The organism is Bradyrhizobium sp. BR2003 (assembly GCF_009720285.1).
Lineage (GTDB): Bacteria > Pseudomonadota > Alphaproteobacteria > Rhizobiales > Xanthobacteraceae > Bradyrhizobium > Bradyrhizobium elkanii.
The window spans coordinates 1-55932 of the sequence record NZ_SMYJ01000011.1 but is presented as its reverse complement, the minus strand read 5'-3'; the positions used below and the strand labels follow the sequence as shown (position 1 = coordinate 55932).

Annotated in this window: 55 protein-coding genes and 1 pseudogene (1 of these 56 only partly in view); 16 read left to right on the top strand and 40 right to left on the bottom strand. The window is 64.7% G+C overall.

Annotated features, from left to right (window positions below):
* Nucleotides 1-288, top strand: partial view of an excinuclease ABC subunit UvrA gene (uvrA, locus tag E2I15_RS06580; RefSeq protein ID WP_137480822.1) — the 3' portion only. 2700 nt of this gene lie to the left of the window's left edge; 288 of the gene's 2988 nt are visible here — the last part of the coding sequence; its start codon lies beyond the left edge, outside the window; the stop codon is at nt 286-288.
* A 305-nt stretch (nt 289-593) separates the two neighbouring features.
* Here the strand turns inward: uvrA and E2I15_RS06575 are convergent, their stop codons facing one another.
* Nucleotides 594-926 (bottom strand): PRC-barrel domain-containing protein, encoded by a 333-nt coding sequence (locus E2I15_RS06575; RefSeq protein ID WP_137480824.1) that lies wholly within the window; start codon nt 924-926, stop codon nt 594-596.
* A gap of 331 nt (nt 927-1257) precedes the next feature.
* Here E2I15_RS06575 and E2I15_RS06570 point away from each other — a divergent pair, with 331 nt between their 5' ends.
* Both E2I15_RS06570 and E2I15_RS39155 read left to right on the top strand, forming a co-directional pair.
* Nucleotides 1258-1821 (top strand): hemerythrin domain-containing protein, encoded by a 564-nt coding sequence (locus E2I15_RS06570; RefSeq protein WP_137480827.1) that lies wholly within the window; start codon nt 1258-1260, stop codon nt 1819-1821.
* A gap of 319 nt (nt 1822-2140) precedes the next feature.
* Nucleotides 2141-2296, top strand: a complete 156-nt coding sequence (locus tag E2I15_RS39155) for a c-type cytochrome (RefSeq protein WP_246668211.1) — start codon at nt 2141-2143, stop codon at nt 2294-2296.
* A gap of 179 nt (nt 2297-2475) precedes the next feature.
* On the opposite strand, the gene E2I15_RS06560 is transcribed toward E2I15_RS39155, so the two are convergent.
* The 3 genes from E2I15_RS06560 to E2I15_RS06550 form a co-directional block, all read right to left on the bottom strand.
* A complete protein-coding gene (locus E2I15_RS06560; RefSeq protein WP_137480829.1) occupies nt 2476-3414 on the bottom strand; it encodes a YVTN family beta-propeller repeat protein in 939 nt (312 codons plus the stop codon).
* Between the two features lie 103 nt (nt 3415-3517).
* Nucleotides 3518-4057 carry an SRPBCC family protein gene (locus E2I15_RS06555; protein ID WP_137480830.1) on the bottom strand — a complete coding sequence of 180 codons (540 nt, stop codon included), beginning with the start codon at nt 4055-4057 and terminating at the stop codon, nt 3518-3520.
* Between the two features lie 157 nt (nt 4058-4214).
* Nucleotides 4215-4967, bottom strand: coding sequence for an AAA family ATPase (locus tag E2I15_RS06550; RefSeq protein ID WP_137480831.1), 753 nt, complete (start codon nt 4965-4967; stop codon nt 4215-4217).
* Between the two features lie 171 nt (nt 4968-5138).
* Between E2I15_RS06550 and E2I15_RS06545 the strand changes: the two genes are divergently transcribed.
* A complete protein-coding gene (locus E2I15_RS06545) occupies nt 5139-5462 on the top strand; it encodes a hypothetical protein (RefSeq protein WP_137480833.1) in 324 nt (107 codons plus the stop codon).
* A gap of 271 nt (nt 5463-5733) precedes the next feature.
* Here the strand turns inward: E2I15_RS06545 and E2I15_RS06540 are convergent, their stop codons facing one another.
* From E2I15_RS06540 to E2I15_RS06525, 4 genes are all read right to left on the bottom strand, one after another.
* Entirely contained in the window at nt 5734-6609 is an 876-nt protein-coding gene (locus tag E2I15_RS06540; protein ID WP_137480834.1) for a PCC domain-containing protein, read from the bottom strand.
* Between the two features lie 4 nt (nt 6610-6613).
* Complete coding sequence (locus E2I15_RS06535; protein WP_137480836.1) at nt 6614-8254, bottom strand: acyl-CoA synthetase; 1641 nt, start codon at nt 8252-8254, stop codon at nt 6614-6616.
* A gap of 210 nt (nt 8255-8464) precedes the next feature.
* Nucleotides 8465-8866 (bottom strand): SPW repeat domain-containing protein, encoded by a 402-nt coding sequence (locus tag E2I15_RS06530; protein WP_016846072.1) that lies wholly within the window; start codon nt 8864-8866, stop codon nt 8465-8467.
* A 183-nt stretch (nt 8867-9049) separates the two neighbouring features.
* Nucleotides 9050-9994 (bottom strand): tetratricopeptide repeat protein, encoded by a 945-nt coding sequence (locus E2I15_RS06525; protein WP_170991641.1) that lies wholly within the window; start codon nt 9992-9994, stop codon nt 9050-9052.
* A 100-nt stretch (nt 9995-10094) separates the two neighbouring features.
* Between E2I15_RS06525 and E2I15_RS06520 the strand changes: the two genes are divergently transcribed.
* Nucleotides 10095-10367 (top strand): GNAT family N-acetyltransferase, encoded by a 273-nt coding sequence (locus E2I15_RS06520; protein ID WP_137480838.1) that lies wholly within the window; start codon nt 10095-10097, stop codon nt 10365-10367.
* A gap of 106 nt (nt 10368-10473) precedes the next feature.
* On the opposite strand, the gene E2I15_RS06515 is transcribed toward E2I15_RS06520, so the two are convergent.
* Together E2I15_RS06515 and E2I15_RS06510 are read right to left on the bottom strand one after the other, a co-directional pair.
* Nucleotides 10474-11265, bottom strand: a complete 792-nt coding sequence (locus E2I15_RS06515; RefSeq protein ID WP_137480840.1) for a fumarylacetoacetate hydrolase family protein — start codon at nt 11263-11265, stop codon at nt 10474-10476.
* Nucleotides 11266-11370: 105 nt separating this feature from the next.
* On the bottom strand, nt 11371-11784 hold the full coding sequence (locus E2I15_RS06510) for a DUF3597 domain-containing protein (RefSeq protein WP_038387103.1): 414 nt from the start codon (nt 11782-11784) through the stop codon (nt 11371-11373).
* Nucleotides 11785-12072: 288 nt separating this feature from the next.
* Between E2I15_RS06510 and E2I15_RS06505 the strand changes: the two genes are divergently transcribed.
* Complete coding sequence (locus E2I15_RS06505) at nt 12073-12984, top strand: DUF2189 domain-containing protein (protein WP_137480842.1); 912 nt, start codon at nt 12073-12075, stop codon at nt 12982-12984.
* A 26-nt stretch (nt 12985-13010) separates the two neighbouring features.
* Here E2I15_RS06505 and E2I15_RS06500 read toward each other — a convergent pair whose 3' ends face one another.
* Nucleotides 13011-13190, bottom strand: a complete 180-nt coding sequence (locus E2I15_RS06500) for a hypothetical protein (protein ID WP_137480844.1) — start codon at nt 13188-13190, stop codon at nt 13011-13013.
* A 24-nt stretch (nt 13191-13214) separates the two neighbouring features.
* On the opposite strand from E2I15_RS06500, the gene E2I15_RS06495 reads away from it, so the two are divergent.
* A complete protein-coding gene (locus E2I15_RS06495; protein WP_137480846.1) occupies nt 13215-14030 on the top strand; it encodes a lytic murein transglycosylase in 816 nt (271 codons plus the stop codon).
* Nucleotides 14031-14164: 134 nt separating this feature from the next.
* On the opposite strand, the gene E2I15_RS06490 is transcribed toward E2I15_RS06495, so the two are convergent.
* Entirely contained in the window at nt 14165-14449 is a 285-nt protein-coding gene (locus E2I15_RS06490; protein ID WP_137480848.1) for a hypothetical protein, read from the bottom strand.
* A gap of 735 nt (nt 14450-15184) precedes the next feature.
* Here E2I15_RS06490 and E2I15_RS06485 point away from each other — a divergent pair.
* From E2I15_RS06485 to E2I15_RS06470, 4 genes are all read left to right on the top strand, one after another.
* The gene (locus E2I15_RS06485) at nt 15185-15337 is read left to right on the top strand and encodes a DUF1127 domain-containing protein (protein ID WP_016846063.1); all 153 of its coding nucleotides are present in this window, start codon (nt 15185-15187) and stop codon (nt 15335-15337) included.
* 110 nt (nt 15338-15447) lie between these two features.
* Nucleotides 15448-16881, top strand: coding sequence for a methylenetetrahydrofolate--tRNA-(uracil(54)-C(5))-methyltransferase (FADH(2)-oxidizing) TrmFO (trmFO, locus tag E2I15_RS06480; RefSeq protein ID WP_137480850.1), 1434 nt, complete (start codon nt 15448-15450; stop codon nt 16879-16881).
* A gap of 5 nt (nt 16882-16886) precedes the next feature.
* Complete coding sequence (locus E2I15_RS06475) at nt 16887-17990, top strand: serine/threonine protein kinase (protein WP_137480852.1); 1104 nt, start codon at nt 16887-16889, stop codon at nt 17988-17990.
* 87 nt (nt 17991-18077) lie between these two features.
* On the top strand, nt 18078-18362 hold the full coding sequence (locus E2I15_RS06470) for a DUF1488 family protein (protein WP_137480854.1): 285 nt from the start codon (nt 18078-18080) through the stop codon (nt 18360-18362).
* On the opposite strand, the gene E2I15_RS06465 is transcribed toward E2I15_RS06470, so the two are convergent.
* The 5 genes from E2I15_RS06465 to yajC are packed head-to-tail and all read right to left on the bottom strand — an operon-like array spanning nt 18359 to nt 22652.
* Nucleotides 18359-19222: a phytoene/squalene synthase family protein gene (locus E2I15_RS06465; protein WP_137480856.1), complete on the bottom strand. Its 864-nt coding sequence runs from the start codon at nt 19220-19222 to the stop codon at nt 18359-18361. The genes E2I15_RS06470 and E2I15_RS06465 overlap by 4 nt on opposite strands.
* The gene (locus tag E2I15_RS06460; protein ID WP_137480858.1) at nt 19219-19602 is read right to left on the bottom strand and encodes an Mth938-like domain-containing protein; all 384 of its coding nucleotides are present in this window, start codon (nt 19600-19602) and stop codon (nt 19219-19221) included. The genes E2I15_RS06465 and E2I15_RS06460 overlap by 4 nt, the downstream gene beginning before the upstream one ends.
* A gap of 6 nt (nt 19603-19608) precedes the next feature.
* Nucleotides 19609-20643: a protein translocase subunit SecF gene (gene secF, locus E2I15_RS06455; protein WP_038387096.1), complete on the bottom strand. Its 1035-nt coding sequence runs from the start codon at nt 20641-20643 to the stop codon at nt 19609-19611.
* A gap of 10 nt (nt 20644-20653) precedes the next feature.
* Nucleotides 20654-22255: a protein translocase subunit SecD gene (gene secD, locus E2I15_RS06450; RefSeq protein ID WP_137480860.1), complete on the bottom strand. Its 1602-nt coding sequence runs from the start codon at nt 22253-22255 to the stop codon at nt 20654-20656.
* Nucleotides 22256-22295: 40 nt separating this feature from the next.
* Nucleotides 22296-22652: a preprotein translocase subunit YajC gene (gene yajC / locus E2I15_RS06445; protein WP_026192737.1), complete on the bottom strand. Its 357-nt coding sequence runs from the start codon at nt 22650-22652 to the stop codon at nt 22296-22298.
* A 190-nt stretch (nt 22653-22842) separates the two neighbouring features.
* Here yajC and E2I15_RS06440 point away from each other — a divergent pair, with 190 nt between their 5' ends.
* Nucleotides 22843-23826, top strand: coding sequence for an ATP-binding protein (locus tag E2I15_RS06440; protein ID WP_137480862.1), 984 nt, complete (start codon nt 22843-22845; stop codon nt 23824-23826).
* A 242-nt stretch (nt 23827-24068) separates the two neighbouring features.
* On the opposite strand, the gene E2I15_RS06435 is transcribed toward E2I15_RS06440, so the two are convergent.
* The gene (locus tag E2I15_RS06435; RefSeq protein ID WP_137480864.1) at nt 24069-25460 is read right to left on the bottom strand and encodes a LysM peptidoglycan-binding domain-containing M23 family metallopeptidase; all 1392 of its coding nucleotides are present in this window, start codon (nt 25458-25460) and stop codon (nt 24069-24071) included.
* Between the two features lie 110 nt (nt 25461-25570).
* The gene (locus tag E2I15_RS06430; protein ID WP_170991642.1) at nt 25571-26227 is read right to left on the bottom strand and encodes a protein-L-isoaspartate(D-aspartate) O-methyltransferase; all 657 of its coding nucleotides are present in this window, start codon (nt 26225-26227) and stop codon (nt 25571-25573) included.
* Nucleotides 26228-26601: 374 nt separating this feature from the next.
* Between E2I15_RS06430 and E2I15_RS06425 the strand changes: the two genes are divergently transcribed.
* Nucleotides 26602-26979, top strand: coding sequence for a response regulator (locus E2I15_RS06425; RefSeq protein ID WP_026192734.1), 378 nt, complete (start codon nt 26602-26604; stop codon nt 26977-26979).
* A gap of 113 nt (nt 26980-27092) precedes the next feature.
* Here the strand turns inward: E2I15_RS06425 and surE are convergent, their stop codons facing one another.
* From surE to E2I15_RS06365, 12 genes and pseudogenes are all read right to left on the bottom strand, one after another.
* Nucleotides 27093-27860, bottom strand: coding sequence for a 5'/3'-nucleotidase SurE (gene surE, locus E2I15_RS06420; RefSeq protein ID WP_137480866.1), 768 nt, complete (start codon nt 27858-27860; stop codon nt 27093-27095).
* 64 nt (nt 27861-27924) lie between these two features.
* Complete coding sequence (locus E2I15_RS06415; RefSeq protein WP_155262244.1) at nt 27925-28905, bottom strand: hypothetical protein; 981 nt, start codon at nt 28903-28905, stop codon at nt 27925-27927.
* A gap of 13 nt (nt 28906-28918) precedes the next feature.
* Nucleotides 28919-30250, bottom strand: coding sequence for a serine--tRNA ligase (gene serS, locus E2I15_RS06410; protein WP_137480870.1), 1332 nt, complete (start codon nt 30248-30250; stop codon nt 28919-28921).
* 185 nt (nt 30251-30435) lie between these two features.
* The gene (gene tatC, locus E2I15_RS06405; RefSeq protein ID WP_038388491.1) at nt 30436-31233 is read right to left on the bottom strand and encodes a twin-arginine translocase subunit TatC; all 798 of its coding nucleotides are present in this window, start codon (nt 31231-31233) and stop codon (nt 30436-30438) included.
* Entirely contained in the window at nt 31230-31730 is a 501-nt protein-coding gene (tatB, locus tag E2I15_RS06400) for a Sec-independent protein translocase protein TatB (protein ID WP_137480872.1), read from the bottom strand. Before tatB ends, tatC begins: the two co-directional genes overlap by 4 nt.
* A 160-nt stretch (nt 31731-31890) precedes the next feature.
* On the bottom strand, nt 31891-32124 hold the full coding sequence (locus E2I15_RS06395) for a twin-arginine translocase TatA/TatE family subunit (protein WP_016846882.1): 234 nt from the start codon (nt 32122-32124) through the stop codon (nt 31891-31893).
* A gap of 183 nt (nt 32125-32307) precedes the next feature.
* Nucleotides 32308-33156 (bottom strand): annotated as a pseudogene (gene scpB / locus E2I15_RS06390) (SMC-Scp complex subunit ScpB); the annotation flags it as partial.
* A 22-nt stretch (nt 33157-33178) separates the two neighbouring features.
* Nucleotides 33179-34000: a segregation and condensation protein A gene (locus E2I15_RS06385; RefSeq protein ID WP_050420355.1), complete on the bottom strand. Its 822-nt coding sequence runs from the start codon at nt 33998-34000 to the stop codon at nt 33179-33181.
* Nucleotides 33997-35019, bottom strand: a complete 1023-nt coding sequence (gene nagZ, locus E2I15_RS06380; RefSeq protein WP_137480874.1) for a beta-N-acetylhexosaminidase — start codon at nt 35017-35019, stop codon at nt 33997-33999. Before nagZ ends, E2I15_RS06385 begins: the two co-directional genes overlap by 4 nt.
* A gap of 46 nt (nt 35020-35065) precedes the next feature.
* Nucleotides 35066-36532, bottom strand: coding sequence for an SPOR domain-containing protein (locus E2I15_RS06375; RefSeq protein WP_137480876.1), 1467 nt, complete (start codon nt 36530-36532; stop codon nt 35066-35068).
* 118 nt (nt 36533-36650) lie between these two features.
* Nucleotides 36651-38447, bottom strand: coding sequence for an arginine--tRNA ligase (gene argS, locus E2I15_RS06370; protein WP_137480878.1), 1797 nt, complete (start codon nt 38445-38447; stop codon nt 36651-36653).
* A gap of 9 nt (nt 38448-38456) precedes the next feature.
* The gene (locus E2I15_RS06365) at nt 38457-39665 is read right to left on the bottom strand and encodes a deoxyguanosinetriphosphate triphosphohydrolase (RefSeq protein WP_137480880.1); all 1209 of its coding nucleotides are present in this window, start codon (nt 39663-39665) and stop codon (nt 38457-38459) included.
* 138 nt (nt 39666-39803) lie between these two features.
* Between E2I15_RS06365 and erpA the strand changes: the two genes are divergently transcribed.
* Nucleotides 39804-40133, top strand: coding sequence for an iron-sulfur cluster insertion protein ErpA (erpA, locus tag E2I15_RS06360; protein WP_016846874.1), 330 nt, complete (start codon nt 39804-39806; stop codon nt 40131-40133).
* 63 nt (nt 40134-40196) lie between these two features.
* On the opposite strand, the gene E2I15_RS06355 is transcribed toward erpA, so the two are convergent.
* Both E2I15_RS06355 and E2I15_RS06350 read right to left on the bottom strand, forming a co-directional pair.
* Nucleotides 40197-43325 (bottom strand): efflux RND transporter permease subunit, encoded by a 3129-nt coding sequence (locus E2I15_RS06355; RefSeq protein ID WP_137480882.1) that lies wholly within the window; start codon nt 43323-43325, stop codon nt 40197-40199.
* A 3-nt stretch (nt 43326-43328) separates the two neighbouring features.
* A complete protein-coding gene (locus E2I15_RS06350) occupies nt 43329-44462 on the bottom strand; it encodes an efflux RND transporter periplasmic adaptor subunit (protein WP_137480884.1) in 1134 nt (377 codons plus the stop codon).
* A 162-nt stretch (nt 44463-44624) separates the two neighbouring features.
* On the opposite strand from E2I15_RS06350, the gene xth reads away from it, so the two are divergent.
* Nucleotides 44625-45416: an exodeoxyribonuclease III gene (gene xth, locus E2I15_RS06345; RefSeq protein ID WP_137480886.1), complete on the top strand. Its 792-nt coding sequence runs from the start codon at nt 44625-44627 to the stop codon at nt 45414-45416.
* 22 nt (nt 45417-45438) lie between these two features.
* Here xth and E2I15_RS06340 read toward each other — a convergent pair whose 3' ends face one another.
* From E2I15_RS06340 to E2I15_RS06330, 3 genes are all read right to left on the bottom strand, one after another.
* Nucleotides 45439-46275: a tetratricopeptide repeat protein gene (locus tag E2I15_RS06340; protein ID WP_026192730.1), complete on the bottom strand. Its 837-nt coding sequence runs from the start codon at nt 46273-46275 to the stop codon at nt 45439-45441.
* Entirely contained in the window at nt 46262-47986 is a 1725-nt protein-coding gene (ilvD, locus tag E2I15_RS06335) for a dihydroxy-acid dehydratase (protein WP_018271516.1), read from the bottom strand. Before ilvD ends, E2I15_RS06340 begins: the two co-directional genes overlap by 14 nt.
* Nucleotides 47987-48506: 520 nt before the next feature.
* Nucleotides 48507-50123 carry a sensor domain-containing diguanylate cyclase gene (locus E2I15_RS06330; protein WP_137480888.1) on the bottom strand — a complete coding sequence of 539 codons (1617 nt, stop codon included), beginning with the start codon at nt 50121-50123 and terminating at the stop codon, nt 48507-48509.
* Between the two features lie 479 nt (nt 50124-50602).
* Between E2I15_RS06330 and E2I15_RS06325 the strand changes: the two genes are divergently transcribed.
* The gene (locus tag E2I15_RS06325) at nt 50603-50785 is read left to right on the top strand and encodes a hypothetical protein (RefSeq protein ID WP_137480890.1); all 183 of its coding nucleotides are present in this window, start codon (nt 50603-50605) and stop codon (nt 50783-50785) included.
* Nucleotides 50786-51108: 323 nt separating this feature from the next.
* Here the strand turns inward: E2I15_RS06325 and E2I15_RS06320 are convergent, their stop codons facing one another.
* From E2I15_RS06320 to E2I15_RS06305, 4 genes are all read right to left on the bottom strand, one after another.
* Nucleotides 51109-52035: a hydroxymethylglutaryl-CoA lyase gene (locus E2I15_RS06320; protein ID WP_137480892.1), complete on the bottom strand. Its 927-nt coding sequence runs from the start codon at nt 52033-52035 to the stop codon at nt 51109-51111.
* Nucleotides 52032-54041, bottom strand: a complete 2010-nt coding sequence (locus tag E2I15_RS06315; protein ID WP_137480894.1) for an acetyl/propionyl/methylcrotonyl-CoA carboxylase subunit alpha — start codon at nt 54039-54041, stop codon at nt 52032-52034. The genes E2I15_RS06320 and E2I15_RS06315 overlap by 4 nt, the downstream gene beginning before the upstream one ends.
* A 14-nt stretch (nt 54042-54055) precedes the next feature.
* Complete coding sequence (locus E2I15_RS06310) at nt 54056-55660, bottom strand: carboxyl transferase domain-containing protein (RefSeq protein WP_069278421.1); 1605 nt, start codon at nt 55658-55660, stop codon at nt 54056-54058.
* Between the two features lie 140 nt (nt 55661-55800).
* Nucleotides 55801-55932 (bottom strand): acyl-CoA dehydrogenase family protein (locus E2I15_RS06305; protein WP_283810534.1); only part of this gene is annotated, 132 nt, incomplete at its 5' end.

Sequence of the window (55932 nt, the reverse complement as noted above, 5' to 3'; positions counted from 1 at the left end):
CTGCACTTCCACGACGTCGCCAAGCTGCTCGAGGTGCTGCACGAGCTGGTCGCCCAAGGCAATACGGTGGTGGTGATCGAGCACAATCTCGAAGTCATCAAGACCGCCGACTGGGTGATCGACCTCGGCCCCGAAGGTGGCGACGGCGGCGGCGAGATCGTCGCCTGGGGCCCGCCGGAGGACATCGTCAAGGCGCCGCGCAGCTACACCGGCAAGTTCCTGGCCCCGGTGCTGAAGAAGGCGAACAGCAAGCCGAGGAAGAGCAGCGCGAGCGAGGCTGCGGAGTAGCAGGCGTGCCTCTGTAGATATATGTCGCGAGCTACCGGGGATCGACGTGTGCCGCTGGCGCGCCGGACCGAACTTCGCCATCCGCGTCGAACGCGTCTCTCAAGAATCCGGCCAAGCCGGTGAGATCGCGCGTGACAATTCGCGGTATGACGGAAGGCCAGCCGGCGGGCTTGAACTGGGTCATGAGGCTGACTTGGTAGCCCGTATGAGCGAAGCGACATGCGGGGTTTATCGGCCGGACAGCTTGGCTGCTCCCGCATGTCGCTTCGCTCATGCGGGCTACAATGTCGGGACAACCTCGCGCGCTACACCGCCCAGTAGTTCGGGTGGGTATACGATCGCGAGCGGTCGCCCCAGTCGAATTCGTCGCCGTCGAACTCCGACGGCCCGGACCTCAAGTCGTCCAGCGTAACCTCGACCTCGAAGGCCTGACGCGCGGGATCGAATCTCAGCGCGGTCCATTTAACTGGATAGTGGTGGTGGGTACTCAGCACGCCGCCGGTCTTGATGATGGCGTAGGCCACCGTGCCGCTCAGCTTGTCGAGCATCAGCCGCTCGATCGAACCAAGCTTGGCGCCGTCGCGCCCGTAGACGCAGACGTGCTCAACCCGGTCACTGGGCACCAAGGTATGATGCATGGCATCCTCCCTGTTTTCCCTTATCGAACGTGCATTATAGCACCGGCCCCGGCCGGATGTGCAGAGATCGTGGGGCGAATTAGCAGGTGGCCCCCGATCAGCGAAGCGATATCCGGGGACCTCTTGTCAACGACGACGGCTGGTCCCGCGCTCATGCGGGCTACGGGCCGCACCTGCTCCCTCCGACTGAGAAGCGCCCCCGGCAAGAAAGCGGCTGGCGGCGGCGGTCATCAAGCCATCGGACAAATCCGGCTGCGCCTTGATCCAGCGCAAAGTCCGCGACGGACTCTTCGTCTACGAATTTATTTAGTCTTCTGCGTGGATCAGTACCATGATCATCGACATTCTTTCCCGAGAGCACCGCAACATCGAGCGGCTGCTGAACGTTCTTGAGCACGAGCTCGATATCTTCGATCATGCCGGCCGGCCGGACTACGAGGTGATCGGCAGCATCATCGCCTATTTCGAGGTCTACACAGAACTCTACCATCACCGCCAGGAAGATTTGATTTTCGCCAAGCTCGAGTTGCGCGATCCGGCTGCCGCCGCGAAAATGGGTGATCTCGCGCGCGAGCATCAAAAGGGGTCGGATCGTCTGCACCACGTCGCGCATGCTGTCGCCAATGTGCGCGCAGGGGGCGAGATCTTGCGCAAGACCGTCGACGCCATCATCCGCGACTTCCTGGCGCACGAGCGGCGCCACATCATGATGGAAGACCGCGATTTCTTCCCGGCCGCGGTCAAGGCACTGACGCCGCAAGACTGGGCCGAAATCGCGTCGACCCTCTCCCCGCACAAGGATCCGCTGTTCAGCGATGCGACCGAAGCGCGGTTCGACGTGCTGCGCAACCACATCCTGGAGCTGGAGAAGGAGGCGGAAGCCGAGCGGCATTAGCCGACATGTCAGGCGGCGGCCGGCACATTGATCCACACCTCACGAAATTGCAGTCCAAACCATTTCCGGAGAATTTTGTGAGGGCAAAGAAGTCCGGCGCGGCCTGCGTCATTGGCGGTGTCACTCTCGCCGTCGCCCTGCTCGCGACACCGGCAGCGCCTGTCTGGGCGCTCGACGGCGACCCGATCGCGGGTCAGGCCATTTTCCAGCGGACCTGCGTGAACTGCCTTTCGCTCGACGTCGGCGTGAACGAGGTCGGCCCGAGCCTGTGGCACGTCGTGGGCCGGCATCGGTCCAGGGCTTTGAATATTCGGACGCCATGCGCAGCAACAAGCCCCCCTGGGACGCAGCAGCGTTGGATACCTATCCCGCCGATCCCCGCGGCGACGTTCACGGCGCGAAGATGATCTTCAAGAGGCGGCCCGACGCGCACGATCGCGCCGACGTCATTGCCTATCTGCAAACCGCGCGGTGAGTTTCACTAAAATCGCGGGCCGTTCTGGTTAGCCGACGGCGTCTCCCATGGGTCGACGCGCGAAGGAGCGAACGTGTAGCCCGCCGCCTCGCACGATGAATGTGGTGGTTACGCAGAGTTTATCATCGGCCGCGCTTTGCGCGGAGGCTAACCCCCCCTGCCCACGCCCCTCCCTCCGCTCACTCCGTCCTTCTCAGGAACGCCCCGAACGCCCTCGGGCCGTCGCCGACCTTGATCTCGCCGATGACCTTCAGCTCGGCGGCGTCGATCACATCAAGCGTGTTGCTCTCCCAGTTCGCGACCAGGATGCGCTTGCCGTCGGCGGTCGCCTCGATGCCTTCGGGGTAGTCGCCGACGGTGACCCGCTTCACGGGCTGCAAGGTCGCCAGGTCGAACACACTGACCTTGCCGTCATACTGGTCGGTGACGAAGCCGCGGCCCTGCGCCAGCGCCACCGCGTAGGGACGCAGGCCGACATGGACGCGGCCGATCTCGCGGGCGGTCGCGATGTCGATCACGGAGACGTCGTTGGTGCCGACATTGGCCGTGTAGGCGCGATTGCCGTCGGCGTCGATGGTGACGCCGAACGGCCGCGTCCCGACCTTCACGATCCCCCTCCGCTCGCGCGAGGCGGTGTCGATGATGGAGACGCTGTCATCGTCGCGATCCGCCGACAGCAGCAGCAGTCCATCCGGCGTCACCGCCAGCCCGGACGGCGATGCACCGACCGCGATACTTGCGGCGACACGCCGCTCTCTGGCATCGATCACCCGCACCGCGGCGGCGTACCAGTCGGCGACATAGACCGTCGCGCCGTCGGGCGCGACCGCGATGCCGAGCGGCCCGCCGCCGACATCGACCCGACCGACGACCTTTCGCGCCGAGGCGTCGACCACGGTGACCGCCTTGGCATCCGGACTGGTCACATAGGCGAAGCGGCCGTCATTGCTGACGGCAACGCCGGCGGGCTTGCCGCCGATCGCGATGGTCGCGACCGGCTTCGAGGTCGCGAGATCGACCACCGTGAGGTCGTCGCTGAGCTGGTTGGTGACGAATGCCTCCTCGGCGCGCGCGGCGCCGAGGCTGGAGAGCAGCGCGACGAGCACAATCGCACGCATCGCTAAAGCCCGATGAGATTGAGGCGAACCATGATCGCGCTCTAGCTCCTTGTTTTGAGCATGATCCTGTCGGAAAACCGCTTCGCACTTTTCCGGATCATGCTCAGGTGCCGCTCTCGATCCTCTTCTTCAGCGCTTCGAGCCCGGCCTTGTAGAGCCCGCTCACCGCCTTCACCGCGGCCTCGTCGCTCAGCTCCGGCGGCGGATCATTGTTCGGAAAACCGCGGTAGAACGCGCCGGCCCATTCCAGCTTCGACTTGCCGTCCGGCGCCGGCGACACCGTCAGCGTCGAGGAATAGTTGGTGACCGGCAGCACCTTCACGTCGACCGCCGTGATCCGGTACGAATAGCTCATCATCTCCGGTTCGTATTTATAGAGTTCCTCGTCGACGGTGGCGCCGGGTCCCAGCGTCAGCCGCCGAGTGGCGCCGATCTCGTTGCCCTTCTCGCCCTCGGTCTTGGTGACGCCGGCGAGCCAGCTCATGTCCTGGAAATTGCCGATCACCGCCCACACTTTCGCCTGCGGCGCGTCGATCTCGATCGATGCCCGCACCTTCTGGCGGGTCGGCCCGTGAGCCCACGCGGCCCCCAACACAGCCAATGCCGCCACCACGACGCAAGCTCGCGCGATCGTTCGCCTCATCCTTGTTCTCTCCCGATATGTGTCGGCCATCCGCCGCCTGGCGCATGCCGCAGTTTATGGTCCGGGTTCTAGACTAGATCGGGGACCGGCTTCTTGCACCAGAGCGAAGTCGCGGCCGGCGGCTTCTCCGGGAGGCAAGCCTGCCCGGGCGGTGGGCTCACCCCTCGATCGCCGCCTCGACGAACCCTTTCGGATCGTCGCAGAACTCGCGCATGACCTTGTAATGATCGGTGTCCCTCAGGTTCACCGGCTCCAGCCCGTATTTCGTCAGCCGCAGCAGCGTCGCACTCGGATAGGCCATCAGCACCGGTGAATGCGTGGCCATGATCACCTGGCAGTGGCCGGTGCCGTGCATCCGGTGCAGCAGCTTGAGGAATTCGATCTGGCGCGACGGCGACAGCGCGGATTCCGGCTCGTCGAAGATGAAGATGCCTTGCCGCTGGCAGCGCTCCTCGAAGAAGCGCAAAAAGCCTTCGCCGTGCGAATGCGACAGGAAGTCAGCATAGGGGCTGGCGACGGAGTCGAGATATCTGGCAACCGAGTAGAAGCTCTCGGCGCGGAAGAACCAGCCATTGGTGATTTTCGGCAGCCAGCTCGCGCGGAGCGCGGTCGCAAGCGAGCCGCCCATTTCCTCGACCGCATTGCTGTGATCGACCGGCATGTAGCCCTTGCCGCCGCCGGCATCATCATAGCCGGCCATCACGGCGATGCCCTCGAGCAGCGTCGACTTGCCGGTGCCGTTCTCGCCGACAATGATTGTGATTGCCCTGTCGAAGCTCAGCTCGAAATCGTCGCGCAGCAGCGGCAGCACGAACGGGTAAGCCTCGCGGTCCGGGATCCGCGCAGGCTCGAGCCAGACCCGCCGCAGATATGGCGCGGGCATGTTGATCGGGCGGTTTCGTCTGGCCATCGGTCCAACCTTTGGGGTCGCGCCTCGGAACGCACAATCCCAGATCGATATGGATCCGTCAAGAACGCAACAAGAACAACAAGCCCAGGCCGGAAGCGTTGTCGATGCATCATGCTAACAGATGCTCAAGCGCCCGCTGCCGCCACCACCCTTCAACCGAGACCCGCGCCGATGCCCAGCCGCAGCTATGACCTGTTCCGCGAGGCGATCCTCACCGAGCAGCAGGTCGTCTGCATCTATGACGGCCGGCCGCGCGAGCTCTGCCCGCACATCATCGGCCACAGCAAAAGCGGTGAAGAGGTCGTGCTGGCCTGGCAGTTCGCCGGCGAGAGCTCGGGCAAGCTGCCGCAATGGCGCTGCCTACGGCTCGCCAACGTCAGCGACATCAGCCTGCGCAAGGGCCGTTGGCACGAGGGAGGCTCGCACCGCACCGAGCAACGTTGCGTCAGCGCCATCGACCTCGACATCAACATCGATGTCCGCAAGCGGCGGTGAGCGGCCCATACTCATGTCGCGAGAATGCGGGTGTGTGACTCGCAGACCGAGCAACAAATTAGATGTCGTCCCGGGCAAGCGAAGCGCGACCCGGGGACCCATAACCACCGAAGGTCATTGTTGCATAACACTGGAGACACAGCTCGCTTCGACAACGAACGTCTGTGGTCATGGGTCGCGGCTCTTCGCCGGGACTACAGTGGAGGACGCGGTGCAATATTGGTTCCAGCGCACGCCAGGACGACGATGGAGATGGAGCGTGCAGTGGCCCCTACGGCTGCTCCGCCTCCGCCAGCACCTCGAGCGCCAACTCCATCGTCATCAGCACCGGGTTGTCGCCGCGCACCAGGCGTCCCTCGGCGATGCCGCCGAGATAGTCGACCAGTGCGATATCGAGTTCGGCATGCAGCCGGCCATCCGCGTCCGGTGCGATCTCGCCTGCGGTCACCGCGAGCTCGGTCGCGAACGGCACCACGCTGTGGCCGTCGGTGAAGACGGCGCCGATGGTCGAGCCGACGCCGCCATGCAGCCGCGCGCGCAGGATGCCGTGCTGGCGGCAGAAGCCCTCCAGCGCGCAAGCAAAATCCTGGTTCGGCCGCAGCCGGAGCGCGAAGGCATGGCTCGTGGTCTTCGCCCCGCGCGGCGCGCTGGCGACGGGGCCGAACAGCTTGAAATTGGTCTCGCTGTCCGCTTCGGCCAGGAATGTCGCGCCGTCCATCCCGAACGCGTTGACCTCGAACGGCTCGGCGACAATGGTTTCATCCGGCAGCATGTGGCCGCCGTTGAAGCGGCCATCGGCCTCGGTCCACAAGCCGTGGCAATGAAAGAACGGCGCACCATCGCGTTCGCCGAAGGTCAGCGCCGCGAGCTTGAGGTGCGTCACGCCGTCGGGACGAAACGTGTCGCTGTAGAACGCGGCGTTGGCGCCGTCCTTCGACAGCGCCGGCATCACATAGGCGAACGGCCCGACCGCGCCGCCCCTGGCGCTCAGTACGCCGCCGGAAAATCCCTCTGCCATAAAGCCGCGGCGCACGGCTTCGAGCAAGGAAATGCCGGCCTCGAGCACGAATGAAAAGGCGCGGCCGCGCGCGCTGACCCATTGGATGCGCTCTGGATGCGGAGCGCCGGGCTGGGCGATGCTGCGCATCGCCTCACGCGCCCGTCGATTTGGCGATCACCTCGAGCAGCCCGCGTGCCTCGAGCTCGTCGCGGATCAGTCGCTTCGGCACCTTGCCGTAGCCGGATTTCGGCAAAGCCTCCCAGAAGAAGAAGCGTTTCGGCATCTTGTAGCGCGGGACTTTCGGCGCGAGATAGGCGGCAAGCTCGGCCTCCGCGACCGCCTCGGCGCCCTCGCGCGCGACACAGACCGCGACACCGACTTCGCCCCAGAACGGATCGGGCACGCCGAGCACCGCGACCTCGCCGACCGCGGGGTGCGTCAAGAGCTTCTCCTCGATCTCGCGCGGATAGATGTTGGAGCCGCCCGAGATGTACATGTCGGAGGCGCGGCCGGTGATGTAGACGAAGCCTTCCTCGTCCATGTGGCCGAGGTCGCCGGTGCGGAACCAGCCATCGCGGAACGCCTTCGCGTTGGCCTCGGGATTGTCGTAGTAGCCCGCGAACACACCGGGACCGATCACGCAGATCTCGCCGGTCTCGTGCGCCTTCAGCTCGCTTCCATCGTCGCCCTGGATCGAGACCTGCATCCCGGTGCGCTCGAAGCCGCAGGTGCCGATCCGCGCATGCGGCCCGTCCTCGGGATCGTGCAGGCCGGGCGGCAGCACGGTGATATTGCCGGTGACCTCGCCGAGGCCGAAATACTGCACCAGCACGCCGCCGAGCTTGTGCAGCGCCGCCTTCTGGTCCTCGCGATACATCGGCGCGCCGGCATAGATGATGTAGCGCAGCGAGGAATGGTCGTGCTGGTCGGCGGCGGGATGCTCGACCATCATCTTCAGGATCGTCGGCACCGTGAACATGTTGCTGACGCGATGCCTGGCGATCAGCCGGAAGGCTTCGGCGATGTCGAACTTCTCCGACGGCAGCAGGATGGTCGGTACGCCACGCGCAGTCTGCACCAATTGATGGACGCCGGCGCCATGCGACAGCGGCGCCACCACCAGCGAGGCGTCCTCTTCCGTGGTGCCGGGCATCAGGTCGGCGAGATGGTTGGTGATGACGAAGGCCATCTGGCCATGGGTCAAGACGGCGGCCTTGGAGCGGCCGGTGGTGCCGGACGTGAAGAAGAACCAGCAGGGATCGTCGTAGTCCACGGCAACGTTCTCGACCACAGCGCCGGCGTGTCTGGCGATGACGTCACCGACGGTCGCCTCGCCGAACGTGCCCTCCTCCCCGATCCGCCAGACGAATTCGAGCGCGGGATTGGCGGCCGCCTTGGCATGTTCGGGGAAGTCGGCGTGGCAGAGAAACGCCTTGGCGCCGGAGGCCGCCGCGAGATAGGCGACCTCGTCCGGCATCAGGCGGAAGTTGGTCGGCACCCACACCGCGCCAAGCCGGAAGGCCGCGAACATCGACCAGAACATCTCGTCGCAGTTCTTGGAATGCACCAGAATGCGGTCGCCCTTGACGATGCCGCGTGCGGCCAGTGCCGCCGCCAGCGCCGAGACGTTCTGGTCGATGTGACGCCAGGACCAGGCCTTCTCGTTCCAGATGAAGCCGGGTCGATCCCCGTGGCGGCGGGCGTTCTGGGTCAGGATGTAGGCGAGGTTCATCACCCGGCGCGACACCCGCGCGATCCCGCCGCGCGGTGCGGCAGCAGCCGTCCCGCTCATTGCCGCCCCGCCGATACGCACAACAGACAGGGCAAGGTCAGGACGGTCATCGGATATTTCCTCGGTCAGAACCGGGCGTCTTCAAGCGCCGCAAGGGGTCGGTACCACCCCGTTTATCGCCAAGCCGTCGCCTTCGGCAAGGCCCGCCGGGCGCACCCCGATGATACCGCGCGCCGGCGGCGGCCAACCCGTTGTTTTCTGCTCAGGCCGCTACTGCGGGTGCTTGGCGAGTTCCTGCTCGCTCAGGTTCCAGTCCTGCCACAGCTGCAACGCGCCTATAAAGGCGACCAGTGCGCCGAGCAGGATGTGCCAGAACTGCAGCCAGTGGTCCTCGGCATAACCGAAGACCAGGGGCGATGCCATCAGCCAGAGGCCGAGCAGGATGCTGGCGACCTCCTCCCAGCGGTGCAGCGCGACATATTCGAGCTGGGCGATGCCGAGCACCAGCATGCCGACCATGAAGCTGTTGAGGACGAGGTGGCTGCGCTCGATATCGACGGCGCCGCTCACCTGCATCGGAAACCAGGGCGAGACCATGATCAGCACGCCGAGCAGCATGCCGACCCAGTCCTCCCAGGGACGGTGTGTGTTGAAGAAACGATTGTCCGACATGACGAACCTCCTCCGACAAGAGGCATACGTTCCGGCGGCCGGCTCCGCCACTCCGTACCAGACGACCATCCGGCCGCATCAGGGGCGTATGTCTGACATCAAACCTAATCGAACTGCATCCGTCCGCAAGGCCTCGTCCAGCGGGTCTGCGACGCTGCAGCGCCGACCGTGGCCGGCAGCGTGTCACCGCGCCCCGCCGAGCCGCGCCAGTGCCCCCTTGGCGCTCTGCAGATCGGGCTGCAGCTCGAGCGCCTTGCGGAAATCGGCCGCCGCGCCCTTCTTGTCGCCGAGCCGCAGCTTGGCCTGGCCGCGATTATTCCAGGAATAGACGTCGTTCGGATCGTATTGCAGCGCCTTGTCGTAATCGGCGAGCCCGCCCTTGTTGTCCCCCTGAAAGAGACGGATCATGCCGCGGTTGCGCCAGCCGCGCGCATCGGTCGGCGCGATCCGCGCCGCCTCGCCGTAATCGGCGGCTGCGCGATCGAGCTGCTCGGCATCGCGATAGACATTGCCGCGGTTGATATAGGCGAGGACGTTGGGCTCGAGCCTGATCTCCGTGGTGAAGTCGGCGATCGCATGGGCCGCGTCGCGCTTGCGGTAGTAGACGAAGCCGCGATTGCCGTAGGCGGTGGCGAGCTGCGGATTGTATTTGATGGCGAGGCTGAGATCGGCCAGCGCGCGGTCGAGATCGCCCTTGTTGAGCCAGGCATCGCCGCGATTGTAGTAGGCCAGCGCGAACGCCGGGTCGATGCGGATCGCCTCGTCGTAATCGGCAATCGCATGATCGAGATCGCGCTTGAAGGCGTAGACGCGGCCGCGATTGGTGTAGGCGCAGGCATAGGCCGGGTCGAGCTTGATGGCCTCGTTGAGGTCGGCGAGCGCAGCGTCGAGCTCGCGCTTCTCGGTCAGCCCATGGCCGCGATTGCAATAGGCGCCGGCCAGCCGCTTGCCGGTCTCGGTCTTGCCGTCGATCACCGTGGTGCAAGCGGCCACGCGATCGCCGGGCGCCGTCGTCAGGCCGACGCAGGCCTGCCAGTTCGGATCGTCGCCGGCGGCGGCTTTCGGCGGGTTTGGAAGCGTCAGGGCGGCGCCGAGCAATACGGTGGTCAGGCAGGCCAAAATGCGCATATCGTCAATCCACAAATGCCAATTTGCGGGTTGGTCGCGGCTTTGCACCGGCGGGTTCACACGCTTACAACAGGGCCTGTCAATCAACCGGGATTTTGCGATGGCCGCCGTGCGCGACAACAGTGACCAAAACCGCTTCGAGCTCGACACCGAGGGCGGCACAGCCTTTGCGAACTACCGGCGGACGCCCGCGGCCGTCATCATCACCCATACCGAAACACCGCGCGCCCTGCGCGGCCGCGGCATCGCATCGGAGTTGATCAAGGGTGCGCTGGAGCTGATCCGCGCCGACGGCCGCAAGGTGGTCGCCGGCTGCGGTTTCGTGGTGGATTACCTCGACAAGCATCCGGAATACGCGGACCTTGCCGGCTAGAACCCGTTCCCGATGAATCGGAACGGGTTCTAGCTGTTTCTTGTGACGTGTTTTCTTTACGCGAACCGGTATCCACTTCGCTCGAAAACGCTTTAGCGCGCGTTCGTCAGACGATCTTGATCGACATGTCGGGCAGGCCCTCGAGCTTGCAGAGCAGCACGTCGCCCTTGACGACCGGGCCGACGTTCTCCGGCGTACCGGAATAGATGATGTCGCCGGCCTTCAGCTCGAATGCCTCGGACAGCTTTGCGATCTGCTCGGCGACGCTCCAGATCATGTTCTTCAGATCCGAGCTCTGTCGCACCGTGCCGTTGATCGCGAGCGAGATCGCGCCTTGCGTGAAGTGGCCGGTCTTATCAGCCGGATGGATCGGCCCGAGCACCGCGGCATGGTCAAAGCTCTTGCCGATCTCCCAGGGCTTCTTCTCCGCGGCCATGCCGTTCTGTAGATCGCGCCGCGTCATGTCGAGGCCGAGCGCGTAGCCATAGACGTGATCGAGCGCCTTGTCGGCCGGAATATTGGTGCCGCCGGACTTCAGCGCGGCGACCAGCTCGACCTCGTGGTGATAGTTCTTGGTCAGCGACGGATAGGGATGATCGGCGACGGTGCCGATCGCGACATTCTGGATCGCATCCGTCGGCTTCTGGAAGAAGAACGGCGGCTCGCGCGTCGGGTCCGAACCACGCTCGATCGCGTGCGCGGCGTAGTTGCGGCCGATGCAGTAGATGCGGCGAACCTGAAACACCTCGGTGGCGCCGACGATCGGGATCGTCACGGCCGCGACCGGAAACATCGCCTTCCGCGCGGCCTCGGCTTGGGCCGGCGCGGATGGCGCGGCGGCACCGGCCAGCGCGAGGGCGCCGGTCGCAAGCATCGTCCGGCGATCGAGATCAGTCATGGGCGTTCTCCTCGTTGTTGTTGGCCGATCTATAGATGTTCGCCGGTCGATAAAAAAGGGCCCGCGCTGGCGCGGGCCCTTGCTATGCGCGGGAGGATGATCCCGTCAGTGCTTGATGTCGGGGGGCAGCTTGCCGCCATTGGCCGCGAGCTTCGTCATCACCTGCTTGTGCAGCCAGATGTTCATGCTGGCGGAATCGTTGGTGTCGCCGGTGTAGCCGAGCTCCTTGGCGAGCTCCTTGCGGGCCGACAGGCTGGAGTCGATGTCGAGCGCCTTCATCAGGTCGACGATCGAGGTCCGCCACTCGAGCTTCTCGCCCTTCGCGGCAACCGCCTTGTCGAGAATCGGAGCGACGTCAACCGACTGCGCCGGCGCCGCACCGGCGGGCACCGCGGCGGGAGACGACGATGCGCTGCCGGATCCACCGGCGGGAGCTGCGCTTGTGGCCGTTCCGCCGGCGGGCGCAGCGCTGGCGCTACTGCCGAAGATCGCGCCCATGATTTTTCCGAAAATGCTCATCGTTCGCTCCCAAGAGAGTTGAGATGTGAAGGTCACACGGCAACTGGCCGGCTGACCGAGGTCGCAGTTCAAGTCTATCGCCCCCTCCATAGCTTGCCAATGCGACATTCACTTAAGCGTGAGTGCTTTTGGCACGGTTTGGGAGTACCCTTGTTTTACAGTTCGCGACACGGCCAGTTCCCTGCTCTGTCTTTCGCGTCTGGCTTGCTCGTGATCGCTTCGAGAGGCGGCAGGTTTGTGCCCGCGTGCCGGGCGCCAGATGCGACCGCCCAGAGGGAGACAACGACCATGGCCACGTCATACCAAGGCAATGTCACATCGATGACGCAGAGCGGACAAGGCGCCGCGTCTGCGCCTGTTATCCGCACCATCGGCCTGTCCGATTTGCATCATGCGCTGCGTCTCGGCTGGGAAGACTTCAAGGCGGTGCCAAGTCACGCCATCATCCTCTGCCTGATCTATCCGGTGCTCGGCCTCGTGCTTGCGCGCACCGTGCACGGCTATTCCGTGCTGCCCCTGCTGTTTCCGCTGGCCGCGGGCTTTGCCCTGCTCGGCCCGTTTGCCGCCATCGGCCTCTACGAGATGAGCCGCCGCCGCGAGGATGGCGGGGAAGCATCTGCTTGGGATGCCATGGAGGTATTCCGCTCACCGTCATTCGGCGCGATGCTTGGGGTCGGAACGCTGCTGTTCGCGCTGTTCGTGACCTGGATCGCCACCGCCCAGGCGATTTACACGGCGGTGTTCGGCTACGAGGCCGCGGCCAACATTCCCGATTTTGCCGCGCGCGTGCTGACCACCCAGCAGGGCTGGTGGCTTATCGTGGTCGGCTGCAGCGTCGGCTTCCTGTTTGCGCTCGTCGCGCTCTGCATCAGCGTGATCGCCTTCCCCATGATGCTCGACCGCCAGGCAACCGCTGGCGAAGCCATGGTGACATCGATGCGCGCCGTCGCACAGAACCCGGTGCCGATGGCGGCCTGGGGCCTGATCGTCGCGGTGCTGCTGGTGCTGGGCACGATCCCGTTCTTCCTCGGGCTTGCCGTGGTCATCCCGCTGCTCGGTCACGCCACCTGGCATCTCTATCGCGAGGTCATCGTCAAGGATCCGAATGCGCGGCCGGTGATCCCCGAACTGCGCGAGCGCAAGCCCGCCGCGGACTTCCCGGCCAATCTGTTTCCGTGGCGGCGCGGCGATCGCGGCTAAGCGCCGCTAACCCGGATTCGTAAACGTCACAGCAACCGCCGGCCGATATATTCGGCCGGCGGTTTGTCGTCCCGGACCGTCAGAAGGATGTGGAATTGGCGTGGCATTTGCAGCGCTGCCCGAGAAAGAACGGCTCGGTCACGAGCCTTGTTTTGGCCGCTGTTGCCGCGAACATACCCGCCGCCTTTCGCGACCATCGATGACATCGCAGACTCCGGAGTGAATTGCCTATGACCTCTCGCCTTTGCTTTCGCACGCTCGCCATTGGCGCGTGGCTATTGACCTCGACGGCGTGGGCGCTGGCCGCCCAATGCGGCACGGGCACGTTCGAATCCTGGCTCGACGATTTCAAGAAAGAGGCTGCGACGAAGGGCATTTCGCAGAACGCGATCCAGGCCGGGTTGACCGGCGTCACGCAAGACAAGGCGATCCTCGCCCGCGACCATTCGCAACAGGTGTTCAGCCAAACGTTCGAGCAGTTCTCGGGCCGCATGGTGCCGCCGCGGCTCAATCGCGGCTCCGACATGATGAAGCGCTACGGCTCCGTGCTGTCGCGGATCGAGGAGGCCTACGGCGTACCGGGTGAGATCCTGGTTGCGATCTGGGGACTGGAGACCGATTTCGGCGTCAACACCGGCAAGTTTCCGACCATACGTTCACTGGCGACGCTCGCCTATGACTGCCGCCGCTCCGACATGTTCAAGGCCGAGTTGATGGACGCCTTGCGCATCGTCGAGCGCGGCGATCTGCCGCCGCAGGAGATGCGCGGCGCCTGGGCCGGCGAGATCGGCCAGACGCAATTCATGCCGTCGTCCTACATCAAGTTCGCGGTCGACTTCGACGGCAACGGCAAGCGCGACCTCCTGCACAACGTGCCCGACGTGCTGGCCTCGACGGCGAACTACCTGAAGAGCTATGGCTGGAAGAAGGGCAAGGGCTGGGAGCCCGGCAGCGAGAATTTTGCGGTGATCCAGCAGTGGAACAAGAGCGAGGTGTACGCCAAGACGATCGGCTACTTCGCCACCCAGCTCGCCAGGGCTCCATAGCGCTTTCGCACCAGATTGCGCGGCGCAGCGAGGCCAACCTTCCGCTCTGACTCGATCAACGCCGCTCCAGCTAGGGGTGAATCAAAAAGGGCCGATCGCCCCAGGCAATCGGCCCTTATCGCTATGATCAAAACTTACTTCGCCATGCTGGCTTCGGCAGCCTTGCTGAGGTGCGCGCCGCAAGCGCCCCACTTGTTGTTCAGCATCGCGTCCTGGGCGAGCGAGACTTCCTTCTCCGCCGTGAATTTGACCTCATTGTCAGCCATAGCTTCGACTGCAGCTTCGGTCTTGCCGAGATTGGCGCCGCTGCAGCCGAGGCCCGCATGATGACGATGCGCAGCCTGAGCGGGAGCGACAGCGTAGGCAACGGCAGCCACGGTGGCTGCTGCGATCAATGTCTTAATCATGGGATGATCCATCTGTTGTTCTTGGACAGATCCCAGCGTGATTGCGGAATCTGCGGAACGATTATTCGCTGTTCCCGGCACCGTTCAGAATGAACTTCGCGCGATACAAATGTGATGAGCGCTGCGCGCGTATCGCGCATGCGTTGCATAGTGTTTTGATTACAAGGCAGTAAGGAAGCAGCGCCGCAATAGCTTTGTTCGGTGTGTTCACTTCAATCGAGACTCACTTCCGATAATCAGCAGATCATTCCGCGCGACACGCGCCCCACGACCGAAATCCGGTTGCGGCAACGGCTCGGATTACCGTTCGCGTCAATGCGACCGATTGACGCGACGCCAAATCTCATGTCCGAGTTCACCATAGAATGAATATATAATCACTTTAACGGCAGCCGTTTGCATGCGAATCACGCATGGAACACGTCGCGGTGATCTCTTCCGTGACGAGGGACTTCAGCTTGAACAAACGGTCCGTAATTACCACGTAAGCCACGCAGCCAAGCTTGCCAGGATTTCACTAACCGGCTGATCTCAGGACCGTTTCGTTGAAGGCTCCGACCCCGATGGAACTTCCGTCTATGGGGCGGTTTCCCATGCGCCAAACGGTTAACCGGAACTTACCGTCGCTATGCGTTTTGAGCTTAGCTGCATCGCAACATCGGAACTACCGCACTGCACTATACCATCTATATTCACTTCAACGATGAGGCTTTGGAAAAGCTGAATCTGAATTACTAGGAGACTACCATGTTGCTCTCGCTCATCCGCATGATCCAGGCTTTCCGGGATTATCAGCGCAATGTCAGCGAACTGTCCCAGCTCAGCGATCGCGAACTCGCCGATATCGGCCTCGACCGCTCGGACATTCCGCGCGTTGCCGCCGGCACCTACAACGGCTAATCGACCGCAAGCCATCTGCTAAACGGATAACGCCCGCTTCCACAGCGGGCGTTGTCGTTTGTGGTGCGGTTTCAGATGCATATGAGATCAAAACGCGCTAACGCTGCGCGATGACACCGCATCAATCCTCTTCCCAACCCGTGCACATCGTGGGCGCGGGGCTCGCCGGCTCGGAAGCCGCCTGGCAGGTCGCCAATGCCGGCGTCCGCACCGTGCTGCATGAAATGCGCCCGCGCCGGACGACCGAGGCGCATCGGACCGACGGTTGCGCCGAGCTGGTCTGCTCGAACTCCTTCCGCTCCGATGATGCCGCCAATAACGCGGTCGGGCTGCTGCACGCCGAGATGCGGCGGCTGGGCTCCCTGATCATGCGCTCGGCCGACGCCAACCAGGTGCCCGCGGGCGGCGCGCTGGCGGTCGACCGCGACGGCTTTTCGGCCGCCGTCACCAAGGCGCTGAACGAACATCCGCTGATCGAGATCAGCCGAGAGGAGGTCGCAGGACTGCCGCCGGCCGACTGGCGCAACGTCATCGTCGCGACCGGTCCCCTCACCTCGGCGCCGCTTGCCGACGCCATCAGGCAGCTGACCGACGAGAGCGCGCTGGCATTCTTCGACGCGATCGCGCCGATCGTGCACAAGGATTCCATCGACATGTCGGTGGCCTGGTTTCAGTCGCGCTACGACAAGGTAGGCCCCGGCGGCACCGGTGCGGACTATATCAACTGCCCGATGACGAAGGAGCAATATGACGCCTTCGTCGCGGCGCTGCTCGACGGCGAGAAGGTCGACTTCAAGGACTGGGAGACCAACACGCCCTATTTCGACGGCTGCCTGCCGGTCGAGGTGATGGCCGAGCGCGGTCACGAGACGCTGCGCCACGGGCCGATGAAGCCGGTGGGATTGACCAATCCGCACAACCCGACCGTCAAGCCGTATGCGATCGTCCAGCTGCGGCAGGACAACAAGCTCGGCACGCTCTACAACATCGTCGGCTTCCAGACCAAGCTGAAGCACGGCGCGCAGCAGCGCGTGTTCCGGACCATCCCCGGCCTTGAAAACGCGGAGTTCGCCCGCCTCGGCGGCCTACATCGCAACACCTTCCTGAACTCGCCCAAGCTGCTCGACGGTCAGCTACGTCTGCGCGCGCAGCCGCGGCTGCGTTTCGCCGGGCAGATGACGGGCTGCGAGGGTTACGTCGAGTCGGCCAGCGTCGGCCTGATCGCCGGCCTCTGCGCCGCCGCCGACATGCGCGGTGCCGCGCTGACGCCGCCGCCGGCGACGACCGCGCTCGGCGCGCTGCTCGGCCATATCACCGGTGGCCACATCGAAACGATCGAGGCCGGTTCGCGCTCGTTCCAGCCGATGAACATCAATTTCGGTCTGTTCCCGCCGCTGGCCAGTGCGCCGACCAAGAAGCCGGACGGCTCGCGACTGCGCGGCAACGAGAAGACCGTCGCCAAGAAGCAGGCGATCAGCGCGCGCGCGCTCTCCGATCTCGATCACTGGATCGAAGAGCATCTGCGCGTTGCGGCAGCGGCCTGACAGTCATGAGCTTGCCGAAAGACGATGACGCCACCCTGTCGGTGCGGTGGAGCCAGGGCGTGCTGCTCAAGCGCGACGTGTTTTCGACCGTCGAGCGCGGCCGCTTCCGCGCCGATGACGGCGAGGTCGACGGCGTGCTGCGCCGGCTCGATCAGGTGCCGTTCTGGTCGTTCGGCCTGGCGCTACATCTGTTCTCCCGTGAGCGCCGCGCGCTGACCTTGGCGCGCGACCTCGACGTCGGCCCAAAGCTGTTGTGGGCCGGCCGGCGCGCGCTGGTGCGCGGCTTCATCGACGGCGCGGCGCTGCATCTGGCGAAGCCGCACGGCGATGTCGCCTATTTCCGTTCCGCCAAGGCCGCGTTGCGCAAGCTGCATCGCGCCGGCATCTGCCATAACGATCTCGCCAAGGAGCAGAACTGGCTGGTCGGCCGCGATGGCCGCGCCTATCTCACCGACTTCCAGCTTGCCGCCTGCTTCAAGACCCGCAACCGGCTGTTCCGCATCGCCGCCTATGAGGATCTGCGGCATCTGTTGAAGCACAAGCGCAGCTACGCGCCGGAGGCGTTGACGCCGAAAGAGCGCAAGGTGCTCGCAAAGAAGTCCGCGTTCGCCAGCATCTGGCTTAAGACCGGCAAGAAGGTCTATCAGGCGATCACGCGCGGCATCTTCAATTTCACCGACCGCGAAGGCGGCGGCCGGAGGCTGGTCAACGACGCCCCGGTATTGATCGATCTGATCCGCAAGAATCCGCAGGTGCGCGACACCGCAATCGTCGCCTTTGCCGACCGGCGCGTCGGCGTCGGACTCTACGCCTTCGTCGAGGCGGACCAGTCCGCGCTGGAAAAGACGCTGCGCAACGAGCTTACCGCGGCCAAAGGCGTCAAACCACCCGAACACATCCAGGTCGTGCACGCGCTGCCGCGCGATGCCGCCGGCAAGCCGCGCACCGAAATCCTGCAGCTCGTCGCCATGAACCAGATCGATCTGATCGAGCCGATGATGCGCAGCGACGCCGATCGCGAGTTCCTCAAGGACATCCTCGAGCAACGCAAGAATCTGCGCGACCGCTTCAATTTTGAAGTCGCCGAGATGGACCGGCCGACAGGTTAGAGCGCGCTTCTCGGCGCGTGGCCCTCGACAAACGCGGCGCGAAGCTCCACTCTTTGCGAGGGGTAGCGCGCTCAAGGGACAAGTTTAATGCCACTCACCCGTGGCCGGATCGGGGGATACGATTCCGAACGACTGGCGTTCGGATTCACCATGATGAACGGCGACCAGGAAATCGAATGCCAGATCAGCGACGCCGCGTTGGACGAGCTGGCCGGCACGCGCGGAACGGCGAGCATGGCGCGGCAAGCCCAGTTCGTTGCGCTGCGCGACGCGGTCGAGCAGATCGCATCCGACCTCTATGACAGCGGCCCGATGGTCAGAGGCGCAACGATCCGGATCTTCACCAAGCACATCCCGAAAGAGCAGAGCTAGCGACCGAACTCCTCCGTGCGCGCGGCTCGCCACAACGTCCAGAGCGTGCGCAGGCGCGAGACCGGCTTCGGCAGGAACGGGTCGTAGTCCTCCCTCCTCGCCCGGTTCAGCTCGCGCCTGACATGGGCGAGCGGCAGAAAGATCGGCCTCACGCCGGACGGGACATCCGCAAGCAGTCCGAATGCGGTCTTGAGATGGCCCTGGGCCTCGTCCGCAAGCTGATCGATCGCGGCACGGATGTTCGGCGTCACCTTGCCGGCAAACACGTCCTCCTTGCTGCCGCCGTGCTGCTGCAGCAGCTGCAACGGCAGAAACAGCTGCTGCCGTGAGGCGTCGCGGCCGAGCGAAGCGATGACCTGCGCCATGCCCTGGGCAAGACCCGCATGACGGGCCAGGTGATCGATCGCCTCCGACGGCCGCGCCACCACGCGCGTGGCCTGCGAGAACAGCACTGAGGCCGTGGCGTCGAGATAGCCCTCGAGCGCGGTCAGCGACGGCATCGGGTCGTTGTAGAGATCGAACTGATGCTCTTCGACCAGCAGCGAGAATGGCGAGACTGGCAGACGGTGATTGCGGATCGTGTGCAGCAGTTCTGCCGCGACCGGATTGCCCTCGACGCCGCCATGGCCCGCGCCGGCCAGCATGTCGGTCCACCATTGCAGCCGCATCTCGCCGGGTAGCGGCTGGCTGACCTGCTCGTGGACGCGCGAGACTTCGATGTTGAAGGCGTAGATCGCAAGTATCGCCCGCCGTTCCGGACCCGGCAGGAACAAGGTCGACGCGTAGCGCACGAAGTCATGGCTCCGCACCAGATCGGCGCAGAAGGCCCCGCCGTCCTTCGGTGCCTCCGTCGTGCTCATGGCACCGCGATCAGCGCCGCCGCGACGCGACGCCGCTCGCCCAGCATGATGTTGTAGGTGCGGATCGCGGGTCCCGTCTGCATCGGATCGAGCACCACCCGCACGGCCCGCAGGGCCTCGCGCAAGTCCTTTGGCGGGACCCAGACGTCGGTGCCGGTGCCGACGATCAGCGTGTCGATCGCGTTGGCGGCCGCGAACACCTTTTGCAGCGAGTATTCGTCGATCTCCTGCGGCCTGGTGACCGGCCAGGCCCAGATCGAGTCAGGTAGGCACAACAGCGAGCCGCGATGCGACATATCGGCAAAAGCGAAGCCGCCCTTGCCGTAGGCCTCGATCGGCGCCGACCTCGGAAGATGGGGAGCGTCCGAGGAGTTGCTCATGACCGGCTACTTCTTGGCTGCCGCCGTGTCCGGCTTCTTGGCCGGCGCGTCCTGCGCCGCCTCTCCGCCCCGCGTGGTGTGAACACCGAGATAGATCAGGATCGGCGCCGCGATGAAGATCGAGGTGTAGGTGCCGACCAGCACCACGCCGAACATCATGACCGCGGTGAAGCTGTGGATCGCCTGGCCGCCGAACAGCAGCAGTGCGAGCAGCGCCAGCGTCACGGTGACGTGGGTGATGATCGAACGCGACAGCGTCGAGTTGATCGATTCGTTCAGCAGCTGCGGCATCGGCATCTTCTTGTAGCGCCGCAGCATCTCGCGGATACGGTCGTAGATCACGACGGTGTCGTTGAGCGAGTAGCCGAGAATCGTCAGCAGCGCCGCGATGCTGGTGAGGTCGAAATCGACCTGGGTGATCGACATGAAGCCGATCGTGAGCACGATGTCGTGGACGTTGGCGATCATGGCGCCGAGCGCGAACTGCCATTCGAACCGGAACCAAAGGTAGATCAGGATGCCCATGATCGCGAACATCAGGCCGATCATGCCGTAGGCCAGCAGTTCGCCGGAGACGCGCGGCCCCACCACTTCGACGCGACGGTAGTCGACGGATTCGCCGAGCGCACCGCGCACTTTCGTCACCGCATCCTGTTGCGCCTTGTCGCCGCCGGGCTGCTCGGCGACGCGGATCAGGACTTCCGCCGGACCACCGAACTGCTGCAGCTGTACCTCGCCGAGGCCAAGGCCGTTCAAGGTGGTGCGCATCGCGGCAATGTCGGCGGTGCCGGACTTGGCCTGCACCTCCAGCAGCGTGCCGCCCTTGAAGTCGATGCCGAAATTCAGGCCGTGGGTGAAGAACAGCGTGATGGCAAGGATCGAGAGCAGCGCCGAGATCGGGAAGCTGATGCGGCGAAAGCGGGTGAAGTCGAAATGGGTGTCGTCCGGTACGATGCGCAGCGCCGGCAGCAGGCCGAGCGCCGCAACCACGGTCAGGACGGCGATCAGGATGCCAAGGCCAATGAGAACGGTATGAGTCACAACAGGCCTCTCAGATCGGCACGGTTTGCGGCCGCTTCCACCGCACCCAGCCGGCGACGATCAGGCGCGTCAGGGTAAACGCGGTGAACACCGTGGTGATGATGCCGATGCCGAGCGTCACGGCGAAGCCGCGCACCGGACCGGTGCCGATGTAGAACAGCACGGCTGCGGCGATGAAGGTGGTGATGTTGGAGTCGAGGATGGTCGCCAGCGCCCGCTTGAAGCCGGCGTCGATCGCCGAGATCGCGTTGCGGCCGCCGCGCAATTCCTCGCGGATGCGCTCGTAGATCAGCACGTTGGAATCGACCGCGATACCGACGGTCAGCACGATGCCGGCGATGCCGGGCAAGGTCAGCGTGGCATTGAGCAGCGACAGCAGCCCGAAGATCATGGCGACGTTGATCGCCACCGCGATGTTGGCGAACACGCCGAACAGCCGATAGGTGATCAGCATGAACACGATGACCAGGATCGAGCCGACATAGGCCGCGAGCTCACCCTTTTCGATCGAGTCCTGTCCGAGGCCGGGACCGACGGTGCGCTCCTCGATCACGGTCAACGGGGCCGGCAGCGCGCCGGCGCGCATCAGGATCGCCAGATCGTTGGCTGACTGCACGGTGAAGCTGCCGGAGATCTGGCCCTGTCCGCCGGTGATCGGCTCACGGATCACGGGTGCCGAGATCACCTTGTTGTCGAGCACGATTGCAAACGGCTGGCCGACGTTTTCGGCGGTCGCCTGCGCAAATTTGCGGGCGCCCGACGTATTGAACTTGAAGCTGACGATCGCCTCGCCAGTGCGCTGGTCGAACCCGGGCTGCGCATCGGAGAGCTCGCCTCCGGACACCAGGACCTGCTTCTTGACGACATACGGAACCGGCGGCGGTGACGCGCTCATCAAGAGCTCGGAGTCCGGCGGCAGCCGGCCCTGCTGGGCCTGGTCGGGCGACACCGAGGTGTCGACCATGCGGAATTCCATCTTCGCGGTCTTACCGAGCAGTTCCTTCAGGCGGGTCGGGTCCTGCAGGCCCGGCACCTGGACCAGGATGCGGTCGGTACCCTGACGCTGGATCACCGGCTCGACCGTGCCGAGCTCGTTGACGCGCCGTTCGACGATCTGGATCGATTGCTCGATGGTCTGCCGGATACGCTCGGTGATCGCGGCCTGCGGGACCGTCAGGCGGATCAGGCCGCCGCCGGCATCGGCAACCTCGAGGCTGCGCTGGCCGCTGGAGCCGAGCAGGCCGCCAAGCGGCTGCGACAGCTCGCGGAGCTTCGACAACGCCGTCGCCTGGTCGCCTTCCTTGGAGATGCGGACTTCCACCGCGTCGTTGCGCGTGTTGAGGCCGGTGTAGCCGATCTTGGCCTCACGAAGCACCTTGCGGACATCGTCGCGGATCTGGTCGAGCTTCTCCTTCTTCACGTAGTTGGAGTCGACCTCGAGCAGCAGATACGAGCCGCCCTGCAAGTCGAGGCCGAGCACCAGGCGCCGCTGCGCCCAGGCCGGCCAGGTCTTCACCTGCGCCTCGGGGAAGAAATTGGGCACGGCGCACAGGCAGACCACCAGCGCTGTCAGGATAATCCCCAGCGCTCGCCACCGCGTGAAATACAACATCGAATTGACCTGTCAGATTCGGCAAGAGGCTCCGCGGCAATCAGCTCGCGGACGCCTCGTCCTTGGCGTCGCCCTTCGCCGGCTCACCCTTGGTCCGCACGCCCGAGATCATCTGCCGCATCTGGCGCACGCGCACGCCGTCCGAAATCTCGAACTCGATCTGGTCGTCGTCGACCACCTTGGTCACCTTGCCGACGAGGCCGCCCGAGGTCACCACGGTGTCGCCGCGGCGGATGTTCTTCACGAGGTCCGCATGGTCGCGCACCTTCTTCTGCTGCGGGCGCAGAATCAGGAAGTACATGATGACGAAGATCAGCGCGAATGGCAGCAGCGACATCAACATGCTGTTGGTGTCACCAGTCGCTCCAGCTTGGGCAAACGCAGGAGTAATCAGCATTCGGACGATCCTCGGATAAGACGGGAAAGAACCGGCAGCGCCCTCGGATTCGGGGCGGTATGGCGGTCCGGACAAATTCGCGCGGACTATAGCGGCCGCGGTCCCAATTGCAACGTTAACGCACCTTCATTTAGGGCGCTTGCGGGACCGCCGCCAGCCCGATAAGGCTGCGCCGTCAGGAACTGGACAAATGCCGAAAAAAGCCAAGAAAACGACCAGTAAAGCAACCCGCAAAACCACCCCCAAGGCTGCCGCCAAGCGTGCTGAAAACGCCGCGACAAAACGCCCGGTAACGGCGCTCGACGGCGCAGCGGCCGAGCGGATCGCGAACGCCCTGGAGGTCATCGCCAGCCGCCTCGCGGACGCCTCACCGGCCCTCGATCCGGCCGAGACCTTCGGCGCCGCGGACGCCTTCGTCTGGCATCCGGACGGGCGCCTCGCCCCGGTGCCGCGCGTCAGCCGCGTCGAGATCAGCCTGCTCAAGGGCGTCGACCGGATGCGCGATATCCTGATGGAGAACACCGAGCGCTTCGCCAACGGCCTGCCCGCCAACAATGCGCTGCTCTGGGGCGCCCGCGGCATGGGCAAGTCGTCCCTGGTCAAGGCGGTGCATGCCAGCATCAATCTCGACCGCAGGCCGGCCGACCGGCTGAAACTGATCGAGATCCATCGCGAGGACATCGAGAGCCTGCCCGGCCTGATGGAGCTGCTGCGCAGCTCCGCCTTCCGCTTCATCGTGTTCTGCGACGACCTCTCCTTCGACGGCAACGATGCCTCGTACAAGTCGCTGAAGGCCGTGCTGGAAGGCGGCATCGAGGGGCGCCCCGACAACGTCATCCTCTATGCGACCTCGAACCGGCGGCATCTCCTGGCGCGCGAGATGATCGAAAACGAACGCTCGACAGCGATCAATCCGGGCGAAGCGGTCGAGGAGAAAGTCTCGCTGTCGGACCGCTTCGGCCTCTGGCTCGGCTTCCACCGCTGCAGCCAGGACGAATACCTCGCGATGGTGAAGGGCTATTGCGACCATTACGGCATCAAGATCGCCGAGCACGAACTCGAGCGCGAGGCGCTCGAATGGTCGACCACCCGCGGCTCGCGCTCGGGCCGCGTGGCCTGGCAGTACACGCAGGAGCTCGCGGGCCGGCTCGGCGTGCGGCTGAGCGGCAATTAAACAGGCCATGGGAGGGATAGCCCCTCCCGTCGTCGGCTGTGTAGCCCGGATGGAGCGCAGCGCACTCGCGATCGTGCACTCCGCGACTGAGCTCCCGGATTTCGCTTCGCTCTATCCGGGCTACGCGGCTGAGCGGCAAATAATCACCGCGGCAATCGACAAAACAAAGCGGGGGAGGCTTGCGCCACCCCCGCTGTCTTTGTTGTGAGACTTGGAAGTCCCTTGAAGTCCCGACGCGTAGCTTACGCGCCGTTGAGGAACTGGAGCGGATCGACCGGCGACGATCCCTTACGGATCTCGAAATGGAGCTGCGGCGAGCCCGCCTCGCCGGACTGGCCCGACTTGGCAATCACCTGACCGCGCTTGATGGTATCGCCGCGCTTCACCAGGATTTCGCTCGCATGGGCGTAGGCGGTGACGTAGCCGTTGGAATGGCGAACCAGGACGAGATTGCCGTAACCCTTCAGCTCATTGCCCGAATAGGCGACGACGCCGTCTTCGGCCGCTTTCACCGGCGTGCCCTCGGGCACCGCGACGTTGATGCCGTCATTGACCTTGCCGTTGGTCTTCGAGCCGTAGGCGGTGATGACCTTGCCGCGCACCGGCCAGCGGAAGGTCGGCAACGCGCCGGTGGCCTCGCTCGACTTGGTGACGACGGGCGCTTCAGCGGCAGCCGCCGGCTGTTCGACCGTCGCGGTCGGCTGGACCAGCCGCGCGCTCTGCTGCGGCAGCGCGGTTGCAACGACCTTCGGGGCTGCGACCGCCGGTGCCGGAGCCACTGCAGCAACCGGCGCGGCAGCAAGAGGTTGCGCAACGGGCGCAGGTGCCGCCATCGCCGTCTTGGCGCCGGGCACCACGAGCTTCATTCCGAGGCTCAGCCGGGCCGACTGGTCGAGATTGTTGGCGCGGGCGAGTTCGGCCACGGGAATGTGGTGCTGGCGCGCGATGCTGTGCAGCGTGTCGCCGCGATTGACATAGTGGACGCCGGCAGACGCGGCTGCCACCGCGACGGGACGCGCCGCAGGTGCGGCCATCGCCGGCGCCGCGGCCGATGCGGTCGGGCGCGGAATGACCAACTGCTGGCCGGGCGACAGCGCGCGCGGTCCCTTGTAGCCGTTGGCGCGCAGGATCTCGGCGGTCGAGACGTTGTAGCGGCGCGCCAGCACTTCCAGCGTGTCGCTGGTGCCGACGATGATGGTGGTGCCGTTATGCCCGGCATGGGCTGCTGCGACCGAATGCGGAACGGTGCCGGTGGATTCGATCTGCGGACGCGCGGGCGGCGGCGTGTAGGACGACACCCCGCGCCCTCCTCCGGAGACGCCGGCATTGGCATTGGTGACCGGGTAGGACTGCGGCGCTGCCGCGACCGGCGGCGGCAACGGCTGTGACTGATATTGCGAATATTGCGGTTGCGTTCGCGGCCGCGCGTATTGCGGCAACTCGCGCGGCGGCGGCGCCTGCTGCACGGTGCCGGTCGGCTGCGGATCAAACGCAAAAGGATTTTGCGAGTAGGAGTTTTGCGAGAAGCGCGACGACATATCGGCGCTGCAACCGGCAAAAGCCATAGACATCAGCGTCAGCACCGCAACCTGCGGCACGCGACGCGAGCGAAGCAACTCAACAACCCCAGACATGGTTACTCACTCGTACGCAACAAAAGACTGTTTTGAGTAAACACGTACCGAGTAAATAACCGCTTAACCCTGCGAATAAGGCGTTGGTGCCAAGCAGCAAATCGCCAAATTTACAATTCGCGCGCGATTCCCGGCAGCGCCGGCACAAAGCGGACGTCGACCAATTCCTTGCGGTCGAAGCCGTTCTCGGTCCGCACCACGCGGACGAGGGTCTGGATACCCTGATGCGGCCCGACCGGGGCGATCAGGATGCCGCCGGGTTCGAGCCGCTCCAGCAGCTTCTCCGGTATCTGCTCCATCGCCGCGGTAACGATGATGCGGTCGAAGTCACCTGCCCCGGCCGGAACATCGAAGCCGTCCCCTAGCAGCACCTCGATATTGTAATAGCCCAGCTTTTCGAGGCGCTTGCGGGCGCCGTCGGCCAGCGTCCGGTAGCGCTCGATGGTCAGAACCTGCTTGCACAACCGGGACAGTACGGCCGCCTGGTAGCCCGAGCCGGTGCCGATCTCGAGCACGCGATGGTCCTTCTGCAGCTGCAGCTGCTCGGTCATGTAGGCCACGACGAAAGGCTGGCTGATGGTCTGCCCGCAGGCGATCGCAAGCGCGCTGTCGCGATAGGCCTCATTGCGATCGCGCGGATCGACGAAGACCTCGCGCGGCACCTCCTCCATCGTACGCAGCACCGCCTGATCGCTCACCCCGCGCCGCCGCAGGGTCAGCTGAAACATCATCTTCTCGGTCGGATCGGGGTTCACGGCCATGTTCATCAGCGTCTCTGGGGAGCAGCGCGGAATCTCGCCCTCTAGATGCCATTGAAATCCGAAATACCGCGTTAAGGAAAAATTTCCCGTCGCGTTTTGTTCCCGGCCGGGAACCGTCGCCCGGTTTCGCATTGGCGCCGGCCCGGCTGCATCACATATAATCGCGACGACGCGTGGGTTAACGTCTGGGTGGTGCAGATCGGGCTCTGGTAGAGCCAACATACCTCGTCGGCTGTTGGGCAAATCCTGCGCAACAAGGTCAGCCAAGGCGATGCGGCAAACCCTGCTGCGCGCTGGAAAGGGACCAATTCCCAAACGTTTGCATTGCGCGCTGTAATGTTATTTGCGAGCCTGATTCAGGGAAGGGCAAGGATTCCATCATGACAGCGATACGGCCGGCGGGCTGTTCAGTTTTCCTCGTAGAGGACGAGGTCATGATCCGGATGATGGTCGCCGATATGCTGGAGGAACTCGGCCATAGCGTCGCGGCCGAGGCCGGCGAAATCGGCGAAGCGGTCAAGCTTGCGCAATCGACCGAATTCGACCTCGCGATCCTCGACGTCAACGTCAATGGCAAGGTGATTACCCCGGTCGCCGAGCTGATCAACGCGCGCAACCGCCCCTTCATCTTCGCGACCGGCTATGGCTCGTCCGGCCTGCCGCCGGAGTATCGCGACCGTCCCGCGCTGCAAAAGCCCTTCCAGCTGGAAACGCTGGCCCAGGTGATCTCCAGCGCGATGAAGGGCGCGCCGGTTTAGATCTCACCGCATTGGAGGCGCGTAGCCCGGATGCAGCGAAGCGCAATCCGGGAATCTTGAACCCAATGCGAGCAGCTCCGGATTTCGCTTCGCTGCATCCGGGCTAAACCAGCTCACTTCAGCGTATCAAGCAGCGTTTCCGAGAATGCTTCATCGGTGCGGTCGAGCCGCAGCGGCGTCACTGAGACGTAGCGCGCCGCAAGCGCGGCGAGATCGGTTCCTTCGGCCGGCGTGTCCATCATCGCAGCGCGCTCGAAGCCGATCCAGAAATACGGATTGCCGCGTCCGTCGTGACGGCGATCGATCTTCAAGAATCCCTGATTGCGCTTGCCCTGCCGCGTGATCCGGATGCCCCTCACGTCATCGGGCACGCAGGAGGGGAAGTTGACGTTGATGACGGTGTTCCTGGGGACGCCGGCGCCGATCACCTTGCGGATGATGTCGGGTCCGAATTTCAGCGCAGTGTCCCACAGCGGCGCGTTGCGCGTCTCGATCGAGAATTCCTGCGACAGCGCAAATGACGGAAAGCCCAGAATGGTGCCTTCCAGCGCGCCGGCGATGGTGCCGGAATAGACCACGTCCTCGGCGACGTTGCGGCCCTTGTTGACGCCGCTCAGCACGAGATCGGGCAGCTTGTCTCCGAGAATGTGGCGCGCGCCCATGATGACGCAATCGGTCGGCGTGCCGCGCACCGCGAAATGACGCGGGCTGACCTCGCGCAGACGCAGCGGATCGTTGAGCGACAGCGAATGCGAGACGCCGGACTGATCGAGCTCGGGGGCAACGATCCAGACATCGTCGGACAACGCGCGCGCGATCCGCTCGACGACCTGCAGGCCTGGAGCGTGGATGCCGTCATCATTGGTGCAGAGAATTCGCATCCGTCAAAGTGCCTCTTGTTCCGATTCGACGCGGGTTTCCTATGCTGGTGGCCGTCTTAACCGGCTAGGGCCGCGGAGGCAAACCTGGCGATGGCCCGTGCCATCGCGCCGAGGTCACGCGCCATGGACGGACAAATCGCGCGCTGCCGGAAATCTTGCGCTCGAACACCGGCCAGGCCGGTCTGGCCTGCCGCCGAACGACCGCGACAACGGGCGCTGGCTGCGGCGCTTCCGGTATTTTAACCCGTGGGGCCTGGCGCAGTTCGGCCCCGCCCCCCCGGGACGTGACAGCTTCTGACCTTGGAGGCTCGGGCTTGGCAGGTTCAGGCCTTGGCGCTTCAGCCTTGGAAGCTTCAGACTTGGGAGCTTCAGACTTGGGAGCTTCAGATCTGAGAGCTTCGACCTTGGGCGGCTCGACCTTCCGAGCTTCCGGCCTGGCCGGCTCAGGAGCAATTGGTGCGGCTTGGCGAGGCTCGGGCTTGGGGGGCTTCGGAAACTCCGATGTGGGGGGCTCGGACTTGATGGAATCGGCCGTGATGGAATCGGCCTTGGCGGGTGCGGTCGTGAGAGTTTCGGCCTTCGGAGCTTCAAACGCGCAAGGCTCAGCCCTGGACGGTTCGGGCTTGGGCGGCACCGGAGCGAGCGCCTCGGCCGGTTTTGCGACCGGCGTCGTTGCAGCCGATTTTGATTTCAGCCTGGCCAGCAGTTCCTCGATCGAAGGCACCGATGTCGCGTCAAGCGGCGCGCGCGGCGCGGCCGGCGGCGTCGCCCGGACCGGCGGTGGCGGCGAAGCAATCGGTGCCGGCGGCGGCAGATCGGCCGGTGCCATCTGGGCGAACTTGCCGCGCGCGATCTCCAGCGCCTTGTCGAAGTCGGGCCTGTCGATCCAGGCCTTCGATTGCACCTCGGTCACGCGCGCGTCCCACAGGCGCGCCGCCTCGATGTCGTAGTAGCCCATCTGCTTCTGATTGATCAGCTGCAGACCGTGGCCCGTGACGGCCCATTGTCGACCAAGCCAGTGGATGTCACGATGGAGCGGCATCACACTGGCCCTCGCCTCACATGCCGTGCTCGATGACCTTGAGCCCGCCCATATAGGGCTGCAGCACATCGGGCACCGCGATCGAACCATCCTGCTGCTGATAGGTCTCCATGACGGCGATCAAGGCCCGCCCGACCGCCGTGCCGGAGCCGTTCAGCGTATGCACGAAGCGCGGCTTGCCGTCGGGGCCGCGATAACGCGCGTCCATGCGTCGGGCCTGGAAATCGCCGCACACCGAGCAGCTCGAAATCTCGCGATAGGCGCCGCCGTCGCCCTGCCCCGGCATCCACACCTCGATGTCGTAGGTCTTCTGCGCGGAGAAGCCCATATCGCCGGCGCACAGCGTCATCACGCGATAATGCAAGTCGAGCTTCTGCAGGACCTGCTCGGCGCAGGACAGCATGCGCTCGAGCTCATCCTTGCTGGCTTCCGGCGTCGTGATCGATACCAGCTCCACTTTTGTGAACTGGTGCTGGCGGATCATGCCGCGTGTGTCGCGTCCCGCCGCGCCGGCCTCGGCGCGGAAGCACGGCGTCAGCGCGGTGAGCCGCATCGGCAGCTCCTTTTCATCCAGGATCGATTCCCGCGCGAGGTTGGTCAGCGAGACTTCGGCGGTCGGGATCAGACCGAGGCGCTCGCTGCGCAGATCGGCATTCGGTGCGGCGAGCAACTCGCCCTTGATCGCCCAGAACTGGTCGTCCTCGAATTTCGGCAACTGCCCGGTGCCGAACATCACGGCGTCGCGCACCAGCAGCGGCGGATTGATCTCGGTATAGCCATGCTCGCCGGTGTGCAGGTCGAGCATGAACTGCCCGATCGCGCGCTCGAGCCGCGCCAGCCCCTTCTTCAGCACGACGAAACGCGCGCCGGACAATTTCGCCGCCGCCTCGAAATCCATATCGCCGAGCGCGGTGCCGAGATCGTCATGCAGTTTCGGTGCAAAGCCGTAGTCGCGCTTCTTGCCGAACACATGGTGCTGGACATTGCCGTGCTCGTCGGTGCCGTCGGGCACCTCGTCGAGCGGCAGGTTCGGAATCGACGACAGCTCTTTGGTCAGCTCGTCATCGGACGATTTCGCCGCCAGCTCGAGCTCCGGCATCGTGGTCTTCAGCTCAGCGACCTCGGCCATCAACTTGGCCGCACGCGCCTCGTCCTTTGCCTTCTTGGCCTCGCCGATCTCCTTCGAGGCCGCATTGCGCCGCGCCTGGGCCTGCTCGGACGCCAGGATTGCCGCACGCCGCTTCTCGTCGATCGCCAGCAGCGACGGCGACAACGGCCCAAGCCCGCGGCGTTTCAGGCCGGCGTCGAAGGCCGTCGGGTTGTCGCGGATCGCTTTGATGTCGTGCATGGGTCAGTCCTGGCAGGCTACGCGTAGGTAAACTACGGTGATGTAGCTCCACTACCACGATGGTCATCACCCGCGAAAGCGGGTGATCCAGTATTCCAGAGACGTCGGTGCGTCACCGGGAAGCCGCGGCGTACTGGATACCCCGCTTTCGCGGGGTATGATACCGACTGTGAGGCGAAATCACCCTATTCGGCCGGATTGGTCGCCCCGGACGAGGCGGTCGAGGTGGCAGCCTTCTTCTCCACGATCCGGACCGCGATGATGGCGCCCTCGTAGAGCGCGAGCAGCGGGATCGCGAGCGAGGCCTGGCTCAGCACGTCGGGCGGCGTCAGCACGGCGGCGATGATGAAGGCGATCACGATGAAGTAGCGCCGCTTCTCCTTCAGCATCTTCGAGGTGACGATGCCGATGCGGCCGAGCAGCGTCAGGATCACAGGCAGCTGGAACGCGATGCCGAAGGCGAAGATCAGCGACATCATCAGCGAAAGGTATTCGCCGACCTTGGGCAGCAGCTGGATCTGCGCGGTCTCCGCGCCGCCGGCCTGCTGCATGCCGAGCGAGAACCGCACCAGCATCGGCAGCACGACGAAATAGACCAGCGCCGCGCCCATCACGAAGAACACCGGGGTGGCGATCAGATACGGCAGGAAGGCGTTGCGCTCATGCCGGTAGAGACCGGGCGCGACGAATTTGTAGATCTGGGTGGCGACGATCGGAAACGAGATGAAGCCCGCGCCGAACAGCGCAAGCTTCAGCTGGGTTATGAAATATTCCAACAGCGCGGTGTAGATGAACTTCGAATTCTCCGGGCCGGCGATCCAGACGAACGGCCAGACCAGCACATTGTAGATCTGCTTGGCGAAGAAGAAGCAGATGATGAAGGCCACGCCGAAGCCGAGCAGCGCCTTGATCAGCCGCGATCGCAGCTCGATCAGGTGATCCATCAAGGGGGCCTTGCTGGCCTCGATGTCTTCGGCGCTCATGACGCCCTCGCGTCCTTGCGCGAATTGGACTCCGCTGGCGTCACGTCCTGCGGCGCCGGCTCGCCCTTCACCTCATTGGTGATCGCGAGCGGCTCGGTGGCGGCAACGTGCGTCTCGGCCTCGACGAAGGTGTCCGGCGTCGGCTCGGCGGGAGTCGTGGGAGTAACCGGTGCGTCGATTGCGGACGCGACCTGCGCGTCGACCGGCTTGTCGATCTGCAGGGCATCGCTGACGTCCTTCTGCAGCGAGGTCATGATGTTGCCGCTGGTGATGCCGGTCGCGGCCTCCCTGACCTCGTCAAAGCTCTTCTTGAGGTCGGCCATCTCGGCCTCGCGCATGGCTTCCTGGAACTGGCCCTGGAATTCGGAGGCCATCTTGCGGGCCTTGCCCATCCATTGCCCGACCATGCGCAGCACGCCCGGCAGTTCTTTCGGGCCGATGGCGATCAGCGCGACGACCGCGATGACGACCAGTTCACTCCACCCGATATCGAACATGAATTCTTCCGCCTAAGCGCGCCGCCATCGGCCCCATCGCTCCTCACAGGAGCTGGAGCTGCCGGCGCCTTTTCTCAATCGGCGTCCATAGCGCGTCTGTGCGACGGCGTCACCGTTTCGCGCAAGAAAAAACGTCGAAATATGCGTCAGTACAAGCGCGTTAGACGGCCTTGCTGCCGACGTCCTGGCGCGCGGCCGACGTCGCCGCATTGTGATCGATCGACTTGGTGGGCTCGGTCTTCTCGGCGACCTTGTCGTCGTCCTGCATGCCCTTCTTGAAGGCCTTGATGCCCTGAGCGACGTCACCCATCAGATCCGAAATCTTGCCGCGTCCGAACAGCAGCAGGACCACTGCGATCACGACGATCCAGTGCCAAATGCTCAACGAACCCATCCTGCAACCCTCCAGAAATGGCCGGCGGACCGGCCTGAACTTTGCCGGAAGGTAGGCCCGCGGGGTGTCAAAAACAAGGACCTAGGCCGCGGCAAATCGCTGTCGCGGCTACGTAATATTGCTAGGCTTAACCGGGAATATTCAGGCTTATTCGCCCTTGTCCTCGGTGTTGGCATCATCACCCGCGTGGTCGGCCCGGTCTTCCGGCTCGCCAGCGTCAGGCTCGGCCGAATCCGCGTCAGAGGCAACGTCCGCCTCGACCTCGGCCTCGGCGGTGGTTTCAACCTCCACAGTCGCTTCGGCATCAGCCTTCGGTTCCTCGACTTCCGGCTCGACGGCCGGCGCCAGCAGCAGTTCCAGCGTATCGCCCGGCTCGAGCGGCTCCTCGTCCTCCCGTAGCGTCGCATCATCCGACGGCGACGGAACGGAAAATCCGGTCGGCAGACGCGAGTCGAGCAGACCCGTGCCCTTCAGTTCCTCGAGCCCCGGCAGGTCGCCAAGCGCTTCCAGGCTGAACTGCGACAGGAAAGCGTCGGTGGTTCCGAAGGTCAGCGGACGGCCCGGCGTCTTGCGGCGGCCGCGCGGGCGGATCCAGCCGGTCTCGAGCAGCACGTCGATCGTGCCCTTCGACGTAACCACGCCGCGAATCTCTTCGATTTCGGCGCGGGTCACCGGCTGGTGATAGGCGACGATCGCCAGCACCTCGATCGCGGCACGCGACAGCTTCCGGGTCTCGGTGCTCTCGCGCGTCATCAACCACGACAGATCGCCGGCGGTGCGGAACGTCCACTTGTTGGCGACCCGCACCAGGTTGACGCCACGCGGGGCATATTCCGCCTGCAACTGTGCCAGCGCCGCCTTGACGTCGACGCCGTCGGGCATCCGCTTTGCCAGCGTCGCCTGATCGATCGGCTCGGCCGATGCAAACAACAGGGCTTCCAGGAGCCGCAATTCCTCAGGACGCGCCACCGGGTCCATAGGAGAAACCTCCTCCTCGGGCTCTTCTCTGCGCACTTCCGCCAAGCTTGCCATGGGCTTGCTCTCCTTCTTCCACTTACTCAACCGACAGGTCCGGCGCCGCCATTGCGGCTTGCGCTTGACGCTTTCGGAAATAGATCGGCGCGAACGCCTGCTTCTGGTTGATTTCCATCTCGCCCTCGCGAACCAGCTCGAGGGCCGCAGCGAAGCTCGATGCGAACACCGTCGCCTTCTGGGTGGGATCGGCGACGTAATTCATCAGATACTCGTCGAGGCAGCTCCAGTCCTCGGCGATGCCGACCAGCCGCTCCAGCGAGGCGCGCGCTTCCGCAAGCGACCACACGGTACGCTTCTGCAGATGAACCGTGGTCAGAACGCGCGACTGGCGCTGCGTGGCATAGGCCGACAGCAGGTCGTACAGGGTCGCGGTGAACTTCGGATGCTTGATCTCGGCGATCGATTCCGGATTACCGCGCGGAAAGATATCGCGCTGAAACTGGGGCCGGTTCATCAGCCGGTTCGCCGCCTCGCGGATCGCCTCCAGCCGGCGCAGCCGGTTGGCGAGCGCGGTCGCCATTTCCTCGGCGCTCGGTCCCTCCGCGCTCGGCGGCTCGGGCAGCAGAAGCCGCGACTTCAGGAACGCCAGCCACGCCGCCATCACCAGATAGTCGGCCGCAAGCTCGAGGCGAATCTTGCGCGCGGCCTCGATGAACGAAAGATATTGGTCGGCGAGCGCGAGGATCGAGATCTTCGACAGGTCGACCTTCTGCTGCCGCGCCAGCGTCAACAGCAGGTCGAGCGGGCCCTCATAGCCCTCGACGTCGACCACCAGCGCCGGTTCGCCCTCGGCAAGGTCGGCCGGCCGCCCGGTATCAAACGAAAGAATTTCAGCGGTCATGCCGTCCCTACCCGATCCAACAACGCATTCAGTTCAGCCCGTGCCGTCTGCCGGTCGAGCGGCTGAGGCGGCTTGCGCGCGGCGAGCGTCGCCGTGGCGCGCTCAAGCGCCTTGCCGGTCAGTTCCGGCGTCTCGCGTGCGACCTCGCGCATCTCGTCAATATTGCCGTTGCAGTGCAGAACCATGTCGCAACCGGCGGTGACGATGGCGCGGGTCCGCTCGGCAATCGATCCGGCCAGCGCATTCATCGACACGTCATCACTCATCAACAAACCCTGGAACCCGATCAGGCCGCGAATCACCTGTTTGATGATTGTCGCAGAAGTCGTGGCCGGATGGACGGGGTCGAGCGCGCTAAACACAACATGTGCAGTCATGGCCATCGGCAGATCGGCAAGCGGCTGGAACGCGGCAAAATCGGTCCGTTCCAGCTCGGCCCTGGCGGTATCAACCGTCGGAAGCCGGAAATGGCTGTCCGCCGTGGCCCGGCCGTGGCCGGGAATATGCTTGAGAACCGGCAGGACCCCGCCCTGTTCCAGTCCGTCCGTGACTGCCCGGGCGATCGCCGCGACCTTGCCGGGTTCAGTTCCATAGGCCCGGTTGCCAATCACCGCATCTGCCCCGGCCACGGGAACGTCGGCCAAAGGCAGGCAGTCGACCGTAATTCCAAGGTCGATCAGGTCGGCCGCAATCAGCCGTGAGCTGAGCCGGGCAGCCGCAAGCCCGAGCTTCGGATCGATGTCATAGAGCGCTCCAAAGCTCGCGCCCGGCGGATAGGCCGGCCAATGCGGCGGGCCGAGCCGCTGCACCCGCCCGCCTTCCTGGTCGATCAGGACAGGAGCATCGGTGACGCCGACTGCGAACCGGAGTTCCCCAACAAGAGCCGCCACTTGGGCAGGACTCTCGATGTTACGCTTGAACAAGATGAAGCCCCATGGCCGCTCGGCGCGAATGAATTCGCGTTCGGCGTCGTTGAGGATCAGCCCGGATATGCCCGTGATGAATGCGCGGTTCGTCATTCGGCCGATTAGGCCGTATGCAGCTCACGGGTCAAGGAAACGGCCTTTAATTTCTTTGGATGAGGCACTGCGGCCCACCCGCCGACATCAGGCTCTTGCACACTTGGCTCGCCTCTTCCGACGATGCGAACGGGCCCGCGAAGGCGCGGTAGTAAACGCCCTTTTCGCCGAGATCGACGCGTTTCACCACCAAGGGCTGCGAACCGAGCACGCTGCGATACTTGCCCTGCAGCGTCCGGTACGACGCCTGCGCGTCCGCCTCGTTCTTCTGCGAAGACACCTGGACCAGATATCCGCCACCACCGACCGGAGCCGCCGAGGTCGAGGCCACCCGGGTCGGAGGCGCGGCCGGAGCCGCTTCAGCCTGGCCGGGAACCAGCGACATTGGCGAGTTGACGCTCGCATTGGCCGCAGCCGGGTTGCCGCGCGACACTGGAGGCTTCGCCGCCGCCGGAGGTTTCGCCGGCACAGTCGCGGTGGCCTGCGTGCCATCGGGCGTATCGCCCTTGACCGAGAGGGTGCGGACCTTGCGCGGCTCGTTGTTCGGCAACGTGCCGTTGGCGGTGACCGGCGCCGGCGCCGGCTGCGCCGTCTGCACGCTGGCGGGCGCCGGCGGATTCGCATTGGCGTTCAGCGGCGGAAATACCACGCGCGGTCCGGCGGTCTTCGAATTGACGTCGACCGGCGTCTCTTCGCGCGACACGATCTTCTCGGTGCCGTCGCCCGTCGCCATCCGGTCCGGCGTCTTGGCCGGCGCGTCGGCCTGGGCCGGGATCACCTTGGTCGGCGTGTTGTCGGCCTTGATGATCGGCGGCTCACCGCTGCGGGGCGAACCGACATAGGTCCGGTAGGCATACGCGCCACCGACGCCGAACACGCCAAGCGCCAGCACCGCGGCGACCGTTATCAGGCCGCTGCGCCGCCGACGGGGCTCGGGTTCTTCCTCGTAGGCGTCGTCAAAGGCGTACGGATCGTCCGGATAGGCGGGATCGCGCTGTAAGTCCTGATCGCCGGCTTCCAGCTGGCCATAGAGCGCGTCGTCATAGCGCGACGAATCCTGATTCTGACCGCCACCCTGATAGGGCGGCTCCTCGTCAAACGCCTCCGGCTGTCGAGGGGCCTCGACCGGACGATATTGCGCCACAGGCGCAGGCGCGGGCTGCGCTTGCTGCGCCGCATAGCGGTGCAACGGATGCACCGGCTTCGGCTGGTAGTCGTGCTCGGGCTCTTCGTCTTCGGTGTTCTGCACGGGAGGCGGAGCGACGGCCTCTTTCCGCGCGCGCTGCATCCAGGGCGGCGGGCCCGCGGGCGGCGCATCCTCGTCCGCGGCCTGCGGCTCGTATTGTTGCGGCCGCGCGTTGGCGCGCGACTGCAGCGGACGCGGCGGCGGCTTGTTGGCGGAGCCGAAGGGATCCGTCTGGCCGATCAGCCGTGCCAGTTCGGCAAGCGGATCGCTGTCGGCCTTGGAAGCCGTGTCGGCGGGAAAATGTCGGTCCTGATATCGATCAGCCATTGTGATGATGCATCCCCTTCGGGACAGCGCCAAGATCGCCGGCACAGCCGGTCCGTACGAGTTGGCCTCTGCCAGATGCCCTCACAAATCCCCACTCGTGAGGGCCTAATGCCCCTGCCTACCGCATCTCGGTCGGAGCGTGGACGCCTAGAACAGCTAAGCCCGATGCCAGAACCGAGACGACGCCCTGAACCATTGCCAGTCGCGCCCTCGTGATCTCTGCATCATTATTGATAATGAAGCGTAAATAGGGCAAATCGCGCCCCTTGGTCCACAGCGCATGAAATTCACTGGCCAAATCATAGAGATAAAAAGCGATTCGGTGTGGCTCATGTGCCACCGCCGCAGCCTCGATCATCCGCGGATAAAGCGCAAGCCGCTTGAGCAGATCGAGCTCGGCCGGGTCGGTCAGCCGCTCGACCGTAGCATTACGGAGATAGGCCAGCCGGGCCTCATCGGTCTCGGGCAGATCGGGAACCGCTTCCTCCCGCGCGTTGCGGAAGATCGAATGGCCGCGGGCGTGGCCATACTGGACGTAGAAGACCGCGTTGTCCTTTGACTGCTCGATCACCTTGGCGAGGTCGAAATCGAGCACCGCGTCGTTCTTGCGGAACAGCATCATGAATCGGACAGCGTCGGAGCCGACTTCGTCGACGACCTCGCGCAGCGTGACGAACTCGCCCGACCGCTTCGACATCTTCACCGGCTCGCCGTCGCGCAGCAGCTTCACGAGCTGCACGATCTTGACGTCGAGCACAGCCTTGCCCGCAGTCACCGCCTTCACGGCGGCCTGCATCCGCTTGATGTAGCCGCCATGGTCGGCACCGAACACGTCGATCAGATTGGTGAACCCACGCTCGAACTTGTAGCGGTGGTTGGCAATGTCGGATGCGAAGTAGGTGTAGGAGCCGTCCGACTTGATCAGTGGACGATCGACGTCATCGCCATAGGCGGTGGCGCGGAACAGCGATTGCTCGCGATCTTCGTAATCCTCGACCGGCTTGCCCTTCGGCGGCGGCAAACGGCCCTCGTAGATGTCGCCCTTGGCACGCAGGAAATCGATGGTCTCGGCGACCTTGTTGTTGCCGGACGTGATCAGCGAGCGCTCGGAGAAGAACACATCGTGATGGATATTGAGCGCGGCGAGATCGCCCTTGATCATCTCCATCATCATGGCGATCGCCTTGTCGCGCACGATCGGCAGCCACGCGGCTTCTTCCATGTCGAGCAGCTTCTCGCCATATTCCCTGGCGAGCGCCTCGCCGACCGGCACGAGGTAGTCGCCGGGATAGAGCCCTTCCGGGATCGCGCCGATGTCCTGGCCCAGCGCCTCGCGGTAGCGCAGGAACGCCGAACGCGCGAGCACGTCGACCTGGGCGCCGGCGTCGTTGATGTAATATTCGCGGCAGACGTCGAAGCCCGCGAATTGCAGCAGGCTGCACAGCGCGTCGCCGAACACGGCGCCGCGGCAATGGCCCACATGCATCGGCCCGGTCGGGTTGGCCGAGACGTATTCGACATTGACCTTCTCGGCCTTGCCGATGTCGCTGCACCCGTAAGCCGAGCCGGCGGCCAGCACGGCGCGTAGCGCGTCCGCCCAGACCTGCGGCTTCAAGGTCAGATTGATGAAGCCGGGCCCGGCGACATCGACCGATGCCACCAGCGCATCGGCGCGCAGCCGCTCGGCGATCTTGTCGGCGAGCTCGCGCGGCTTGGCCTTGGCGTCCTTGGCGAGTACCATCGCGGCATTGGTCGCCATGTCGCCATGGCTGGCGTCGCGCGGCGGCTCCACCACGACGCGGGAGAGGTCGATGCCGGCAGGCCAGTTGTCTTCGGCTGCAACAGCGGCACAGATCGCGTGCACGCGTGTCAGCATATCGGCAAAAAGGTGTGGTGAAGCAGTGGTGTCGGCCATGGCAGGGCGCTAACGCAAATCCGGGGTCGAGTCAAAAAGCCTTTGGTGCTCGATCAGGGCGAAACGGTCGGTCATCCCGGCAATGAAATTGCCGATGCGCCTGTTCCGAGCGCTCCCGGTCTCTTGCACGCTGCCCTCGATCCATTCCGCCGGCAGGTCTTCAGGCGATTGCTGGTAGCGCTCGAACAGATTGCGGACCACCTCCTCCGCCTCCCCCATCACCAGCATCACCCGCTTGTGGCGGTACATCCGCCGGAACAGGAACGCCTTGATCGCCGCCTCCTGCTCCGCCACCTCGGACGGAAACGCAATCAGCGGCGCATTGTGGTGGCGCACGTCGTGGGCCGATTGCGGCTGCGCGGCCGCCAGACGCCGGCCCGCTTCGTTGAAGACCGCGCTGATGAAGTGTGAAATCAGCTCACGCACCAGTTCGGCGCCGCGCCGGACCTCGTCGAGCCCGGGATAGTGGCGGTCGATCTCGGCGATGATCTCAGCGGTCAGCGGCATCTCCTTGAGGTCGTCGACCGCGAACAGACCGGCACGCAGGCCGTCATCGATATCGTGCGCATCATAGGCGATGTCGTCGGCGAAGGCCGCGATCTGCGCCTCGAGCGAGGCATAGCTCCAGAGCTCGAGGTCGTAGCTCTTGTTGTAGTCGGCAATTCCGATCGGGACTCCACTCTCCAGGTAGCGGCCGGCGGGCGCGCCACCGCGCTCGGTCAGGGGGCCGTTGTGCTTGACGATCCCCTCGAGCGATTCCCAGGTCAGGTTCAGCCCGCCGAATTCGGGGTAGCGATGCTCCAGCGAGGTGACGACCCGCAGCGCCTGCGCATTGTGGTCGAAGCCGCCGTCATCCCTGAGGCATTCGTCGAGCGCCCGCTCGCCGGCATGCCCGAACGGCGGATGGCCGAGGTCATGCGCCAGCGCCAGCGTCTCGGTCAGGTCCTCGTCGACTCCGAGCTGGCGGGCCAGCGCCCGGGCGATCTGCGCCACCTCCAGCGAGTGGGTCAGCCGGGTGCGGTAGTGATCGCCTTCGTGGAAGACGAAGACCTGGGTCTTGTGCTTGAGGCGGCGGAACGCGGTGGAATGGATCACCCGGTCGCAGTCGCGCCGGAACGGGCTGCGGGTCCGGCTCGGCGGCTCCGCGACCAGCCGGCCGCGGCTGCGATCGGGGTCGCAGGCATAAGGCGCGCGGGGGGCAGCCATTCCGACCGACACTGTATTTTAGTCCTTATCCATTTGATTCCATGGTCCGACGCACTTAACTATGACTGACGCGGCTGACCAAATGAATTGGGGATGACGCCAAGCCTGATCCGGATCAGATCATGCCCAAATAGGGTTTCGGAGACCGACATGACTGCTGCCATCACCGTCAGCGAACGGGCCGCCCGCCGTATCGGGCAGATCCTCAGCAAGGAAGGCGAAGGCGCCAAGCTGCGCATTTCGGTCGAGGGCGGCGGCTGCTCCGGTTTCCAGTACAAGTTCGACGTCGAGCGCACCCAGGCCGATGACGACCTCGTGATCGAGCGCGACAGCGCGGTGGTGCTGATCGATCCCGCCTCGGTCCCGTTCCTCGCCGGCTCGGAAGTCGACTTCGTCGACGACCTGATCGGCGCCTCCTTCCGCGTCGTCAATCCGAACGCCACCGCCTCCTGCGGCTGCGGCACCAGCTTCTCGATCTAACGCCTCGCGATCCCGAGCGGTTGCCCCCGGTGAGCCGGTTTCCGGCTCCCGCCAAACGCTCGGCTATTCCGCCGCGACCACCTGCGGCCGCTCGACGTCGCTACCCGCCTCCGCCTGCGGATCGAGCTTGCGGCGCAGCCTGCGGTCGATGCGGTCGAGATAGATGTAGATGACGGGCGTGATGAACAGCGTCAGCAGCTGCGAGACGCAGAGGCCGCCGACCACGGCGACGCCGAGCGGCTGACGCAGTTCGGCGCCGGCACCCGCGCCAAGCGCGATCGGCAGCGTGCCGAAGATCGCCGCGAACGTCGTCATCATGATCGGGCGGAAGCGCAACAGCGCAGCCTCGCGGATCGCGTGCTCGGCGCTAAGGCCGACGCGGCGTCGCTCCAGCGCGAAGTCGACCATCATGATCGCGTTCTTCTTGACGATGCCGACCAGCATCACGATGCCGATCATCGCGATGACCGACAGCTCCATGCCGAACATCATCAGCGTCAGGATCGCCCCGATACCGGCCGAAGGCAGGCCGGAAATGATCGTGATCGGGTGGATGAAGCTCTCATAAAGAATGCCGAGGATCACGAAGGCCGCGAACACCGCGGCGAGGATCAGCACGCCCTGCCCGCGCAGCGAATCCTGGAACACCTGTGCGGTGCCGGAGAAGCCTGTTGCGATCGTCGGCGGCAGGTTCGCGTTCTGCTCGAGCTCGGTGATCTTGTCGACCGCGTAGCCGAGCGAATAGCCCGGCGCGAGGTTGAACGAGATCGTCACCGCCGGCTGCTGGCCCTGGTGGTTGATCTGCAGCGGTCCGACCGTCGGCACCAGCCGCGCCACCGCATCCAGCGGGATGGTCTGGCCGTTCGCGGTCTTCATGTAGAGCTTCGACAGATCGGACGGATCGACGCGGAACTGCGGCTGTACCTCCAGGATGATCTGGTAGTCGTTCGACGGCATGTAGATGGTGCCGACCTGCCGCGCGCCATAGGCGTTGTAGAGCTGGTTGCGAACCTGGTCGACGGTGACGCCGTAGACCGCCGCCTTCTCGCGGTCGATGTCGACCGCCATCTGCGGGTTCTTGATGTAGAGGTCGGTGGTAACGTCGAGCAGGCCCGGAATCTTCTCGATCTTGTCGCGCATCTCGGGCGCCAGCCGGTACAGCGACTCGGTATCGCCGCTCTGCATCACATACTGATACTGGCTCTTGGAGATGCGTCCGCCGATGTTGAGGTTCTGGATGCTCTGGAAGAACGCCTGCATGCCGGGGATCTCGCGCGCCTTCTGGCGGAGCCGGCCGACCACGACAGTGGCGTTGTCGCGCATCTTCTGCGGTTTCAGTGCGATGAACAGCCGGCCGTAATTCGCGGTCGGATTGGGGCCGCCGGAGCCGACCGTGGAATTGATGTACTCGATCGCCGGATCGGTCCGCAGTACCTCCACCAGCGCCTGCTGGCGCACCTTCATCGCCTCGAACGAGGTGTCGGTCGCCGCCTCCGTCACGCCGATCAGGAAGCCGGTGTCCTCCTGCGGGAAGAAGCCTTTCGGCACGATCATGTAGAGATAGATGGTGCCGCCGAGCGTCGCGAACGTCACCAGCAGCATCAGCGCCTTCTTGGCCAGCACCCAGTCGAGTGCCCATTCATAGGCGCGCAGCCAGGCCTCGAACATCGCCTCGAATGCCCGCAGCACGACGTTCGGCCGCTTGCTCGCGTCATGCGCGCGCAGCACGCGTGCGCACAGCATCGGCGTCAGGGTCAGCGACACGAAGCCGGAGACGATGATCGCAACCGAGATCGTCACCGCGAATTCGCGGAATACGCGGCCGACGATGCCGCCCATCAGCAGCACCGGGATGAACACGGCGATCAGCGAGAAGGTGATCGAGATGATCGTGAAGCCGATCTCCCGGGCGCCCTTCAGTGCCGCCTCGAACGGCTTCATGCCGTGCTCGATGTGGCGGACGATGTTCTCCAGCATGACGATGGCGTCGTCGACCACGAAGCCGACTGAGAGCGTCAGCGCCAGCAGCGTCATGTTGTTGATGGAGTAGTCCAGCGCGTACATCGCCGCGCAGGTGCCGAACAGCGAGATCGGCACCGCGAGCGCCGGAATGAAGGTCGCGGATGCCGAGCGCAAGAACAGGAAGATCACGAGGATGACGAGGCCGATCGCGATCAGCAGGGTCTCCTCGACGTCGCTGACCGCCTGGCGGATCGAGACCGAACGGTCCATCATGACCTGCATGGTCACCGAGGGCGGAATGGCGGCCCGCAGCGACGGCAGCTTGGCCAGCACCGCATCGACCACGGCCACGGTGTTGGCGTCGGGCTGCTTCTGGATCGCGAGCACGATCGCCCGCTCGCCGTTCATCCAGGTCGCGATCTTGTCGTTCTCGACGCTGTCATAGACCTTGGCGATCTCGTCGAGCCGGACCGGCGAGCCGTTGCGCCAGGCGACATAGATCTGGCGGTAGTCGGCCGCCTTGTCCATCTGGCCGGAGGCCTGCAGCGCGACGTCCTGCTTGGGGCCGTTCAAGGTACCGACCGGGGTTGAGGAATTGGCACGCGACACCGCGGCGCGGATATCCTCCATCGAGACGCCGCGCGCGGCCGCGGCCTCCGGATCGGCCTGGACGCGGATGGCAAATTTCTGCGCGCCGTAGATCAGCACCTGGGCGACGCCCGGCAGCTGCGATAGCGCCTGCCCGATGGTGATATCGCCGTATTCGTTGACGCTCGACAGCGGCAGCGTCGCCGACCCCAAGGAGACGAACAGCACCGGGAAGTCCGCCGGGTTCACCTTCCGGAAGCTCGGCGGGATCGTCATCTCGATCGGCAGCCGGCGCTGCGCGATCGTCAACGCGGTCTGCACGTCGAGCGCGGCAGCATCGATGTTGCGGTTGAGGTCGAACTGGATGGTAATGACGCTCGTGCCCTGCGAGGAGTTTGAGGACATCGAGGAGATGCCGGCAATGGTCGAGAGCTGGCGCTCGATGATGCCGGCGACCGAGGCCGCCATGGTGTCGGCGCTGGCGCCGGGCAAGGTCGCGGTCACCGCAATGGTCGGGAAGTCCACCTTAGGCAGCGCCGAGACCGGCAGCAGGCGGAAGCCGAAGACGCCGAATGCGATGATCGACGCCGTGATCAGCGTCGTCATGACCGGGCGGCGGATGCAAAGCTCGGAGAGCGTCATCGGTCAGGCTCCGGCCTTGCGCGCCCGCAGCTCGACCCGCGATCCCTCGGACAGCAGCAGCTGGCCGTCGATGACGACGCTTTCATCGCCCGCCAATCCGTCCGCGATCACCGAGCTGCCCTGGAAGGTGCGATCGACCTTGACCGGCCGGACCTTGGCGACGCCGTCCTTGACGACGAAGACGAAATTACCGTTCTGGCTGCGCTGCACCGCGACCGTCGGCACCACGACCGCGTCTTCGCTGCGAATGATCAGCTTGGTCTGCACGATGGTGCCGGGCCACAGCGTCTCGCTCTCGTTGCTCATGATGCCGCGCACGGTCACCATGCCGGTGGTCGCGTCGACGGCGTTCTCGACCATCGCGACCTTGCCGCGCTCGGAACGCTGGTGGCCGGGAATGGTCGCGATCACCTTGGAATCGCCTTTCCCGATGGCGTCGCGCAGATCGACCAGCACCCGCTGCGGAATCGCGAAGGTGACATAGACCGGCGCCATCTGGTTGATGACCGCGAGCGGCTGGGTGTCGGCGGGGCGGACGAAGTTGCCGACCTTGACATTGGCGGCGCCGATCCGCCCCGCGAATGGTGCGCGGATGACGGTGTAGCTCTTCTGGACGCGGAGGTTTTCCAGCGCGAACCGGTCGGCCTTGATGGTCCCGATCAGAACGTCGGACTGGGTCTTGGCGTTGTCGAGGTTGACCTGGGTGGTCGCGCCCTTGCCGACCAGTTCGGTGTAGCGGCGGAGGTCGCGCTGCGCGCCCTCGAGCTGGGCCTGGTCGCGGGCCAGGACGCCCTCGGCCTGCTCGATCTGGGCGTCGATCTGCCGCGCGTCGAGGGTGAACAGCAGGTCGCCCTCATTGACCCTGGCGCCGTCCTCGAAATGTACCGAGACGATGGTGGTCTCCAGCCGCGACTTCAGCGCCACGCTGGAGATCGGCGTGACCTGTCCAATGGCATCGACATCGACCGGAACCGATTTGCGTTCAGCCTTGGCGAGATCCACGGACACCACGCGCGGCCGCGCCGTCCCTTGCGCGGTGGCGGCACCGCCGCCCATCCATGAAGTGCGGGTCATGTAAGCCGCCCCGGCCGCAATGCCCAGAACAGCGACAGTCAGAACCAAATTGCGTTTTTTCATAAGTTTTGCACGTGCGCCACCGGCTTCCCTTGAAGGCCGGTGCGCGTCGTCACTCCCCCGTCGGCAATTGTTGCGCCTTGTTTCCGGAGAGGGTTAGCACAGGCGGACCGCCCATGGTATGCCACCTAAGTGAAATAGTGCGGCTTCAATCCGGTCATTTGCATGCGCATCGCTACGTGGAACGTCAACTCGGTCCGGCAACGGATCGAACTTCTGGTCAGCTGGCTGAAGGAGTGTTCCCCCGACATCGTCTGCCTGCAGGAGATCAAATGCGTCGACGACGCGTTCCCGCGGCTCGAGGTCGAGGCGCTCGGCTACAATGTCGTCACCCACGGCCAGAAGACCTTCAACGGCGTCGCGCTGCTCTCCAAGTTGCCGTTCGACGAAACCAAATCGGGCCTCGCCGGCGACGACGAGGACGCCCATGCCCGCTTCCTCGAAGGCGTGGTCACGCTGAAACAGGGCGTGATCCGGGTCGCGTGCCTTTATCTGCCCAATGGCAACCCCGCGAATACCGACAAATATCCGTACAAGCTCAAGTGGATGTCGCGGCTTCTTGAGTATGCGAAGGAGCGGCTGAAGGCAGAGGAGCCATTAATTCTGGCCGGCGACTTCAACGTCATTCCGGCGGCCCGCGACGTCTACAATCCCGCCGCATGGGCCGATGACGCCCTGTTTCGCCCCGCCACCCGCGAGGCCTTCCAGTCGCTGCTCGGCCTCGGCCTGACCGACGCGCTCCGCGCCGTCAATGACGAGCCCGGCCAGTACACCTTCTGGGACTACCAGGCCGGCGCCTGGCAGAAGAACTGGGGCCTGCGCATCGACCACCTCTTGATGTCGCCGCAGGCGAGCGACCGGCTAATCGACGTCGGCATCGACAGCTATGTCCGCGCCTGGGAGAAGCCGTCCGACCACGTCCCGGTCTGGGCCGATCTCGATTTCGAGACCGCCTGACTCGCACCGGCCGGCCGGGAGATCAATCCCGGCGGCCCTGCACCCAGTGCTCGAGCATCTGCAGCGCCATCGCGCGATCGTCCTCGGACGCCTTGGCGATCGCCCGGTTGTAGCTTTCCTTGATCCAGGCCTCATCCGGCGTCGCACTGTCGCGCGCGAGCGTCAGCCACATCAGGCCGCGTGCCCGCTGCGGCGGCAGCCGGTCGCCGTTGAACAGCATCTGGCCGAGCAGCGCCTGCGCCTGATGCTGGCCCTTCTGGGCGGCGAGCCCGAGCCAGCGCGCGCCGTAGCGGAAGTCGTCCCGCGAGGCGTCCGGCGTCTTCAGGTACAGCCGGGCAAGGTCGTACTGGGCGTCGGCATTGCCGAAATAGGATGCGGCATAGGAGAACATCTCCCGCGCCCGCTCGGTGTCCGCCTTCACCTTGGAATTGGGAATGCCGCTCAGATAATAGCGGCCGAGCGCCACGAAGGCGTTGGCCACGATCGAGGCCTGCGGCGCCGACGGCGAATCCTCGGCATGCGCATTGGCGATCCGGCTGAAATACTCAAAGGCACGCATGTCGTCCTGGATGACGCCGTCGCCCTCTGCGTACATCTTGCCGAGCTTCCACTGCGCCACGGGGTGACCGCCCTCGGCCTGATACTGCAGCGTGCTGAACGACGAGGTCGGCGAGGTCGCCGCAGGCGCCACCGGGGTCGCGGCTCGTTTCAGCGCGCCGGCTGTCCCCGGCTGCGGGGAAACCACAGGAAGAACCGTATCTTGTGGGTTGACCGGAGCGCCGTCGAATCCGAATCCGGGGCCCGCCACCGGAATGGCCCCTAACGCAAACGCCAATATCGTACGCCTAAACGTCCGCATAACACTGTTTCTCGTACGCGCCACCCGGATGGGTGACTGCGCCATCCACCGCCGGCCCCACTTGCTCGGCGTACTTCCACAGCGCACCAGATGTATGGTTCGTCGCGCGAGGGGCCCATTTGGTCTTACGATTTGCGAGTTCGGCGTCGCTCAAATTTACGTTAAGGGTGCCGGCGACCGCATCGATCTCGATGATGTCGCCGTCTTGCAACAACCCGATCGGCCCGCCGACGGCCGCTTCGGGTCCAATATGTCCGATGCAGAAGCCACGGGTGGCGCCGGAGAACCGGCCATCGGTGATCAGGGCAATCTTGCCGCCCATCCCCTGCCCGGTCAGTGCCGCCGTGGTCGCCAGCATCTCCCGCATGCCGGGACCGCCCTTGGGCCCCTCGTAGCGGATCACGATCACCTCGCCTTCCCTATAGGTGCGCTTCTGCACCGCCTCGAAGGCGTCTTCCTCGCGGTCGAAGCACCGGGCCGGACCGGTAAACCTCAGGTTGGACATTCCCGCGACCTTCACGATCGCACCCTCCGGAGCGAGATTACCCTTCAGCCCGACAACGCCACCCGTCACGGTGATCGGATTGTCGGCCGGCCGCACCACGTCCTGGTGCGGATTCCATTTCACGCTTTTGAGGTTTTCGGCGATCGTTCGGCCAGTGACGGTCAGGCAATTCCCGTGCAGGTGGCCATTGTCGAGCAGCGTCTTCATCAGCAGCGGAATGCCGCCTACTTCAAACATGTCTTTGGCAACATAACGGCCGCCCGGCTTCAAATCCGCGACGTAAGGAGTCTTTTTGAAGATTTCGGCGACGTCGAACAAATTGAATTTAATGCCGCACTCATGGGCGATCGCCGGCAGGTGCAGCGCAGCATTGGTCGAACCACCTGAGGCTGCAACCACGGCCGCAGCATTTTCAAGGGCTTCGCGGGTGACGATGTCGCGGGGCCGGATGTTTTTCTCGATCAGCTCCATCACCTTCTCGCCGGCGGCGGCGCAGAAGGAGTCGCGGATCTCGTAAGGCGCCGGGGCCCCGGCGGAATACGGGAGCGCGAGGCCGATCGCCTCGGAGACGGTCGCCATCGTGTTGGCGGTGAACTGGGCGCCGCAGGCGCCGGCCGACGGGCAGGCCACCCGCTCGATCTCGTCGAGGTCCTCGTCCGACATGGCGCCGACCGAGTGCTTGCCAACCGCCTCGAACATGTCCTGCACGGTGACCGGTTGGCCGCGGAAGTTGCCGGGCAGGATCGAGCCGCCATAGATGAAGATCGACGGCACGTTGAGGCGGACCATCGCCATCATCATGCCCGGCAGCGACTTGTCGCAGCCGGCGAGCCCGACCAGCGCGTCATAGGAGTGGCCACGGACCGTCAGCTCGACCGAATCGGCGATGCATTCGCGCGACGGCAGCGACGAGCGCATGCCGTCATGGCCCATCGCGATGCCGTCGGTGACGGTGATGGTGCAGAACTCCCGCGGCGTGCCGCCGGCCGAAGCCACGCCCTTCTTCACCGCCTGCGCCTGGCGCATCAGCGAAATGTTGCAGGGAGCAGCTTCATTCCAACATGAAGCAACGCCGACAAAGGGTTGATGAATCTGGGCTGTCGTCAGCCCCATAGCGTAGAGATAGGAACGGTGCGGAGCACGCTCGGGCCCTTCCGTCACGTGACGGCTGGGCAGCCTGCCCTTGATGTTCGTTTTGGCGTCCATCGCGACCCTGTTCCCGGCGCTCTTTCCTCCAACAACGCCGGAACCCGGAAAATGTCCCGTCGTCGGAGCGCTGGCTATTCAGCTACGTGAATATCCTTTCATGTCGGGGTGTGGCTAAAAAGCGGCGCGACTACGGACCGGGTACTTTTAAGGTTAAATGTTCAGGCACCGTTGCAACATCGCAACAATCGTGGCCGCCGCGCAACCATGTATTATCAGTCCTTATAGGAACCTGACGCCGGCCTGACCATATGACCGATCGATTGCCGCCTTGCGATGGAGCTCGCTTGAGTTGCGGGACACCGTGCGTGAGCCATCCGGGCTCTGCTCACGCAAGCGCATTGCTGCATAGGCAGCTCGTGCGATCGGTCGAGCGCAGCGATACCCCATCAATAAAACCCGAGATGCGACGGGTATCGTCGCAAGGCGAGGACTTCCAGCAGCAACGGCGAAGCCTTTGCGTGGGATGACGGTCACATAGCAAGCGCTACACCCAAGGCCACTCCGTCCATCCTGCAACTTACCCGGCGGCCAGCTTCGGTGGCGACGGAGGTGACCAGCACTCCGTGCGATTCCGGCCGTGCTCCTTGGCCTGGTAGAGCGCCGCATCGGCGGCCTTCATCAGGGCATCTATCCCGGGCATGCTTGTGAGGGCCTCGGCAACGCCGATGCTCACTGTCAGTGGCATCGGTCGATCATCGGCCCTCAACGACAACGCTTCCGCCCTCTTGCGAATGCGCTCGGCGACGGTTCGGGCGCGCGACAATGTAGTCTCCGGCAGCAGGACCGCGAACTCCTCGCCTCCGACGCGGCCGACGACGTCGGACTTGCGCTTGCCCCGAATGCATATCTCGGCAACAGCCTTGATGGCCTCGTCACCGGCCGCATGACCGAAGCGATCATTGATGCTCTTGAAGTGATCGATGTCGACCATCAGCACGGATACGGAACGATAGTAGCGCTGGAACCGGCTCCACTCCGCATCCAGCGTCGTCAGGAAGTGCCTGCGGTTGAACAATCCGGTGAGCGGATCGGTGGTCGCAAGCACCTCCAGCTGCCGTGCGTTGCGTACGAGATCGGTCACGTCGACGAAGGTCAGCATGCGACCGCCGTTTGCCATCGTCGAGCAATGGATCCTGATATGACGGCCGTCCGGCGTCTGCACGTCGCGCTTGTGATCGCCTGCCTTGATCTCCGCAATCCGCTTCGCGGGAAAGGCCCTGATTTGCTCCGGTGTCGCGCCCGCCGGAACGGCGCGGCGGTTGCGCGTGAGCAGCGTGATGTATGCCGGATGCCGCGCGATCTCCTCCTCGCTCACCTCCCAGAAGTCGCGCATTCGCCGATTGAGGAAGATCGCATTGAGATCGCGGTCGAGCAGGACGACGCCGTCCTCCACGTTCTCGAGCGCACCGGTCAGCACCTTCAGCTGGTCCGATGCCCGCACGATGTCGGTCACGGGCGTGTAGCTCACCATCCGGCCGCCGTCGGGCAGCGGCGTGCACTGGCATCGAACCACATCACCATTGCTGCGCCTGAGATCGATCGGGTTTGGGTCCCCGACGCTCACGAGGCGGACGCGCTCGGCAAGGTAGGCATGAAGCTGCTCAGCCGGCAGCTCATAGGCCATGGTCTTGCAGCCGTGATGCATCAGATCGGTGAAGGTGGGGTTGCGGTCGGCCACCGCGTCCGAAAGCGCCCACATGCTCCGAAACGCACGATTGATGAACAGGGCTTTCAGCTCCGAGTCCAAAAGAAGGATGCCGACCGGGATCTGATCGAGCGCCGCGCGCAGCGCCAGCATGTGCCCGCGCAGAATATCGCCGCTGCGCCGCTCCGGAGTGGCGGCCGGTGCAGGAGCGGCGGGCGCGGGCGCCGCAGCGTTGGCCTGCGGCGCTTCAAAAGCCAGGCCGAGCTGGCGGTCCGATTGCCACAGCCGTCTGCATGGCTTCACCTGATTGCTGCCGACGAGCAACAGTTGAATGCGATCGGGAATGCCAACGACACTTTCGAGTTCCACGGTGGCGCCCATCTCCGTGAGCTGGCGGACCGTGCAGTCGAAGGCAGACCGGCCGAAGTTGAAGACGATCTTTCCGGCCAGAAACGTTCGGCCGCGGGAAGCTGACACCTGTCCGTACATGGCGAGAATCCACCTGGAGCAATTGCGAGCCCCCTCACCTCAGCACGTTTGAGTCACCAAGCCATGAACGCTTTCGGGAAGGTTTAATCGGGAGCCGGGCCGAAGACGCCGGCTGTGTGCGCCGCAAAACGGGTCCCGACCGACATGGCAAACGTAGTCGTGGCCAATAAACGCAAGACTCAGGGCGACTTGATCTCCTGAGAGGGCTGCATATGGAATGCTTGGGACCCACGCTCCGATCCGAACACCCCTACCTGCGAAAAGCTTCGGTTCGCTCCAACCATCCTACCGCTCATGCGCTTCCGCCTTCGCTGTTCGAGCTACGGCGGACAAGTGGCTCCCATCAATCGGTCAAGGTCACTGCCGGGAAGAATTTAGTTCTACTCTATAATTATGCTGCGCTAGACGCAGTCCGAGTAGTAGCGTCGCAATTCCCTCAGTACGCAACTCCCTCAGTAACAGTCAGGGAAACGCCCGCCATGTCTGCTCTTCAAGCAAAGCTGGAACGATTTGAGATTCTCGCCGACGAATGCGAGCTGATCGCTAGCAGGACGGTGGATGGGAGCAACCGCGAGCTATACCAGCGGCTGGGCGGGCACTATCGCGAGCTGGCGACCGATATGAGGGCTGTGATCGCGACCATCAATACTCCGGCGGCGTAAGAAAAAGGGCCGCTCGAAACAACAAGCGGCCCAAGTCTAGGGAGGAAACGCCCTCAAGGAGGGCGGCGATAGCGCAAGGCGCTGTCGCACGATACGCATTTGGGTTGAGAGTCCAGCTTCGGGAGCCCAGACTGCGCAAGCCAGCGGCGCGACTATGTGCCTTGAATCCGCGCTTCGCAGCGCATAACTCCGAGCGCGACCGCCGAAGATTGAGGCGGTTGCAATTCCCGATACCCATCAATGCCGCCCGGGCCGCAATGGGTTTCGCTTCCGCCTTCGCTCCTCGAGCAACGGCGGGCAATACGTTCCATCCATCCCACAATTTACGATTTGCCGAGGCGCTTCCGTTTCGCGTTGAGCGCGGACGCAACACGGCTCGCCGGCGGGCGGCCGAGCAATCCAGCGACCTCGTTCGTCGTGGCCAGCAGCCTGTCCATGTCGATCCCGGTCTTCACGCCCATGCCTTCGAGCATGTAGACGACGTCCTCCGTCGCCACATTGCCCGTGGCGCCGGGGGCGTAGGGGCAGCCGCCAAGACCGCCGGCAGCGGCATCGATCACGCGAACCCCCTCTTCCATGCCGGCATAGAGATTGGCGAGCGCCTGGCCATAGGTGTCGTGGAAGTGCATCGCGAGGTTACCGACCGGCAACTCAGAAGTGACTGCACGCAGCATCTCCTTGGCCTTCAGCGGCGTGCCGACGCCGATGGTGTCGCCGAGCGAGATCTCGTAACAGCCGAGATCCCACAGCGTCACCGCAAGGTCGGCGACCGCCTTCGGCTTGATCTCGCCGTCGAACGGACAACCCAGCACGCAGGAGATATAGCCGCGCACCTTGACGCCGTCGGCCTTGGCGCGGGCCAGCACCGGCCTGAAGCGCTCGATCGATTCCGCGACCGAGCAATTGATGTTGGCGCGGGAGAAGCCTTCGGAGGCCGCCGCGAACACCGAGACCACCTGGGCGCCCGCCGCGCGCGCGGCGTCATAACCCTTTTCGTTCGGCACCAGCACATGGAATTCGGCGCCCTTGACCTTGTCCTTGATGTGGCTGACGCCGCGCAGCACCTGATCGGAGCTTGCCATCTGCGGGATCGCCTTCGGGGAGACGAAGGCGCCGACCTCGACGGTATTGAGCCCGGCTGCCACCAGCGCCTCGACGAAGGCGATGCGCGCCTCGACGCTGACCGGCGTCTTTTCGTTCTGCAGGCCGTCGCGCGGCCCCATCTCGATGATCTTGATCTGATCGCTCATGACGCGGCCGCAGGTTCGACTTCGGCAAGCTCGACGCCCTCGCCGACAATGTCGCCGACCTTGCATTTGAGCTTCTTCAGCACCCCGGCATAGGGCGCGCGCAGGGTCTGCTCCATCTTCATTACTTCCAGGGTGAGGATCGGCGCGCCCTTCTCCAAGGTCGCGCCCTCTTCGGCCAACAGCGCGACCACGGTACCCGGCAAGGGAGCGACGATCTTGTCCTCGCCGACCTGCTCCTCGCTCTCGCCGCCGAACGGATCGACCCAGTGCAGGTCGAAGCGACCGTTGCGGGTGCGCAAGTAAAGCTCGTGGCCCTCGATGACCGAAGCAACGCGCGATTTGAGACCGTCGAGCGTCAGGTCGAAGCCGTCATCGCCGGCTGACGAGATCGCGAAGACGAGCTCGCGGCCGCCGACGGAGAGCGTCGACGGTCCGTTGCCATAGTGCAGCGTGATGGTCTGGGCGGGCTCATGGCCCTGCCGGAACGAAAACACCCGCTGGCGGCGGCCGACCGGCATCCAGCCGAAGGCCTGCCAGGGCGAGTTGGCCTCGCGCCGCGCCGCCTTCTGCTCGTCGTTGACGATCGCGGCGACCGCTGCGCAAAGCTCGAACTCGCCGGCAGCGCCCGTGCCCGATGTCAGGTTCTTCAGCTCGCGCTCGATGAAGCCGGTATCGATCGCATTGGCTCGCGTATCCTTATGCGTCACCAGCGCCGACAGGAACGGGATATTGGTGACGATGCCGCGGACATCGGTTTCCTCAAGCCCGCGATTGAGCTTCTCGATCGCGCCCTCGCGCGTCGGCGCCCAGGCGATCACCTTGGCGAGCATCGCGTCATAGTAAGGCGAGACGTTATCGCCGCTGCGATAGCCGGCATCGATGCGCAGGCCGTCGCCTTCCAGTGGCGTGCGCCAGGTCTTGATGCGGCCGACCGAGGGCATGAAGTTTTTCTGCGGATTTTCGGCGTAGACGCGCGCCTCGATGGCATGCCCGTTCAGCCTGATCTCGTCCTGCTTCAGCGGCAGCGCCTCGCCGAAGGCGACGCGCAGCTGCCATTCGACGAGATCGACGCCGGTGATCAGCTCGGTGACGGGATGCTCGACCTGCAGGCGGGTGTTCATCTCGATGAAGAACACATCCTTGCCGTCGGAGACGAACTCGATAGTGCCGGCGCCGATATAGTTGACCGCGCCGGCGGCCTTGCGGGCGGCCTCGCAAACCGTCCCGCGTTGCGCGGCGTTCAGCGTCGGCGACGGCGCCTCCTCGATCACCTTCTGGTGGCGGCGCTGCAGCGTGCATTCGCGTTCCCACAGCGAGAGCAGATTGCCGTGGCTGTCGCCGATGATCTGCACCTCGATGTGGCGCGGGTTCTGCACGTATTTCTCGATCAGCATGCGGTCGTCGCCGAACGCCGCCTTGGCCTCGCGCTTGGCGCTGGTGATCGCGGCCGTGAGCTCAGCCGCCGAATTGACCACACGCATGCCGCGGCCGCCGCCGCCGGCCGACGCCTTCACCAGCACGGGAAAGCCGATCCGGTTGGCGGCTTCGGCCAGCGTTGCCTCGTCCTGCGCCTCGCCGTGATAGCCGGGCACCAAGGGCACGCCGGCCTTCTCCATCAGCGCCTTCGAGCCCGACTTCGAGCCCATCGCCGTCATCATCGCGGCGGTCGGGCCGATGAACACCAAACCTGCTTCAAGACAGGCCTGCGCGAACTCGGCGTTTTCAGACAGGAAGCCGTAGCCGGGATGCACCGCCTCGGCGCCGGTCTCCTTGGCCGCGGCGATGACCCGCTCGATGTTGAGATAGCTGTCGCGCGCCCGTGCCGGCCCGAGCAGCACGGCCTCGTCGGCAAGCGCGACATGCATCGCGTCGCCGTCGGCCTCGGAATAGACCGCGACGGTGCGCAGCCCCATGGCGCGCGCCGAGCGGATGACGCGGCAGGCGATCTCGCCGCGGTTGGCGATGAGAAGCGTGCGGAAACGCCGGGTGAGTTTTGAGCGGTCCATGATCAGATCCTGGGTCACATCCTGAACAGGCCGAATTTCGTGGGCTCGATCGGCGCGTTGGCGGCCGCCGACAGGCCGAGCCCGAGCACCAGGCGCGTATCGGCCGGATCGATCACGCCGTCGTCCCACAGCCGCGCCGTCGCGTAATAGGGATTGCCCTGCTTCTCGTATTGGGCGCGGATCGGCTCGCGGAATTTGTCTTCCTCTTCCGCCGACCAGCTCTCGCCCTTGGCCTCGATGCCGTCGCGGCGAACTTGACTGAGCACCATCGAGGCCTGCTCGCCGCCCATCACCGAGATCCGCGCGTTCGGCCACAGCCAGAGGAAGCGCGGGCTGTAGGCGCGGCCGCACATGCCGTAATTGCCGGCGCCGTAGGAGCCGCCGATCACGACGGTGAATTTCGGCACGCCGGCGGTGGCAACCGCCGTCACCAGCTTGGCGCCGTCGCGCGCGATGCCGCCGGCCTCGTACTTCTTGCCGACCATGAAGCCGGTGATGTTCTGCAGGAACACCAGCGGAATGCCGCGCTGGCAGCACAGCTCGATGAAATGCGCACCCTTCAGCGAGCTCTCGCTGAACAGGATGCCGTTATTGGCGATGATGCCGACCGGATAGCCAAAGATATGGGCGAAGCCGCAGATCAGCGTAGTGCCATAGAGCTTCTTGAACTCGTCGAATTCGGAGCCGTCGACGATCCGCGCGATGATGTCGTGCACGTCGAACGGCTTTCTGCCGTCGGCGGAGACCACGCCATAGATCTCCTCGGCCGGAAACAGCGGCTCCTGCGGCGGGCGCATGTTGAGCTGTGCCTTCACCGGCTGCTTCAGCGTGCCGACGATGCGGCGCGCGATCCCGATCGCGTGGGCGTCGTTCTGGGCATAGTGATCGGTCACGCCGGACTGCCGGGAGTGCACATCGGCGCCGCCGAGCTCTTCGGCGGTGACGACCTCGCCGGTAGCCGCCTTCACCAGCGGTGGACCGCCGAGGAAGATCGTGCCTTGATTCCGCACGATGATGCTCTCGTCGGACATCGCCGGCACATAGGCGCCGCCCGCGGTGCAGGAGCCCATCACGATCGCGATCTGCGGGATGCCCTGCGACGACATCTGGGCCTGGTTGTAGAAGATGCGGCCGAAATGCCGTTCGTCGGGAAAGATCTCGTCCTGCAACGGCAGGAAGGCGCCGCCGGAATCCACCATGTACACGCAGGGCAGATTGTTCTGCCGCGCGATGTCCTGGGCGCGCAGATGCTTCTTCACCGTCATCGGGTAATAGGTGCCGCCCTTGATGGTGGCATCGTTGGCGACGATGATGCACTCGCGCCCCGCGATGCGCCCGACGCCGGTGATGACGCTGGCCGAATGCACGTCACCGCCGTAGAGCCCGTTGGCGGCGAGCGGCGACAATTCGAGGAACGCGGTGCCGGGGTCGACCAACAGATCGACGCGATCGCGCGCCAGCATCTTGCCGCGCGAGGTGTGCCGCTTGCGCGAGGTCTCGCCGCCGCCGCCGGCCACCTGGTTGAGCTTTCCGCGGAGCTCCGCGACCAGGCCGCGCATCACCTCGGCGTTGCGGGCGAATTCAGAGGATGTGGGATCGATCGTCGAATGAAGCGGCATCGGTGTTGCACGTTTCGTTGGAGTATCGGTGGGGTTCAAGGTCAATCATCGTGCCGGGGCGAGCACAACTGCCACCACTGATGCGGTGACAGCCCCTCACCCGCCCTCTCCCAGCTAAGCGCGGGGCGAGGCCGAAGACATCAGGCCGTCTTGGCGAACAGCTCGCGGCCGATCAGCATGCGGCGGATCTCGCTGGTGCCGGCGCCAATCTCGTAGAGTTTTGCGTCGCGCAGCAAGCGGCCGGTGGGATAGTCGTTGATGTAGCCGTTGCC

Excerpts from the sequence above, each read along its gene's own strand:
- nagZ (WP_137480874.1), bottom strand. The coding sequence starts at position 35,019 with ATGACGAACCGCGCATTCATCACGGGCATATCCGGGCTGATCCTCAAC.
- E2I15_RS06320 (WP_137480892.1), bottom strand. The coding sequence starts at position 52,035 with ATGAGCGATCAGATCAAGATCATCGAGATGGGGCCGCGCGACGGCCTG.
- E2I15_RS06535 (WP_137480836.1), bottom strand. The coding sequence starts at position 8,254 with ATGAGCGGGACGGCTGCTGCCGCACCGCGCGGCGGGATCGCGCGGGTG.
- E2I15_RS06315 (WP_137480894.1), bottom strand. The coding sequence starts at position 54,041 with ATGGACCGCTCAAAACTCACCCGGCGTTTCCGCACGCTTCTCATCGCC.
- trmFO (WP_137480850.1), top strand. The coding sequence starts at position 15,448 with ATGACACCGCATCAATCCTCTTCCCAACCCGTGCACATCGTGGGCGCG.
- E2I15_RS06350 (WP_137480884.1), bottom strand. The coding sequence starts at position 44,462 with ATGAAAAAACGCAATTTGGTTCTGACTGTCGCTGTTCTGGGCATTGCG.
- E2I15_RS06490 (WP_137480848.1), bottom strand. The coding sequence starts at position 14,449 with ATGGATCATCCCATGATTAAGACATTGATCGCAGCAGCCACCGTGGCT.
- argS (WP_137480878.1), bottom strand. The coding sequence starts at position 38,447 with ATGGCCGACACCACTGCTTCACCACACCTTTTTGCCGATATGCTGACA.
- E2I15_RS06530 (WP_016846072.1), bottom strand. The coding sequence starts at position 8,866 with ATGTCGGACAATCGTTTCTTCAACACACACCGTCCCTGGGAGGACTGG.
- E2I15_RS06475 (WP_137480852.1), top strand. The coding sequence starts at position 16,887 with ATGAGCTTGCCGAAAGACGATGACGCCACCCTGTCGGTGCGGTGGAGC.
- E2I15_RS06570 (WP_137480827.1), top strand. The coding sequence starts at position 1,258 with ATGATCATCGACATTCTTTCCCGAGAGCACCGCAACATCGAGCGGCTG.
- E2I15_RS06510 (WP_038387103.1), bottom strand. The coding sequence starts at position 11,784 with ATGAGCATTTTCGGAAAAATCATGGGCGCGATCTTCGGCAGTAGCGCC.
- E2I15_RS06550 (WP_137480831.1), bottom strand. The coding sequence starts at position 4,967 with ATGGCCAGACGAAACCGCCCGATCAACATGCCCGCGCCATATCTGCGG.
- E2I15_RS06505 (WP_137480842.1), top strand. The coding sequence starts at position 12,073 with ATGGCCACGTCATACCAAGGCAATGTCACATCGATGACGCAGAGCGGA.
- yajC (WP_026192737.1), bottom strand. The coding sequence starts at position 22,652 with ATGCTGATTACTCCTGCGTTTGCCCAAGCTGGAGCGACTGGTGACACC.
- E2I15_RS06355 (WP_137480882.1), bottom strand. The coding sequence starts at position 43,325 with ATGACGCTCTCCGAGCTTTGCATCCGCCGCCCGGTCATGACGACGCTG.
- E2I15_RS06540 (WP_137480834.1), bottom strand. The coding sequence starts at position 6,609 with ATGCGCAGCATCGCCCAGCCCGGCGCTCCGCATCCAGAGCGCATCCAA.
- E2I15_RS06425 (WP_026192734.1), top strand. The coding sequence starts at position 26,602 with ATGACAGCGATACGGCCGGCGGGCTGTTCAGTTTTCCTCGTAGAGGAC.
- E2I15_RS06430 (WP_170991642.1), bottom strand. The coding sequence starts at position 26,227 with ATGAACATGGCCGTGAACCCCGATCCGACCGAGAAGATGATGTTTCAG.
- E2I15_RS06440 (WP_137480862.1), top strand. The coding sequence starts at position 22,843 with ATGCCGAAAAAAGCCAAGAAAACGACCAGTAAAGCAACCCGCAAAACC.
- E2I15_RS06495 (WP_137480846.1), top strand. The coding sequence starts at position 13,215 with ATGACCTCTCGCCTTTGCTTTCGCACGCTCGCCATTGGCGCGTGGCTA.
- E2I15_RS06485 (WP_016846063.1), top strand. The coding sequence starts at position 15,185 with ATGTTGCTCTCGCTCATCCGCATGATCCAGGCTTTCCGGGATTATCAG.
- E2I15_RS06325 (WP_137480890.1), top strand. The coding sequence starts at position 50,603 with ATGTCTGCTCTTCAAGCAAAGCTGGAACGATTTGAGATTCTCGCCGAC.
- E2I15_RS06460 (WP_137480858.1), bottom strand. The coding sequence starts at position 19,602 with ATGAGCAACTCCTCGGACGCTCCCCATCTTCCGAGGTCGGCGCCGATC.
- E2I15_RS06515 (WP_137480840.1), bottom strand. The coding sequence starts at position 11,265 with ATGACTGATCTCGATCGCCGGACGATGCTTGCGACCGGCGCCCTCGCG.
- E2I15_RS06310 (WP_069278421.1), bottom strand. The coding sequence starts at position 55,660 with ATGCCGCTTCATTCGACGATCGATCCCACATCCTCTGAATTCGCCCGC.
- E2I15_RS06330 (WP_137480888.1), bottom strand. The coding sequence starts at position 50,123 with ATGTACGGACAGGTGTCAGCTTCCCGCGGCCGAACGTTTCTGGCCGGA.
- E2I15_RS06340 (WP_026192730.1), bottom strand. The coding sequence starts at position 46,275 with ATGCGGACGTTTAGGCGTACGATATTGGCGTTTGCGTTAGGGGCCATT.
- ilvD (WP_018271516.1), bottom strand. The coding sequence starts at position 47,986 with ATGGACGCCAAAACGAACATCAAGGGCAGGCTGCCCAGCCGTCACGTG.
- tatB (WP_137480872.1), bottom strand. The coding sequence starts at position 31,730 with ATGTTCGATATCGGGTGGAGTGAACTGGTCGTCATCGCGGTCGTCGCG.
- erpA (WP_016846874.1), top strand. The coding sequence starts at position 39,804 with ATGACTGCTGCCATCACCGTCAGCGAACGGGCCGCCCGCCGTATCGGG.
- E2I15_RS06560 (WP_137480829.1), bottom strand. The coding sequence starts at position 3,414 with ATGCGTGCGATTGTGCTCGTCGCGCTGCTCTCCAGCCTCGGCGCCGCG.
- E2I15_RS06575 (WP_137480824.1), bottom strand. The coding sequence starts at position 926 with ATGCATCATACCTTGGTGCCCAGTGACCGGGTTGAGCACGTCTGCGTC.
- serS (WP_137480870.1), bottom strand. The coding sequence starts at position 30,250 with ATGCACGACATCAAAGCGATCCGCGACAACCCGACGGCCTTCGACGCC.
- E2I15_RS06435 (WP_137480864.1), bottom strand. The coding sequence starts at position 25,460 with ATGTCTGGGGTTGTTGAGTTGCTTCGCTCGCGTCGCGTGCCGCAGGTT.
- E2I15_RS06375 (WP_137480876.1), bottom strand. The coding sequence starts at position 36,532 with ATGGCTGATCGATATCAGGACCGACATTTTCCCGCCGACACGGCTTCC.
- E2I15_RS06500 (WP_137480844.1), bottom strand. The coding sequence starts at position 13,190 with ATGTCATCGATGGTCGCGAAAGGCGGCGGGTATGTTCGCGGCAACAGC.
- E2I15_RS06470 (WP_137480854.1), top strand. The coding sequence starts at position 18,078 with ATGCCACTCACCCGTGGCCGGATCGGGGGATACGATTCCGAACGACTG.
- E2I15_RS06525 (WP_170991641.1), bottom strand. The coding sequence starts at position 9,994 with ATGCGCATTTTGGCCTGCCTGACCACCGTATTGCTCGGCGCCGCCCTG.
- tatC (WP_038388491.1), bottom strand. The coding sequence starts at position 31,233 with ATGAGCGCCGAAGACATCGAGGCCAGCAAGGCCCCCTTGATGGATCAC.
- xth (WP_137480886.1), top strand. The coding sequence starts at position 44,625 with ATGCGCATCGCTACGTGGAACGTCAACTCGGTCCGGCAACGGATCGAA.
- E2I15_RS06555 (WP_137480830.1), bottom strand. The coding sequence starts at position 4,057 with ATGAGGCGAACGATCGCGCGAGCTTGCGTCGTGGTGGCGGCATTGGCT.
- E2I15_RS39155 (WP_246668211.1), top strand. The coding sequence starts at position 2,141 with ATGCGCAGCAACAAGCCCCCCTGGGACGCAGCAGCGTTGGATACCTAT.
- E2I15_RS06465 (WP_137480856.1), bottom strand. The coding sequence starts at position 19,222 with ATGAGCACGACGGAGGCACCGAAGGACGGCGGGGCCTTCTGCGCCGAT.
- secD (WP_137480860.1), bottom strand. The coding sequence starts at position 22,255 with ATGTTGTATTTCACGCGGTGGCGAGCGCTGGGGATTATCCTGACAGCG.
- E2I15_RS06385 (WP_050420355.1), bottom strand. The coding sequence starts at position 34,000 with ATGACCGCTGAAATTCTTTCGTTTGATACCGGGCGGCCGGCCGACCTT.
- E2I15_RS06395 (WP_016846882.1), bottom strand. The coding sequence starts at position 32,124 with ATGGGTTCGTTGAGCATTTGGCACTGGATCGTCGTGATCGCAGTGGTC.
- E2I15_RS06545 (WP_137480833.1), top strand. The coding sequence starts at position 5,139 with ATGCCCAGCCGCAGCTATGACCTGTTCCGCGAGGCGATCCTCACCGAG.
- surE (WP_137480866.1), bottom strand. The coding sequence starts at position 27,860 with ATGCGAATTCTCTGCACCAATGATGACGGCATCCACGCTCCAGGCCTG.
- E2I15_RS06520 (WP_137480838.1), top strand. The coding sequence starts at position 10,095 with ATGGCCGCCGTGCGCGACAACAGTGACCAAAACCGCTTCGAGCTCGAC.